The organism is Microbacterium caowuchunii (assembly GCF_008727755.1).
GTDB lineage: Bacteria > Actinomycetota > Actinomycetes > Actinomycetales > Microbacteriaceae > Microbacterium > Microbacterium caowuchunii.
The window spans coordinates 794,786-851,815 of record NZ_CP044231.1 but is presented as its reverse complement, the minus strand read 5'-3'; the positions used below and the strand labels follow the sequence as shown (position 1 = coordinate 851,815).

Below are 57,030 nucleotides of genomic sequence, written 5' to 3'. Positions count from 1 at the left end.
CTCAACGACCTCTTCGCCCTGGCCATGAGCGACGAGACCAGCTCGTGGTGGCTCGGTGAGGACGGCGTCTGGACCCGGCATTCCGCGGATGCCGACGGCGCGCCGCTGACCGACATCCAGGACAAGACGATGGCGATGGTGCAGCGGCGCCGCCGCTCCCGCGCGGTGCGATGACCGAGACGGCCGTGTACGCCGCCGGCGGAGTCGTCTGGCGCCGGGTGGAGGGCAAGCTCCACGTCCTGCTCATCCACCGCACCCGCTACCGGGACGTCACGCTGCCCAAGGGGAAGGTCGATCCCGGCGAGGCGCTCGCCGAGACGGCCGTCCGCGAGATCTTCGAGGAGACCGGCATCCGGGTGCACCTGGGGCTGCCGGTGGGTGTCTCCCGCTACCGCCTCCCGAGCAAGCGCACCAAGATCGTGCACTACTGGTCGGCGCAGGCGACGGAGGGAGCGATCCGTGACTCGGCGTTCGTGCCGAACAAGGAGATCGCCGCACTGGAGTGGGTCACGCCCAAACGGGCGCTCGGTTACCTGAGTTACCCGGTCGACGTGGAGATCCTGGAGAACTTCCTCCGCTTCGTCGACGACGGGGTGCTGGAGACGTTCCCGCTCATCGTGCTCCGCCACGCCAAGGCCCTCTCCCGAGACGACTGGGACGGCCCCGACGCCGCCCGGCCGCTCAGCCCCCGCGGCCGCAAGCAGGCCGACGCGATCGTCGGCCCCCTCCGCAGCTTCGGCGTGCGCCGGATCGTCTCCAGCGACGCGGTCCGCTGCGTCGCGACGGTGCAGCCGCTCGCGAAGGCGCTGCGCCGCGACATCCGTACCACGCCGCTGATCAGCCAGGACGCGTGGGAGGACGGTACGACGGATGCACGCAAGGTCATCGGCAAACGCGTCCGCGCCCGGAAGCCCGCGGTGATCTGCAGCCACGGACCGGTCCTTCCCGACCTGCTGAACGAACTGGCTCTCGCCACGGGCACGCTCCGCGGCTCCTATCTCGGGAGCGCATCGGCGCTCGAGGTGGCGGCGTTCTCGGTCGTCCATCTGTCCCTGACCAACCCGGGCTCCGGCATCGCGGCGATCGAGACGCATCTGCCGAAGCCCTGATCCGCGCCGCCACGACCGCCCTCGGCGGTGTCCTCGGCACGTCCTGGGCATCCGCGATCGGTACGCCGCGTGAACGGATGGTGATGCGGCGATACCGTACGCACGGTTCCGCCTGGATCCGTTCACCTGGCGTTCACCCGCACAGCGCATTCTGGTCAACGCACGCACTTAGTTTCTGGGTGGCCCCGCACCGGGCTTGTCTCCCGAACATGTGAAGGATGTCGTTGTGAAGATCACCCGTATCGCCCAGGTGGGCGCCCTCGCCGCCGTCGCCGCGCTCACTCTCGCCGGCTGTGCCGCGAACGAACGCGGTGGCCCGGCCACCGAAGCGCCCGAGGGCGCCCTGTCCGGCAACCTCGTCGGCGGCGGCGCGTCCTCGCAGGAGGTCGCCGTCCAGGCCTGGACCGCCGGCCTGCAGGCCACGAACCCCGGGATCACGGTCGACTACGATCCGTCCGGCTCCGGCACCGGTCGCGAGGCCTTCCAGGCCGGCGCCATCGCCTTCGCCGGATCCGACCGCCCCTTCACGCTGGATGAGATCGAGGCCGGACCGTTCGACGGCTGCGCCGAAGGCTCGGACCTCGTCGAGATCCCGACCTACATCTCCCCCATCGCGGTGATCTTCAACCTGGACGGCATCGAGTCGCTCAACCTCGACGCGCCCACGCTGGCCGGGATCTTCGCCGGCACGATCACCACCTGGAACGACCCGGCCATCGTGGCGCTCAACGAGGGGGTGGCGCTGCCGGCGACGAACATCAACCCCGTGCACCGCTCCGACAAGTCGGGCACCACGGGGAACTTCACCGACTACCTGAGCGCCAACGCCGGGTCCGTCTGGACCTACGGCTCCGTCGAGGAGTGGCCGGTGTCCGGCGGCGAGGCCGCACAGGGCACCTCGGGCGTCGTCTCCGCGGTCGAGGGCGGACAGGGCACGATCGGCTACGCCGACGCCTCGCGCGCCGGCAACCTGGGTACCGCGGCCATCAAGGTCGGCGACGAGTTCGTCTCGTACTCGCCCGAGGCCGCCGCGGCCAGCGTCGACGTCTCCCCCGAGGAGGAGGGCCGCGCCGCGACCGACATCGCGATCAAGCTGGACCGCACCACGACGGAAGCGGGTACCTACCCGCTCGTGCTCGTCAGCTACCTCATCGGCTGCGCGCAGTACGCCGACGCCGAGACCGGGGAGCTCGTGAAGGGCTTCTTCGAGTACGCGGCGAGCGAGCAGGGCCAGACCGCTGCGGCGGACGCGGCCGGCAGCGCACCCATCTCCCAGACGCTGCGCGAGCAGATCAACACCGCCGTCGCCACGATCGAGTGATCGCCCGGTGCCCGGTCCCGACGCGCATGTCGGGACCGGGCACCCTTATGACCATCCTCTGCCAGCGAGAGAATCGAGCCCATGACCACGACAACCGCGGAGCCGCGCACCGCGAATCTGAAGGGGAAGCAGCGTCCCGGCGACCGCTGGTTCTCCGCGACGGCGCTGGCGGCCGGCTCGATGATCCTCGTGACGCTCGCCGCCGTCGCTATCTTCCTCATCGTGCAGTCGCTCCCGGCGCTGTTCGCGACGAACGAGGATGCCTCGATCCTCCCGACGAACTTCTGGGACTACGTCTGGCCCCTCGTCTTCGGGACGGTGTGGGCCGCCGCTCTCGCCCTCGTGATGGCCGTGCCGCTCTCGCTCGGCGTCGCACTGTTCATCTCGCACTACGCGCCGCGCCGGCTCTCTCAGGCGCTCGGATACGTCGTCGACCTGCTGGCGGCCGTCCCGTCGGTCGTCTTCGGTCTCTGGGGCATCGGTGTGCTCGCCCCCGCGGTGCAGCCGATCTACACGTGGTTCGTCGACAACGTCGGGTGGTTCCCGCTGTTCAACGGCCCGGTCTCGAGCACCGGGCGCACGATCTTCACCGCGGCGATGGTGCTCGCGGTCATGGTCACGCCGATCATCACGGCGATCTGCCGTGAGATCTTCCTGCAGACCCCCGTGCTCCACGAAGAGGCGGCCCTCGCCCTCGGCGCCACGCGCTGGGAGATGGTGCGGATGGCGGTGCTCCCGTTCGGCCGCAGCGGAATCGTGTCGGCCGCGATGCTGGGGCTCGGCCGCGCGCTGGGTGAGACCATGGCCGTCGCCATGGTGCTGTCGGTCTCCGGCGGGATCTCCTTCAAACTCTTCACCCCCGACAACCCCAACACGATCGCGGCGAACATCGCGCTGAGCTTCCCCGAGGCGTACGGGACGAACATCAACGTCCTCATCGCCACGGGCCTCATCCTGTTCGTCGTGACCTTCGCCGTCAACGCCGTCGCCCGCTACATCGTGAGCCGGCGCAAGGAATTCTCGGGGGCAAACTGATGACCGCGACCCTCACTCCCCCGCGCACCACCATGGGCGGCACGACCACCCGGCTCACCAACGGCCGGCTGCCCAAGTGGGCGCCCTGGACGCTCCTCGGCGCGACGCTGCTGGTCGTCTTCGCGCTTTTCCTCATCGTCGCCGCCGCAGGCGGGGATGCGGTGAACGTTGCCGGCTGGATGGTCTGCTCGGCGATCGTCTACCTCGTCCTCATCTACGTCCTGTCCGCGATCATCGAGGGTCACAGGAAGGCGCTGGACCGCCTGGTCACCGGGATCGTCTCGGCCGCGTTCGTCCTGGCGATGGTCCCGCTCATCTCGGTCGCCTTCACGGTCGTCACCCTCGGCGCCCCGAACTGGAGCGCCGAGTTCTTCTCGAACTCGATGCGCAACATCGTCGGCGAGGGCGGCGGCGCCCTGCACGCGGTCGTCGGCACCGTCCTGATCACGCTGTCGGCCGCTGTGATCTCCATCCCGATCGGACTGTTCACGGCGATCTACCTGATCGAGTACGGGGCGGGCAAGCGCCTGGCACGCGGCATCACCTTCCTGGTGGACGTGATGACCGGCATCCCCTCCATCGTGGCCGGGCTCTTCGCCTACGCCCTGTTCGCCCTCTTCCTCGGTCCGGGTGTCCGTCTCGGCATCATCGGCGCCGTCGCGCTGGCTGTGCTGATGATCCCGGTCGTCGTGCGTTCCACCGAGGAGATGCTCCGCCTGGTTCCCAACGAGCTGCGTGAGGCGGCGTACGCGCTCGGTGTGCCCAAGTGGCTCACCATCCTCAAGGTGGTCCTCCCCACCTCGATCGCCGGCATCACGACCGGGGTGATGCTCTCCATCTCCCGGGTCATCGGCGAGACCGCACCGCTGCTGATCACGGCCGGCTTCACCGCATCCATGAACTACGACCTCTTCAACGGGCGGATGCAGACCCTGCCCGTGTTCACCTACACGCAGTACATGAACCAGGGGATCCCGCCCGAGGCGTACATCGGCCGGGCCTGGGCCGCCGCCCTCACCCTCATCGTCATCGTCATGCTGCTCAACCTCGTCGCCCGGACCGTCGCGAAGGTCTTCGCGCCGAAGACCGGCCGCTGATCACACCGAAGGAACCTCGTGTCCAAGAGCATCGAAGTCAACGACCTCAACGTCTACTACGGTGATTTCCTCGCCGTGGAGGGCGTCTCCCTGCAGATCGAGCCGCGCAGCGTCACCGCGTTCATCGGGCCGTCCGGATGCGGCAAGTCCACCTTCCTGCGCACGCTCAACCGCATGCACGAGGTCATCCCGGGCGCCCGCGTCGAGGGCGAGGTGCTGCTCGACGGCGACGACCTGTACGGACCGGGCATCGACCCCGTGCTGGTGCGCCGCCAGATCGGCATGGTCTTCCAGCGGCCGAACCCCTTCCCGACGATGTCGATCCGTGAGAACGTCCTGGCCGGGGTGAAGCTCAACAACAAACGCATCTCGAAGTCGGACGCCGACGCCCTGGTCGAGACGTCGCTGCGCGGGGCGAACCTCTGGAACGAGGTCAAGGACCGGCTCGAGAAGCCCGGCTCGGGACTCTCCGGCGGCCAGCAGCAGCGCCTGTGCATCGCCCGGGCCATCGCCGTCTCCCCCGACGTCCTCCTCATGGACGAGCCGTGTTCGGCGCTCGACCCGATCTCGACCTATGCGATCGAGGAGCTGATCGACGAGCTGAAGAGCGAGTACACGATCGTGATCGTGACGCACAACATGCAGCAGGCCAGCCGCGTCTCGGACAAGACGGCCTTCTTCAACATCGCCGGCACCGGCAAGCCGGGCAAGCTCATCGAGTACGACAACACCTCGACCATCTTCACCACCCCCTCCGTTCAGGCCACCGAGGACTACGTCTCCGGCCGCTTCGGCTGAGCTCGCCGCGGGGGTTGGCGCCTCGGGCGCCGGCCTCGGGCGCCGGGCTGGCCCGGGCTGGCCCGGGCTGGCCCACCCCGGCACAACGGCACAGATCCCGACCGACACCCCGGCCACCCGCATCCGGACACGGCGTGTCGCCACCCATCTCCGCCACTGTGCGCGGATTCGGCGGCACGGTTCCCGGGACCCCGGGACCCACCCCGGACGCCGCGCAGGGGGGATGCTTCCTCCCCAGGCGGTGACCCGCGCCATCTGTTCACGGGTTCGGCCACGGCACGGCGACGGGATGCGGTGCCGGCCAGCCTGGAGACATGTGCGCGACGACGGGACCGGTGATCCAGACGTATGCGCAGCTGCGGGCCGGCGGGTTGTCCCGCTCCCAGCTGGAGTCCCAGCTCGACATCGGAAGCCTCATCCGACTCCGCCGGGGTGTGTACGCGGTGAGCGGCACGTGCGTCGACGTGCGCGCCGCGGCGACCCACGGCGGGTCGCTCGCCTGCGTCTCCGGGCTGCGCCACCGCGGCGTGTGGGTGCTCGATGACGCCCCGGACCTGCACGTGTGGATGCTGCCGGGGGCGCATCGGCAGCATCCGTCGTCCACGGCGGGGGTGCCCGGGTGCGCCTGCATCGCGCACTGGGACGCCGCGAGCGGCGATCGATTCGACATCCCATCCGTCGCGCGCCTGCTGCGTCAGCTTCTGATGTGCCGCGGCACCGAGCACTTCTTCGTCTCGCTCGAGTCGGCACTTCGACAGGGCATGCTCAGTTCGGCCGATCTCACCTGGCTGCGCTGCAATACGAACGAGGCGGGACGGACGGCGATCGCCTTCGCCCGGACGGATGCCGACAGCGGAATCGAGTCGCTGCTGCGCTGGCGGCTGCGCGATCATGGGCTCCAGGTGAGGACCCAGGCCCGGATCCCGTCCGTCGGGATCGTCGACCTGCTCATCGGCGATCGGCTGCTCGTGGAGGCCGATGGCGGGCTGAATCACGCATCCGCGCCCCTGCGTCACAAGGATCTCGTCCGGGATGCCAACGCCGCCGCCTGGGGCTACGTCACCCTGAGGTTCGACTACGCGATGATCGTGCACGACTGGGACCTGGTCGAACGCGCGATCCTCGGCGCGGTCCACGCCGGGCACCACCGCTGATCGTCGCCCCGGGGTCGGGACGGCGCCCGCCGCACGCCCGCCGCACGACCGGCGCGGGGCCGGTGACATGCCCGGCACCGGCGCACAACGGCGGAGATCATGAGCGACACCCCGCGCACCTCCATCCGGAAGCGGGAGGGCACTGGCGGTCTCCGCAGTTGTGCGTCACAGGTGGCGCGCGCGGCCGTCCGATATCTTGCTGAGGTGCTTCCCCGGGATACCGCCAGACTCCGCTTCCGCCGGATGGGGCCGTCCGACCTGGACGCGATGGCTCGTCTCCTCGGCGACCCGGACGTCATGCATTACTACCCCGCGCCCAAGACCCGCGAAGAAGCAGCTGCGTGGATCGCATGGAACGAGCGCAACTACTCCGAGCACGGGTACGGACTCTGGATCATCGAGACGCACACGGGCGCCTTCATCGGGGATTGCGGCCTCACCTGGCAGGACGTCAACGGGTTCCACCGGCTCGAAGTGGGGTACCACGTCGTCCCGGAATGGCAGGGGCGGGGCATCGCGACAGAGGCGGCTGCGGCATGCCGCGACCTCGTCGCCGAGGAACTCGACGTGCGGGAGCTGATCGCCATCATCCACCCGGAGAATCGGGCATCTGAGCGCGTCGCCACCAAGATCGGGATGCAGCGCGTCGAGGACGATCGCACGGCGGGCCGTTCACGCCGCATCGTCTTGAGCATGACCGTGTGAAGCTGCGGACCGGCGGACGCGGGCGGTGGGCGCGGTGGCTACGATCGCTGGGCGCGGTGCGGCGCGGCGCGGCGCGGATTCACGGGCGCACAACGGCGGAGATCATGACCGACACCCCGTGCCACAGCATCCCGGACCGGCGTGGCGCGGGAGATCCCCGCCGTTGTGCACGGGACCGAACGGGCCGTTGTGCACGGGACCGAACGGGACGGGGTGCACTGAACCGAACGGGATGGCGCGACCCGATCCACGAAGCGCGGATGCGGACGGGTCAGGACCTGGGCGAGAGCAGGTAGTCGTTCAGCTCCCGCGTGAAGGCGGCGTCGTACGGCAGCGGCGCGTCGTCGACGGCGGTGATGCCGGCCGCGAGCCTGACGCTGGAGACGAGCCATGCCGCATCCGCCTCGAACAGCGCCGCCGTCGGCAGCGTCTCGTACGCGGTCTCGAAACCGCGATCCTCGAGGTGGGCGAACAGACTCAGCTGGGTCGTCCCGTGCAGGATGCCGGCACCCGGCGCGGGGGTGACGAAGCGGTCGCCCTGCCGCAGGACGAGGGACGACGTCGGTCCTTCGAGGAGGACGCCGTCGCTCGAGACGAAGACGGCGTCATCCGCCCCGCGACGGCGGGCCTCGCGAAGCGCGGCCATGTTCGGCGCATACGAGAGGGTCTTCGCTCCGAGCAGGAGCCACGGCGCCCGTGCCGGCGCGCCGCTGTCGAACCCGCGGTCCAGGACGACCACGCGCACGCCGTTCTCGCGGGCAGCCGTGTTGTCGGCGGCCGAGGCGACCGTCACCCACGCGGTCGGTGCGGGTCCGTGCTCGACCCCGCGGCTGAGGATGAGCTTGATCACGCACTCCCCCGGCGGGCACTGCGCCGCGGCCACCGACACGGCCTGCGCCCACTGCGCGAGATTCGGCGCGGGCAGGTCGCACACGCGCGCGGAGTGCGCGAGCCGCTCCAGATGCGCCTGCACCTCCTGTGGGTGCGCGTCCACGACACCGATCGACTCGAAGATCCCGTCGCCACGCTGCGTGCTCAGCTCGCCGATACTCAGCGCCGGAGCGGACGGATCGATGGGAGTGAGCGTGTCGGCGAAATCCGCACGGGACTCGTCGGATGCTGCGGGCTCGATCAGGAGCGCGAAACGCCAGGCCATCCCCAGAGCCTAGTCGGGGGAATGCGCGGGGGCGCCGTGCCGTTACACTGGAACAGCCGGGCCGCAGTAACCCCGGGCTCCAAAATCTGCCGCTGCGAGCGGCCTTGCGCCGAGAGGCGTTTCTGCGGCCTGGCGCTTCCTTTTCCCGGGCGCTTCGCGCCGTTGCCCGGGGCCGGATCCTGCCGCCGAGGCCATGCTGAGCACGCCCGCCCGGATCCGCGAGCCCCCGCCGCCGACGCTGACGACTACCCACCGCTCCCGGCAGATCCCGCCGCGGCCAGGCGGGCCCGCTCAAGCCAGGCAGATCCGTCCGCTCAAGCCAGGCAGATCCGTCCGCTCAGGCCAGGCAGATCCCGGCCCGCTCAGGTCAGGGAGTCCCGACGCCAGAGCGCGGCGCAGGCGGAGAGGTCCTCGGCGTAGGTGGCCAGCCGGAGGGCACGCGTCGTCAGGGCCGACCCCCGCTGCGGTTCGGTCGCTTCGTAGTCGTCCGCGAGATGTGTCGAGCCGGAGGCGACGACGCGGCAGAAGGCCGCGGCGCGCTCCAGGGCGACCGCGAAATCCCCCTGGAACAGGCCCCGCATGATCGTGTCGATCAACGCCACGAGTTCTTCCGGCCCGGCCGGCGCGGGAGCCCCCGCGACGATCACGTCGGCGGACGCGAGCTCCCCGCGGCCGCGCTCGTAGAGGAAGGCGGCGGTGCGCGGGTCGTCGTGGATCATCACCTGCAGCAGGTACAGCCGCCACAGGGCACCCGGCAGCGAGCGCGCCGGCGCACGCGACCACAGCTCGGCGATGTCGTCGATGCCGTGGTCGTCGGTGAACGCCACGAGGCGGTCGACGGTGCCCGCATCCGGATCCGCACGCACCCGCGTCAGCAGGGCGGATGCGGTGGTGTGGGCGACACGGGACACCTCGGCCGGGTCCTCGGCGGGGAAGATCCGGTCGAACAGTTCCGCGGGGCGGCGGACGGGTTTGTGGAAGCGTGTGGCGTCGTCGGTCATCCCTACCAGGCTACGTGGCGATCGCGACGATCGGGCTACCTGTGGGGATTCCGCCGGGCGCCCCGCCCGACGGTTCCACCGTGATCGCGATCGTGTCGCCCTCGTGCATCTCCCCGCCGAGGATCGCGGTGGCGTCACCGTCGTCCACGGCGAAGACACCGGCCGAGATCGGTTCACCATCCCGGAGGTACCAGAGCTCGTAGGTCTTGTCCTCGGGGATGGTGGGTAGGTCGTCCGACACCAGGACGGCCTCGCCGAGGCTGGGCGACCAGTGCAGGACGGCTTCCCCTCCGCCGTCCACCGTCGCCGCTGCGGACTGTGCGTCCGCGGCGCTCTCGATCCGTTCCAGAGCGACGACCGGTTCGGGCCGGTTCAGTTGCTGCGAGACCACCGCGACCGCACCTCCGATGCCGATGATCAGCACCAGGCAGGCGGCGAGCGCGAACCACGCACGCGTGCCCCATCCCCGTCGCGGCGCATCGGAAGGGGTGCTTCCGCCGGCGGAATGCGGGCGGGTGTCCTCCGGGGCCGAATGCGGGCTGGCGCCCCCGGTCTCCGGGCCCGAGTGCGCGCGCGCGTCGGCCGAATGCGGGCGGGCATCCCCGTCCGCCGAATGCGGGCGCTCGTCCCCGGCCTTCGAGTGCGGGCGGGCGCCCTCCTGCGACGGCGCGTCCCGCGGCGGCGGGGCATCCTGCGGGGTCACGGCGATCCGGGCGAGGAGGGCGTCACGGATCCCCGCGGGAGGAACGACCTCGGGGACCCGCTCGGCGAGGAGGGATGCGGCCTCCCGGTCGGCGTCGAGACGCTCCTGGAGTGCGGGCTCGGTCGCGAGGGTGTCACGCAGAGCCCGCTCGTCGTCGGGGGTCAGCGCGTGCAGGGCGTCACCCGCCGACAGTTCGTCGAAATCCCGTTCACTCATGGCGTCACCCCCATGCTGCTCCTCAGTCGGGACAGGCCGTCCCGCATCCTGGTCTTCACGGTCCCGAGCGGTGACCCCAGCAGAGCCGCGATCTCGCTCTGAGAGTAGCCGCCGTAGTACGCGAGGGTGATCGCCTCGCGCTGAGCCTCGGGCAGCTCCGCAAGGGCCTGGGCCACCCGCTTCCCCTCTATTCTCAACTCCACCTGCTCGGCCACGCCATCATGCGGGACCTCCAGGTCACGGAAGCCCACACGCACGTCCCGATCGGCCCTCGACTGCGCGGCGCGGACGCGGTCCACCGCACGTCGGTGCGCCATCGTGAGCACCCACGACCTTCCCTGTCCCCTATTCGGAACGAACCGGGCGGCGGATTGCCACACTTCGAGGAAGACCTCCTGCAGCACCTCCTCGCTCTGGGCCCGATCCACGAGCACACGGAGGATGAGTCCGAACACGCGGGGCGAGAGCATGTCGTACAGGCGGGCGAACGCGTTCTGGTCCCCACCGGCGACCCGCTGGATCAGCTCACCGACGTGGTCGACCGACCCGCTCCCGTCATCCGGGACGTCGATGCCGTCGATCACCATTGGTCCAGCATGCCCCACGCGCCCCGACCGGACCGGGACCCTTGCGCGGGAACGATTTACCCGTTCCGTGCAATCCGATCTCGATCGCTCCCCGAATGCCTCGTGAACGTCGCGGTCGCGGCGGGATGGGACGCACCGCCCCATCCGTACAGAGGACCTCTCGGGGTCGGTACATCGGAGGAAGTCATGCTCACCACCAAGAAGAAGATCACAGCCGGTATCTCTCTCGCTTTCGTGGGTGCGCTCGCGCTCGCGGGCTGTAGCGGTTCGGCCGAGACGACCGAGACGTCCTCGGCGCCCATGGCGTCCGAGTCGGAGACCATGGAGACCGAATCGGCCATGGGCGACCTCGTCGGCCCCGGTTGCGCGGCCTACGCCGAAGAGGTGCCGGATGGCGCGGGCTCGGTCGAGGGAATGGCCATGGACCCGGTCGCCACGGCTGCCGCCAACAACCCGCTCCTGACCACGCTCACGGCAGCTGTCAGCGGTCAGCTGAACCCCGAGGTCAACCTCGTCGACACGCTCAACGGCGGCGAGTTCACCGTCTTCGCCCCCGTGGACGACGCCTTCGCCCTCCTCGACCAGGCGACGCTCGACACGCTTTCCACCGACGCCGAGCTGCTGACGAAGATCCTCACCTACCACGTGGTGCCCGGTCAGGTGAGCCCGGACGAGATCGACGGAACGCACACGACCGTCGAGGGTCAGGATGTGGAAGTCACCGGCAGCGGCGACGCGATCATGGTGAACGGCTCCGCGAGCGTCATCTGCGGCGGCGTGCAGACCTCCAACGCCACGGTCTACCTGATCGACGAGGTGCTGATGCCCCCGGCTTGATCCGCTACTTCCACGGATCGGCCGTCGACGGGTTCGCCCGCGGCGGCCGATCCGTGTTTCCGGATGCGGATGCGGACGTCATCACCCGCGCCGGGCCAGTAGGCTGGGAACCGAGGGCCTCTAGCTCAGTCGGTAGAGCATCGGACTTTTAATCCGCGGGTCGTGGGTTCGAGCCCCACGGGGCCCACTCGCTTCCACTCCTCGCGATCCCTTTTAAACACTGGGATCGCGACTCGCGGACACTCACCAGAATTGCTCCGTGACAACACTTTGACAACATCTGAGCGCAGTTTTGTGACGCGGAACGCCGTCGATTGTTGTCACGAGCCGTTGTCACGTGTCCTCGCCGCGCGACAGAACCTCGAGCACGTCGGACGACGCCGCGGCCGAGCCGAGCGCCTCGGACACCAGGTCGAGGTCGTCGTCGAAGAGGTCGGCATACGTGTCCAGAGTCATCACCGCGGACGCGTGGCCGAGCATCCGCTGCACTGCCTTCACGTGGGCGCCCACCGATATCGCGAGTGATGCGGCGGTGTGTGTTCGGCCTGGTCATCGCCGCCACCCTAGTGATCAACGCTTTAGTCGCTGCTGACTGGATCGTGTACATAGCCGCGGTGGTGTTGTTCGTCCTCACCGTTGCCATGGGTCCAGTAATGGACGCACGCCTTGAGCGTGCCCTGCGGGCGGGCGCGTAGTGGCCGACGATTTCGACGAAATCATCCACGCGCCGAACCGGTTGCGCATCTGCTCGATCCTCGCCGAAGTACATGAGGCAGAGTTCGGGACTCTGCGTGATGCGCTGGCCCTCAGTGACTCCGTGCTGAGCAAGCACCTGAAAGTCCTTGAAGACGCCCGCTATATCGAACTGAGAAAGGGAACGGTCGCGACGCGCACCCGCACATGGGCCGGACTCACGAAAGAGGGCCGCGTGGCCTTCAAGGGCCACATCGCGGTACTACGGACGCTCGCCGCAAGCGCGGACGCGCTGTAAGAAAGCGCGAACTGCGATCGATGCCGCCGTCGGCGAAGAGCAGCGCCTGGACGATCAGCACCACGCTGAGGCACAGAACCGCTGTTGCCGGGCCGACCAGGACGGCGGCGAGCGCTCCGCCCATCAGTTGGCCGCTTGTCCCCACCCCGACGGGGAAGTTGATCATCTGCGCCGCGAAGACGACCGTCGCGACGATGCCGACCATCGGCGCCTTGCGGTCGTCCGTCCCCTCGCGGCGGGCCCGGGGCAACGCCAGGGCGATCCCAGCGACCGCGACCACTCCGGTCCCGATCGAGGTCGGCAGCGTGAGGAATCCGTCGGGAACATGCATCCGAGTCCACTCCGCTCTGTCTGCCGAGATGCGACGGTGTCGCAGTGCCGCCAATGTAGCCCCGCGCTCGGTGCCCTCACCAGGCTCCTGGCGAAGACGGCACGAGTCTGTCTTCACCGGACCATGGTCCCTGGCCGGATCGGAATGCGCGGGTCACAATCAACCCGAGGTCGCGTCGGCGCGCATGCGCGCTGCACGGAAAACCACGGTCCTCGCAGGACCGGCCATCGTTCATTCGGGGGCGAAGGGAGTCAGGATGCGAGACATTGCAGGACAACGGGCACTCAACGCGTCCTCGCACGGGTCCGCAGCGGGTCCGCGGCAGGGGATGGCGCAGCTGCGCCTCGGCCATGTCGTGCTGTTCACGACGGTCAGCGGCATCTGCCTGCCCACGGATCCGCGCCGGACTGCGGAGGACGAACGGCGCTACACGGTGCTGGTCCACGCCGGCGAGAACGGCACGTCGCACTCCCGTATCGTGTGCGCGGACACCGCGCTGGATGCCCTGATCGGAATGCGTGGAGATCTCCGCGCCGTCGCCGTGCCGGATCGTATGCTTCCGCCGCATTCCATCACGGCCGCTGCTGTCCCGCTCGCCGAGACCGCCTTGGTGCGGGCCTCGCGTGCGGTGGTGGGCGTCCTCTTCTCCGTGGCTGCGGTCTCCGCCGGCGGGGACTCGGCGGCGGCAACCGAAGACGTGGTCGTCGCGATGGTCCGCGGCATCCTGCGTGAGCAGCGGCCCGCGATGATCGACGCCGGGGATGGCGACGAGGTGGAGCATCGGGTGTGGGCGTTGATCGCCGACCGGCATCCGGATCCGGAGTTCGACGTGGGCACGATCGCGCGGGAACTGGCCTTCAGCCGCCGTCAGCTCTACCGGCGGGTGACGGGCGAGGCCGGGGTTGCCGCCCTCATCGCGGAGCATCGGCTGTCCACGGCGATGCGGCTGATCGGCGAGGACCCCTCCAAGCCGCTGACCGATGTCGCCTCCTCGTCGGGCTTCTCCCGCCTGGCCAACATGCGGGCGCTGTTCACCGCGCGACTGGGGATGACGCCCACCACGTATCGCCGCGGCATCCTGGCCTCACGCAGCTAGGGAGCGGCGACGCGGTCACTGCGCGGCGGCGTCGGCGTCCGTCGCGGGCGCGATGCCCGACCCGGCACATCCGGCGCACAGTCCGACCAGCCCGCTCTGCCGCGTCCAGCCGGAAGCCGGCGCCCTCCAGGACGCGCGGACCCACCCCGGTCGAGCGTGTCCGGCGGCAGGACGACGACCTCGCCGCAGCGGAGGCAGTGTCCGTGCAGATGCTCGCGGCCGGCCCCGGTGGCAGCAGTCGTCCGACCGGGTCGGTGCGCTCGCGATCGGCTCGCCCGATCGGTGAAAGACGCCCGCGACATCGCCGACGGCGCTCGCAGCCGCCCGTGAAGGCGACACCTTCGTGGTCACCAAGCTCGGGATGGCGGTCGCCCGCGCCAAGGGCCACTAGAACGGCAAGCAACCCAAAGCTTTCGACCACGCAACGCAAGCTCCTGTTCGGCGTGCAAGATCGCGGCGAGTACACCCAGACCGAGATCGCTGAGCTTTTCAATGTGTCCCGTGCCCCGGTCTACCGCGAACTGCAGCGCCGCCGGGTGACATTCCTTGCCACCTGCGAAGCACACATCTTCTGAACCCGCGTCAGCGAAGACCATACGGTGAGGGATCGACTGTGCACGCGACGGCGCCGCCCGCGTGCGATGCCCGTATACGGATCCCTCTACGACCGCCAACGCGCGCAACCACCTTTCCGATGTCATTGATCGCTCGAAGAGCGAACCGGTGTTCATTGAGCGTCGTGGTCAGCGCGCCGCCGTTGTCGTCAGTCCTGAGCAGTACGAGCGGATGCTTGAGGCACTCGAAGACGCCGAAGATGTCGCCGCGTTCGACGAGGCCATGGCAGAGGAAGGCCCCAACATCCCGTGGGCTCAGGTGAAAGCCGACCTGGGCTGGAAGTGACCTACCAGATCGAACTGCGTCCCGCCGCGGTCCGCGCGTTGAAGCAAATTGACCACCAGGACCGCGACCGCATTCACGGGGCGATCGCACTTCTGGGCGAGGACCCACGGCCACCAGCAGCCACAGCGCTCCAGGGACGCCCCGGCCTCCGAGTCCGCATCGGGGACTATCGCGTCATCTACACCGTCGACGACAACGTCCTCATCGTCGCCGTGATCACACTCGGCCACCGCCGCGACGTCTACGACCGCTGAGCGCCCGCAAGCGGATCCGTTTGCTGGCCGGGAAGCTAGGCGAACGGCGCAACCCAGGGCGAGACTCGCCGCATCATCACGCGCTACATTTCCGGCAGATCCATCGCGAGCTCACCGCAGTCTTCGCCCTCGCTCCGACAATCAGCGATCGAGCGGGTGGGGGTGGCGCAGTGCCCGCAGAGAGCGGCTGCTAAGCGCAGCACGACGCGAAGCGGAGAGCGGAGTCTGCAAAGAGCGAACGGAGGGAACGGAGCCGTCAACGGCCGCTACACTCTCGGCGTCGGAACGGGGCACACAATCCCCACAATGCGTTCCTTCTCGTAGTCTCAAGTGATTACCGAGACCCACACTGCGGTGGAGTCTAAAGCCGACCGCGCGCCCACTATGTGGGGGCTCGTTGTCGCGGCGACGTTACTCACGGCCGGAACGATCGCGCTCGTCTGGCTCGCCGCAGTGCCCTTGGGGCCAATCGTCTGCCCCGCAATCTACCCCGCGCCCCGCAACTGCTTCACCTCCGACCGCGCTGGGACCGGACTCGTTGCGACAATCGTCGTGCTCGTCATCTACATCGCGACGATGCTGCTGGCATTCGTCGGAACCCACGGCAGGCGCCCGCTGGTGATCGCGGGCGTCGTCCTGCTTGCCATCGCACCCCTCGTCTCGTATCTGTCGGTCGCCTGGATTCCAGGATTCCCCCTCCCCTGAGGCCTGTCGACGTGGCACCCCGAACCGGCCGACGCAGCCACTCCACGCGGCGGATGTGCCTCGCTTCGACGGAGCCCAGCTGGTCGCCATCGAGATCGAGATCGTCCATCGCCCCAGCGACCTGATCTCAACCCAGCCCGGTACGCGCAGACGTGCCATCAACCGCGCGTGGCCCGCGCGTGACAACAATTTGACAACATCCGTACGCGTTTCGATGTTTGCGACTGTCGCTCGCGGTTGGCTAAAACCGCGGAAAATCAACGAATCTCAGCAATCTTCGACACCGAAAAGCGCGGCTGCGTGGGTTCGAGCCCCACGGGGTCCCACTCACACTTCCTCCGCTCGATCCCTTGTGAACACTGGGATCCCGGGGCTTCGGTCATTCCCTGGATGGGGCCCGTCACAACACTTGACAACGCCGCGGCCCGATCGAGTGCATCTGAAACAGCATCAAGATCGTCCGGAGTGTCCAAGAGATCCAACCGGCCGGTTACCTCACTTCGACTGCACGTGGATTCGCCATGCCGACTCCCGGCATCCAGCAGCTGTACCCCCACGACGATGCGCCGGGCCTGGTCGAGCGCGAGGCGGTGCGTCACGCTCCCGACGCTAGCGCGCGCCCTCGACAGGCGCGAGTACGGCCGGTTTAGTAACGCGCCGACGGAACTCGGGTCCGTCTACGTCTTGCTCGCCTCCGATGAGGTCAGCTACGTCTGGGGCGCGCGGATCGCGCTGACCCGGGGGTCAACCCGGTCCTGTGAGACCGGGTCGGTGGCGGGTCGTTCAAGTCTCGCCACCGACCCCTTTGCTCACGTGGTGCGGACCGGATCCGCGTCCAGGCCCGGCTTGTGGGTCATCTCGTAGATCGCCGCCTGAACACGCGACTGCACCTGCAGCTTCGCCAGCAGCGTGGACACATAATTCTTCACGGTCTTCTCCGCCAGCCCAAGCTGCTGGCCGATCTGCCGGTTGCTCATGCCCAGGGCGACGAGGCGCAGCACCTGACGCTCCCGCATCGCCAGGTGGGGGTCGTGTTCGCCTTCACCGTCAACCCGCGTCGCGTCCGGCTCGCGCCGGGGCGTCACGGCGATGCGCGCGGCGACCTGCTCGCCCCGCGCCACCCGGCGGATCGCACCGAGCAGGACGCGGGCCTGCACATCGTCGGGAAGGTACCCGTGGGCTCCGGCAGCCACCGCACACCCGCGCACCTCCTCTCGCCCGGACCGGCCCAGAATCAAGCAGCGCGCACGGCGATTCTTCGCACGGATCCTGCGAGTCAGCTCGCTCCCGTGGCCGTCGGGGAGCACCGCATCGATGATCACGACATCGGGCAGGATCACCGGGATCCGCCGGGCACTCTCATGCACCGAGCCGGATTCGCCGACGACCACCAGGTCGGGCGCCGCACCGATGAGATCTCGCAGACCTCGTCGGAATATCTCGTGGGAATGAACCAGGAAAATCTTGATGGGTATCGATTCTTGGCTGACAACACGTTGCCGGACCGCCGCAGGTGCGGCTACCGATTGTCCGATCATGGGGGTCCCTCCCGTCCAGGTGCGCCCCCCCTACAAGCACGTCGCTCGTCTTTCCAGCAAAGGCTTTTCACACTCAGTGTCGGAATCATGTCGACACTCTGTCACCATGCTTTCCCATGCGGAAGGACAAACTCCGATTCAGGGTCCTTTGGCCCTGACCGGGGCCTACGGCCCGGAGGATTCACTGGGGAAAACCCAGAAGCGCCATGGATCCGCACGCTTCGGCGAGCACTAGCGGCCATCGGCGTCGTCCGATCGGTACAGGCCCGCTCGAGATCGAGCGACACCACCGTCGCACGACTAGCAGCCTCCTATCGATCTCGACTTTGCCTTCGTTACCTAATCAGGCTCCCCACGAGTAAGTCCTGGGCCAAGCTCCCTCGTATCGTTTCCACCACGCTCAAGTACTCTCGTTCGCCAGGACTCCCCGAACACCAAAGAGAGCGCATCGAACGCAGAGTTCGCTCCGAGATCCTGATGCAGCTCAACCGACGAAACAAGGCCGAGCGGGCAGGAGTCGAGACCGCCACGCTCGTAGATTGCTTGTCCGACTTAGGCAGCTTTACGCACTGTCAGAAACAGAGATCGAGCGAGCGTTCGACCTCGAGCGAAGGCCAGCGCACGACCTCCCACTTCCACCCCGAGCACACGTCTTGCCTTTAGGCTGATCATGCACATCAAGGATCGGCCGGGATACTCAGCCGTGCGGGAAGCTGTCGATGAGTGGACCACCGGCCAGGCAGATCTCCCACTGAACAGCGCGGAACGCGCGCTACTGGCTCTCAAGGTTGTCGCGTGCACATACATCAGCGTGGCCGTCCAAAGAGACAATCCTCGATCCGGCGAGCGACACCCGGCGCGAAGATCTTGAGGGCGCCCGCGCGCTCATTGAGACCTGGAACGTAGATTCGCAGGATTCCGATCTCTACTCCTCCCTCCAGCAAAAGCGCCTGTACGAGGAGTATCGAGCCCACGCCCGGCCAAGTGCATCGCACACACACCGACGCATCGCGGTAATGTCCGGTATCCAGCGGGTCGCTATGGGACCCGCCGGAGTTCCACCCATCAGCGGGCTCGGGACGCGCCCCTTCAGATGTTGACTGTTCCCTGTCGCCCGGAGACCTCGCTGCACTCCTCAGCCCCGTGGAGCGCGTACAACGACAGTGCGGCCGAGTTTCCGATAGAGCGGACCTTCTTCTCCGACATACCGCCGTTGGGCCAGCGGGCGTTGTCGCGCTTCGGGATTGCAGCACTGAGACGGTCGGTCCCGTGCAGCGGGCGCGCCGAGAGGTACTCCCCCGCGCGCCCGCTGCCGGTCCGGCCTAGCCGCGGATCACTTGCCTGCACCCTTGCGCGGCTTGATGAACGTGGCCGGTTCCCGTGCGGCGCGCTTGGCCGCTCGCTTCTCCTTGATCGTCTGCTGCGGAGCCTTCTTGGCCCCGTTCGACTGCGGTGATTTTCCAGACATCGGAACTCGCTTCCCCTTCTCGGCTGGCGGGTGAACCACTGACCATAGCGGCCCCGCGCAGGAAGTCAATTCGTCCGCGGCCGCCACCGCGCGGTGCCGTGGCTTCGACCGCCGATGGCGTCGAAAAGCCCGCGGACTTGCCTTTTTTTGGTTCCCGTCTAGGGTGAGGCATGTCCCCGGCGGTGCTTCACGCATCCCCGACGCGTCGCGTCCGCAGCGCGTCCCGCACCTGGAGGAGGCAGCCATGCCCACCGAAAGATCCCGCAGACACCGACCCATGCGCAGTGGCGCCTCCGCGGCGGTGCAGCCCCCGGACGGCGCGGAACGTGCGGGCACCCAGAACCGCTCGAGCACGCCGTTCACCTGGTCACCCTCGGCACTGCATGCGCGACTGAACGCACAGCATGCCCTCGATGCCCTCCCCCGCCGCATCCGCGGATTCTCCGCCGAGGCACGGGTGCGGATCCGCCGCATCATCGCCCAGGTCGAGAGCCGCCACGTCACGGTACGCGCGGCGACGACGGAGTTGCGCGAGCTGGCCGAGCGACTGCGCGCCCAGCGGCGCATCCACGAGGCACAGCGGAGACCGCACAGCTGGGAGCTCCTCTCCACCCGGCGCGCGCTCGGCCGCTGAATCGCTCAGCCCTTCACGGCCCCGGCCGGTCCCGGCCGATGAGTCCCGCGTCTCGCCGACGACGGCCGCAGAACCCCCGGAACCCAACCGTCACGGCGTCGACAAGCTTCCCCCGACTGGGCGCTGACCGCCGCCCAGCGGGAACCGCGCCCGGCGACAGGACGGAGGGCACCGTCCGGGACTGCTAGTTTGTGGACAAACTGCAGAAACGGAGCCCCAGCGTGACCCGACGCGTGCCCACATTCCTCGTCTCGCTGGTCGCAGCCGTCGCGCTTCTCGCGACCGGCTGCACGGCCGGATCCGCCTCGGAGCCCGCCGACACCGCGGCGCCTCCCGTCGACTCCGTCGCCGGGGTCACCGTTCCGGACGCCTTCACCGCACTGACGCTCATCCCGATCGGCAACCCGCCGCTCCCGTTCCGCGGGACGGACGGCAAGTACCACGTCGCGTACGACCTGCAACTCACCAACGCCACGAAGGTCCCGGCGACGCTGGAGAAGATCGACGTCGTCGATGCCTCGGACCCGAAGAAGATCATCGCCAGCTTCTCCGGAACCTCGCTCGTCGACACCGACTGCAGCTACGGCGACTGCAACCGTCTGCGCGATCTCCCCGCCGGTTACATCGACAGCACCGGGATCCCCCCGCAGGAGACGCGCGTCGTGTTCATCGACTTCGCCCTCGACTCGCTCGACGACGCCCCGAAGGCCCTTCTCCACCACCTCTACGGGACCGGCGCGGCCTCCCCGGCGTTCGGCGAACCGGGACCGATCGACTACCTCACGACCCCCGTCGCCTTCTCGACCCAGAAAGTGCCGGTGATCGCGCCCCCGGTGCGCGGGGACAACTGGGTCGCTCTGAACGGGTGCTGCGAGCCGGGGTTCCCGCACCGGAGCTCGATCATGTCGGTCAACGGCAAGCTCAACAACAGTCAGCGGTTCGCCATCGACTGGAAGCGCACCAACGAGGCGGGCGAGTTCTACTCGGGAGACAAGACGAGCAACGAGAGCTACGCCGATTACGGTACCGATATCCTCGCCGTGGCCGACGCCACCGTCGTCTCGATCCTCGACGGCATGGCGGCCAACGCACCGGGTGTCCTTCCGGCTGAGAACCCGGAACTGGCGGCCAAGCTGACCGTCGAGAACGTGGACGGCAACCACGTCGTCCTGGACCTGGGTGGGGGCGTGTACGCGATGTACGCCCACATGATCTCCGGGTCGGTCACCGTGAAGAAGGGCGACACGGTCACCGAGGGCCAGGTCATCGGGAAGCTCGGGAACACCGGCAATGCGAACGCCTCGCACCTGCACTTCCAGCTCATGGACGGACCGAGCCTGCTCGAGGCCGACTCCCTCCCCTACGAGCTCAAGGGTTTCGATTACGACGGTCAGGTGGACCCGAAGCTCATCGCGGATGCCGACGACTACCTGAGCGGGACGTTCCTGGAGGGCAAGCTCGTCAAGGCGGAACCCCGCAAGAACCAACTTCCGCTCAACCTGGCGATCGTCGACTTCGGCTGAGCGTCGAGGAGACCAGCGCGGTGAAGGTCTGGACGCCGTCCCTTCCCTGACGCCAGGATCGGACCGTACCCGCGGGGACGGCCCGGAAGGAATCGGATGGCACAGGTGACGGTGCAGCGCGATCGGCGACGACCGGACCCGGACCGGCTCTCCGCCGGCCTCATGCTCACCGCCACCGTCGCGGCGATCCTCTGGGCGAACTCCCCGTGGGGAGCCGCCTATGAGGACGTCTGGGCCACCCCGCTGATCGTGGGCGTCGGCGACATCCGGATCACCTTCACCCTGCACGCCCTCGTGAACGACGGGCTCATGACCCTGTTCTTCTTCCTCGTCGGGCTCGAGGTCAAACGCGAGCTCACGATCGGCGACCTGACCGATCGCGCCCGCGCCATCGTCCCCATCACGGCCGCCATCGCGGGGCTCGGCGTGCCCGCCCTGATCTTCGTGCTCATCACGGCCGGCTCCGGAGCCGCACACGCCTGGGGCATCGTCATCTCGACCGACACCGCCTTCCTCCTCGGCGCGCTGGCCGTCATCGGGCCCAAGTTCCCCGCGCGGCTGCGGCTGTTCCTGCTCACCCTGGCCGTCGTCGACGACATCGGAGCGCTGCTGGTCATCGGCCTCTTCTACAGCGACGGGCTGGCGGTGATCCCGCTCGTGATCGCGCTCGCCCTGATGGGCGCGCTCGCCCTCGTGCGCTTCCTGCCGTTCGGGCGCGGCTTCGCCTACACGGCGCTCGGCATCGCGCTGTGGGCGGCGACCTCGGAGGCCGGCATCCATCCGACCCTCGCCGGAGTCGCCGTGGCGCTGCTCATCCCGGTGTTCGCGCCCCGGCGCACCCAAGTGGAACAGACCGAGGAGCTCTCCCGTGCGTTCCGCGAGTCGCCGAACACCGCCTACGCGACGGCCCTGCGCCGCAGCGTCGACGCAGCGATCTCGATCAACGAGCGCACCGACGCCGCATGGCGACCGTACGTGTCCTTCATCGTCCTCCCCGTCTTCGCCCTCGCGAACGCGGGAGTGCATCTGAACGTCGCGACGCTGCGCGATGCGGTGACCTCCCCGATCACCTGGGGCGTCGTCATCGCGCTCGTGCTCGGCAAGTTCGTCGGCATCACCGGAGCCACATGGCTGCTGCGGGCCGCCGGGCGCGGACAGCTCGCCCCCGGCCTCGGCATGCACCGGATCGCGGGAGGGGCTGCACTCTCCGGGATCGGCTTCACCATCTCGCTCTTCCTCGTCCCGATCGCCCTCTCGGACCCGGAGGCACAGGACCTCGCCCGTGTGGGTGTGCTCAGCGCCTCGGTGATCGCCTTCGTACTCGGATGGGCGATCCTCAAGATCGGCGATCGCGTCTGGTCGCCGCAGGCGGTCGGTGCGCAACTGAACCGGCCCGTCGACCCGGCCCGCGACCACATCAAGGGGCCGGTCGACGCGGAGTTCACCATCGTCGAGTACGGCGACTTCGAGTGCCCCTTCTGCGGCCGCGCCACCGGTTCGATCGACGAGGTGTTCACCTACTTCGGCGATCGGGTCCGGTGGGTGTGGCGGCATCTGCCGCTCGATCAGCCGCATCCGCACGCACAGCAGGCCGCGCAGGCGGCCGAGGCCGCGGGCCGGCAGGACCGGTTCTACCCGATGGCGCGGACCCTGTTCGCCAACGCTGAGCGCCTGGAGACGGAGGACCTGTTCCGGTACGCCGCCGAGCTGGGCCTGGATCAGGAGCGCTTCGCCGCGGATTTCGGGTCCGTCGCGACGCTCCGCCGTATCCAGGACGATCGCCTGGATGCCGAGCTGATGGACCTGAACTCCACCCCCACGTTCTTCATCGGAGACCGCAGGCACAAGGGACCGTACGACTCGGCGAGCCTGATCCGCGCGCTGGAAGCGTCGCGCCGGACGGACACCGCGGGGTGACTCAGTCCGTCGACGCGGCCAGACGACCACCGGCATGCGCGATCTCGGCGAGCGCCCGCTCACTGGAATCGGCGTGCACCCCGGCCACCAGATCCGTGAACACCCGCACCCGGCGCCCCGCATCGATCGCGTCGAGGGCCGACGCGCGAACGCAGTAGTCGGTCGCCAGGCCGGCGATGTCGACGTCGAGGATGCCGTGCTCGTCGAGCAACTCGGTGGCGGTCCGTCCGTCGTCCGCATGGCCTTCGAAGAGCGAGTAGGCGGGTCTCCCCTGCCCCTTCTTGAGGTGATGCGTCACGCGGGACGCGTCGAAGACCTCGTCGTACTCCGCGCCGTAGGTGCCGGCGACGCAGTGCACCGGCCAGGTGTCGACGAAGTCGGGTTCCGGCGAGAAGTGTCCGCCGTTGTCGCCTTCCGCATCATGCCAGTCGCGGGAGGCGACGATGAGGTCGTAGTCGTCCGCGTGGGCGGCGAGGTAGCGGGATATGCGTCCCGCCACCTCGTCGCCCCCGACCACTCCCAGCGCGCCGCGCTCGGTGAAGTCGTTCTGGACGTCGACGATGAACAGCGCTTTGCTCATGACTCGAGCGTACGCCGGTACTCGCCCCTCGTCATCGTGTCCGGGTCAACCGTTCCCTCTGCCTCGACCCGGGTCTCGGCGCCGCCGGTGGGACGCGTCTCCGGCCCCTCCCGCCACAGCTTGGAGGGCCACCAGATGACCCGGCCGAGATCGTATCCGAGGGCCGGGACGAGCAGCGAACGCACCACGAAGGTGTCCAGCAGCACACCGAACGCGACGATGAAGGCCAGCTGGGCGAGGAACAGGATCGGGATGACACCGAGCGCCGCGAAGGTGGCCGCGAGCACCAGCCCCGCCGAGGTGATCACACCGCCCGTGGACACGAGACCGCGCCGGATACCGGAGCGCGTGCCGTGCTTGAGCGACTCCTCGCGGACCCGGGACATCAGGAAGATGTTGTAGTCGATGCCGAGCGCCACGAGGAACACGAACCCGTACAGCGGGACCGCCGGGTCGGCTCCCGGGAAGTCGAACACGTAGTTGAACACCAGCGCGCTCACCCCCAGTGCCGTGGCGAAGGAGATCACGGTGCTGAGGATCAGCAGTACCGGGGCCAGGATCGAGCGCAGCAGGACCATCAGGATCAGCAGCACGACCACGAGGATCACCGGGATGATGACCGTGCGGTCGCGGATGGACGTGTCGTTCGTGTCCACGTCGATCGCGGTCTGGCCACCGACGAGTGCCGTGCCTTCGCCGAGCGCGTCATCCAGGCTCGTGCGCAGCTCGCGGACGGTGTCCTCGGCGGCGATCGAATCGGCCGCATCCGTCAACGTCGCGACCAGCAGGACCTCGCCGGAGGAGACCGTGGGCTCGGGAGCGGGCGTGCCGGGGGGTCCGAACGCGGTGAGGACGAGCTCGCCGTTCTGCAGTTCGACCGGCGCCTGACCGGACGGGGAGTCCGCCGAGACGATCGAGACGCTGTCGATGCCGTCGGATTCGTCGAGGACGGTGACCGCGTCCACGGCGTCGTCCTCGGCGACCAGGACGTATGCCGGGCTGCCGGAACCGGCCGGGAAGTGCTCGGACAGGGCCACCTGGCCGTCGCGCGACTCGGAGTACCCCAGCACGAAGTCGCTGGTGGGCACGCCGTCCGCCTTCAGCTGCGTGATACCGGCGGCGCCGACGAGGAGGACGACGGTGCTGATGATCCACACCGGGCGGGCGTGGCGCGCCACGTACCGGGCGACCTTCGCCCACAGCCCGCGGACGGGCTGGGACAGGTCGTCGGAGATCTCGGCGGGGCGTTCCTTGGGGATGAAGGGCCAGAACGCCGCACGGCCGACGAGGGCCAGGAGCGCGGGCAAGAAGGTCAGGGCGGAGAGCATCGCGAAGGCGATGCCGATCGAGGCGATGGGCCCCAGGGCACGGTTGCTCGCGAGATCCGACAGGAGGAGGCAGAGCAGGCCCGCGATGACCGTGCCACCGGAGGCGAGGATGGGCTCCCACGCGCCTCGCCACGCCCGGGTCACCGCTTCCCAGCGGCCCGCGCCTTCGGCGACGACCTCGCGGAAGCGGGCGACGTACAGCAGCGCGTAGTCCGTCGCGGCGCCGATCACCAGGATGAACAGGATGCCCTGCACCTGACCGTTCAGGATGAAGATGTCCGCCTTCGCGAGCCACCAGACCGTCAGGAGCGCGACGCACAGCGCGAACACCGAGGTCATCAGCACGAGCACCGGCAGCAGCGGAGAGCGGTACACGATGATGAGGATCACGAAGACGGCGGCCAGCGCCACGATGAGCAGCAGACCGTCGATGCCGAGGAAGCCCTCGGCGAGGTCGGCCGTGAATCCGGCCGGACCGGTCACCCAGGCTTCCACCCCGGCGGGGAGGTCCTCGGCCAGCACATCGCGGACCTCCTCGACGACGTCACGGACCTCGCCGGACGAGTCGATCGGGACGAAGATCTGCACGGCCTGTCCGTCATCGGACACGACCGGCGGCGAGACCCCTTCGAGCACGCCGTCCAGCTCCGCGACGTCGTCCGCCACGGTCTGCACGTCGGCGATCTGCTCCTCGGTGAGCTCGCTGTCGCTGGCGACCACGACGACCGCGGGGATGCTCTCATCCCCCAGGAAGTCGGTCAGACGCTCGTTGACCTGCGTGGCCGCCGCGCTCTGCGGGAGGAAGGTCGACTGGTCGTTCGTCGCGACCTCGCTGACCTTGCCGAAGTACGGCCCGCCGATGGCGCCGCCGGCGACCCAGATCAGAACGAGCAGTACCGGAATCCCGATCCGCAGCCAACCGGACGGCTTCGAGCCGCGTGAGTGTTTCGTCCGCATGTAACTAGCTTATCTAGCTATCTCCATTCGCGCTAATCCCTGCGCGACCACCGCTCACCCCTCGACGAACATCAGCACGATCGAGGCGACCGCCGAGAGCACTCCGACCGCCGCGCATCCGATGGCCAGCCACAGTGCCGGGCGGATGGCCGGGGCACGGCGCGAGAAGCGGATCCGGTTCGAACCGAGCCGGTAGAACAGATCAACCGTGTCGGCCCAGCCGACGTGCTCGTCGTCACTCGGGGACAGGACGGCCTCCCCCACGCCCCCGTCCGCCGCGAACCAGCGGACGACCCTTCCGCTCGGTGTCGTCTCCACGACGGCGGATGCGGGCAGCCACGTGCCGTCGGCCAGCACGACGGTCAGGGTGACTCCGGCGAAGACCACCCCGGCGCCGAGGCCCACCCAGGTGAAGACCTCGAGGAGGATGTCGAGTGTGCTTCCCATGCGCCCCCGCCTCAGGGATACGAAAGCGGGGCCCGAGCGGGCCCCGCTTCGTGTCGGAGCCACCTAAGGGAATCGAACCCTTGACCTATTCATTACGAGTGAATCGCTCTGCCGTCTGAGCTAAGGTGGCGCGCCGCGCTTACGCGTTGCACGATGATCGATCTTACATGGTTGCGCCGGGCTCCGTGCACCACGGCCGCGCGGAGCGGGCTGTGACGATGTGTGACGACCGAATCGTCCCCCGCGCGGACTGCACCTACCGTCGAATCCGGCACCGCGACGAGGCGAGCGTGGTCTCCGAGAGCACGCGACGCGGTCAGGGCCGTCGTCCCCGCGGTGCTGTCGAGACCGTCAGGAGACCCCCATGTCCAAGAAGCACCTCACCGCCGCAGCACTCGTCCTCCCCCTCGCCCTCATGCTCGGCGCCTGCGCCGGGACCTCCGCCGACGGCGCGTCCGACGGTCCCGTCCGGATCGGCGTGGTCGGCGCCGGCGACCCGTACTGGGAGACCTACGTCGACGCCGCCGCGGCGGAGGGCATCGAGGTCGAGCTGGTCGACTTCAGTGAGTACACCCAGCCGAACCCCGCTCTGACCGCGGGCGAGCTCGACCTCAACCAGTTCCAGCACATCGTCTACCTGGCCACTTACAACGTCGCGAGCGACGAGGATCTGGTGCCGATCGGCTCCACCGCGATCTACCCGCTCGGCCTGTACTCGAGCAAGTACGACTCGGTCGAGGACATCCCCGCCGGCGAGACCGTCGCGGTCTCCAACGACGAGAGCAACCAGGCCCGCGGACTGCTCGTGCTGCAGTCGGCCGGACTCATCGAGCTCGAGGACGGCGGCTCCATCTTCTCCACCGTCGCCGACGTGCTGCCGGAGTCGAAGGTGAAGGTGCAGGCGCTCGACGCCGCGCTGACGGCGACGTCGCTGCCAGATGTCGCCGCCGCGATCATCAACAACGACTTCGTGGAGGACGCCGGCCTGAGCTTCGCCGACGCGATCGCACAGGACGACCCGTCAGACCCCAACGCCCTCCCGTACGTGAACATCTTTGCCGCGCGCGCCGAGGACACCGACGATGAGACCTACCTGAAGCTCGTCGAGATCTACCAGGACACGGTGGCCGTCCAGGACGGCGTCCAGGCCGCATCCGGTGACACCGCCGTGCTGCTGAAGACCCCGACCGCCGATCTGCTGACCTCCCTGCAGGACGTGGAAGCGGACATCCGCGCCCAGCAGTAGCAGTGCCCCGAGCGTGCGGTCCGTCCTCGAGGACGGGCCGCACGCTCACCCCGTCCCCCTGAGGAGCACCATGACGCTCATCCGTCTCCGCGGCGTCGGCAAGACCTTCCCCGCCCCCACGAAGGACGCCGCGCCGATCGTGGCCGTCGACGACGTCGATCTGGATGTGGCTGCGGGCGAGGTCTGCGGCATCATCGGCTATTCCGGCGCCGGCAAGAGCACGGTGCTGCGCCTCATCAACGCGCTCGAGACCCCGACGAGCGGGACGGTGGAGATCGACGGCAGGGACATCACGCGACTGCGGGAGAAAGACCTCCGCACCCTCCGCAGCGACATCGGGATGATCTTCCAGCAGTTCAACCTCTTCGAATCCCGCACCGTGGCCGGCAACGTCGCCTACCCGCTGGAGGTGGCGGGGAGGTCCCGAGCGGAGATCTCCACACGGGTGGCCGAGCTCCTGGAGTTCGTCGGGCTCACCGCGAAGGCACGGAACCATCCGGAGCAGCTCTCCGGCGGGCAGAAGCAGCGCGTGGGCATCGCGCGCGCTCTTGCCACCAGCCCCCGCATCCTGCTGGCCGACGAGGCCACGAGCGCCCTCGACCCGGACACCACGCAGGAGGTACTGGCGCTCCTGCGCCGGGTGAACCGGGAGCTCGGGGTCACGATCGTGGTGATAACCCACGAGATGGAGGTGGTCCGCTCCATCGCCGACCGCGTGGTCGTCATGGAGCAGGGCCGGGTCATCGAGACGGGCAGCGTGTTCGATGTGCTCTCCGCCCCCAGAGAGCGCGCGACCCGTCGGTTCGTGGGCAGCATCATCGACGAGGTCCCCTCCGGCGAGCAGCTGCGCACGCTGCGGGGACGCCACCCCGGGCGCATCGTCACGTTCACCATCCGCGACGGCGACGTCGATCAGGCGGACGTGTTCACCGCGCTGTCGTCGCACGGCGTCCGGTTCGAGCTGATCCACGGCGGCATCAACGACATCGGCGGCCGCGTCTTCGGCCATCTGACGCTCGCGCTCACCGGAGACCCGGATGCGGTCGCCCGCGCGATCACCGCGGCCGCGGCGTTCGCGCCGCTGATCGAGGAGGAGATCCGTGGATAGGCTCGTCGACCTGCTGCCGAACCTCTGGGAGGCCACGGCGGAGACGCTGTACATGGTGACCGCCAGCCTCGTGCTCGGCGGCATCGGCGGCCTGATCCTGGGGGTGGCGCTGTACGCCACACGCGCCGGCAGCCTGTTCCCCCACCGTGCCGTCTTCGGCGTGCTGAACGTCATCGTCAACACGGTCCGGCCGATCCCCTTCGTGATCCTGCTCACCGCCCTGCAGCCGTTCGCGCGCGGCGTCGGCATCCCCGGCATCGGCACGAACTTCGGCGTCTTCGTGATCTCGATCGCCTCGCTGTTCGCCATCAGCCGGATCGTGGAGCAGAACCTGCTGACGGTCCGCCCGGGGGTGATCGAGGCCGCCCGGGCGGCCGGAGCGAGCCGCAGCCGCATCCTGTTCCGCCTGATCCCCCGCGAGGCGCTCGGGCCCCTCATCCTGGGCTACACGTTCATCGTCGTCGCGCTGGTCGATATGACCGCGATGGCCGGCGCCGTCGCCGCGGGCGGCCTCGGCGACTTCGCCATCGTCTACGGCTTCAAGCAGTTCAACCCGTGGGTGACCTGGTCGGCCGTCGTCGTGATCGTGATCATCGTGCAGGGCGTGCAGTTCTTCGGGAACGCCCTCGCGCGGCGCGTCCTGCGCCGCTGAGGGTCACTCGCAGCGCAGCCCGTCCCGGGGCACGGTTCCGTCGATGAAGTAGGCCTCGACCGCCTCGTCGACGCACTCGTTGCCCTTGAGGTACCCGGTGTGGCCCTCCCCCACCCGTGTGATGAGCACGGCCGAGGCGAGCTGGTCGGCCAGGGCGACCGACCATTCGTAGGGCGTGGCCGGGTCGTTCGTGGTGCCGATGACGACGATGGGTGCGGCCCCCCGGGCGGTCAGTGCGTCGCGGGTGCCGGTCGGCTCGTACGGCCACACCTCGCACAGATCCACGCCGTCCCAGTACGGTGCGACGGTCGGCGCCTTCTCGGCGAGCACCGCCCGGGCCGCCTCCTCCTGCTCAGGGGTCGGCGCATCCGGGTAGTCCATGCAGTTGTACGCGAGGAACGCCTCCGTGGAGTTGTCCGTGTAGCGTCCGTCGCTGCGGGCGTAGTAGAAATCGGCGAGCAGGAACGCGGTCGCCGGGTTCCCCTGGAGGGTCTCCCGCAACGCCGTGGTCAGCGTCGGCCAGTTCCCCTGGTTGTAGAGCGCGGCGATGATGGCGGTGAGGAGCGTGTCGGCGCCGAGACGCCGTCCGTCGGCGCCCGCGAGCGGTGCGCGATCCACACTCGCCAGCAGCGTCCCGATGTCGGCCATACCGTCGTCGACGGTGCCCGCGAACGGGCAGTCGCTCGTGCGCAGGCACGACGCCATGTAGGCGCGCAGGGCCGACTCGAAACCGATCGCCTGCGTGGTGGAGACCTCCAGCTCGGACGTCTGCGGGTCGATCGCGCCGTCGAGGACGAAGCGGCCCACCCGCTCCGGGTAGAGCTCCGCGTAGGTGGCGCCGAGGAACGTTCCGTACGAGTACCCGAGCAGATTCAGCGTCTCGTCGCCCAGCACGGCGCGCAGGAGGTCCATGTCGCGCGCCGCCTGGACGGTTGTGACGTAGGGCAGGATGCCGTCGCTGTTCGCGTCGCAGGCCGCGGCGAACGCCTCGTTGCGGGCGTTCAGCTCGTCCGTCCACTCCTGCGTGCCGCGCGGAGCCGCAGGCACGTCGTAGAGGTACGCGTCCATGCCGGCCGCGTCCAGACAGCGCACCGCGGTGGACTCGCCGACGCCGCGGGGGTCGAAGCCGATCACGTCGTAGTGCTGCTGCAGCGCTTCGCCGGTGGCGAAGCCGATGCTGTCGCGGATGAGCTCCACCCCGCTCGCGCCGGGGCCGCCCGGGTTGACCAGGAGGGATCCCAGCGGGTCGCCGTCGGTCGCGCGCTGCCGGATGATCGCCAGGCCGATCTCGCCGAGGTCCGGATCCGTCCAGTCGAGCGGAGCCCGCACGGTGGTGCAGTCGAAGCCCGTGCCGCAGTCCTCCCACGCGAGCTCCTGGGAGTAGAACGGCACCAGGTCCTCGTCGACGCCGGACACGTCCGGCGTCGCGCTGCGGGAGGGCGCCGGCGGGTCGGGCAGGAACGAGCACCCCGACAACAGCAGGGCCGCCACGGCGATCGTCGCGACGGCGGCGCGGCGCAGCGCCCGGGCAGGGGTTCTCATGAAGCGGACCTTCCGGTGACGACGGCGACGAGCAGGCTCTCCAGCGCCAGGGTCGGAGCGGCGTTGCGCTCCACGTTCCGGCGGGTGAGGGCGATCTCGTCCAGGACGAGCAGCGTGCGGGGGGGAGCCCAGATCTCGGCGAGGGAGCGTAGTTCCTGGGCGAGCTCGAGGTTGATGAGCCCCTCCTCACGCCCGAATTGCAGCATCACCACGTCGCGGAACATCGACTGGAGATCGGTGAGCACGCGGTCGATCCCGTCGCGCAGGCTCCGGGTCGCCCGTCGCTTCTGCTCGTCCGCGAGGGCGTTCAGCTGGGACCGCACCGCGGGCGGCACGGCTGCCCCCTCGGCGATGCCCACCGTGCGCAGCAACTGCGCCCGCTCGGCTTCATCGCGTTCGAGGGTGAGGGCCTTGGCGTCCTCGGTCGCGGCCTGCACGATCCGCGCCGCCGCTTCCACGGCGTCGCCGACGCTGCGCACGGCGAGCACCGCACGGAGTGTGGCGTCCCGGCGTGTCCGCGCGTCCGCGTCCGTCGCCAGCCGCTGCGCCATGCCGATGTGCCGCTGGGCGTGACGCGCCGACTGCGCGGCGATCGCCGGATCCGTGCCGGTGCGCTGGACGATCAGTCGGGCGACGTCGTCGACATCGGGTTCGTGCAGGCGCACGGTCCGCACCCGGGAGCGGATCGTCGGCAGCAGGTCCGCGTCGCTGGGCGCGCAGAGTACCCAGACGGTGCGCTCGGGCGGTTCCTCGAGGGCCTTCAGGAGCACGTTGGAAGTGCGTTCGGCCATCCGATCGGCGTCTTCGACCACGATCACCCGGTAGCGTCCGAGCGAGGGGGAGAAATAGGCGCGTTCGACGAGTTTCCGCGCCTCCTCGATCCGGATGATGACCTGCTCGGTGCGGAGCGCCGTGAGGTCGGGATGCGTCCCGGACAGCACCTGCTGCATCGCGGAGGTGTCGCCGGGCTCCGCGATGAGAGCGGCGGCGAAGGCGTAGGCGAGGGTGGACCGACCGGAACCGGGGGGCCCCGTGATCAGCCAGGCATGGGTCATCTGGGCCGGATCCTCGGCCGCGGAACGCAGCATCCCGACCGCCTCGTCCTGGCCCCAGACCTCGCCCCAGGGGATGGTGGCGGACGCAGACTGCATGCATTCACCCTAACTGCGAGCAGCGACCCGCACGGGCCCGCCGACCGCTTCCGTGCACAGTTACAGCAGGGCGGCGATGCGGTCCCGGATCGCCGCGGCGATCTCGGCGGGAGGACGCCCGGCATCGACCACCACGAACCGTCCGGGCTCCGCTGCGGCGAGATCCAGGTACGCCGCGCGCACCCGCTCGTGGAAGTCCGCCCGCTCCGCCTCAAGCCGGTCGAACGGCTTGTCCGCCGCATCCAGCCGCCGCCGCGCGGTGTCCGGATCGAGGTCCAGCAGCACCGTCACGTCGGGAAGGACACCGCCCGTCGCCCACAGCGAGAGGTCCCGGACCTCGGTCGCGTCCAGGACCCGGCCCGCACCCTGGTAGGCCACGGAGGAGTCCAGATACCTGTCCTGGATCACCACCTCGCCCCGGGCGAGCGCCGGACGCACGAGCGTGTCGATGTGCTGCGCACGATCGGCCGCGTAGAGCAACGCCTCGGCGCGCGGGGAGATCTCCCCGCGGTGGTGCAGCACGATGTCGCGCACGAGCACGCCCACCTCGGTGCCGCCCGGTTCGCGCGTGCGCAGCACCGTCCGCCCCAGCCCGCTGAGCCACTCCTCGAGCAGCGCGGCCTGCGTGGTCTTGCCCGAGCCGTCGCCGCCCTCGAAGGTCACCCAGAGACCGGGCGCGTGCCCGCTCACTTCTTCTTCGCGGCGGGCTTGCGGGTCGTCGCCTTGCGCTTGGGGGCCGGTCCCTTCGCACGCTTGTCGGCGAGCAACTGCTTCGCGCGCTCGAAGTCGACGTCCTCCACGGTCTCGCCGCGCGGGATCGTGGCGTTGGTCTCGCCGTCGGTGACGTACGGGCCGAAGCGGCCGTCCTTCACCTTGATCGGCTTGCCGCTGACCGGATCCGCGTCGAACTCCTTGAGCGCGCTGGACGCACGCCGGGCACCGTACTTCGGCTGTGCGTAGATCTCCAGCGCCTGCTCGAGCGTCACGTCGAAGATGAGTTGCTCGTTCTCGAGCGTCCGGGAGTCGGCGCCCTTCTTCAGGTAGGGACCGTACCGGCCGTTCTGCGCGGTGATCTGCTCGTCCGTGGCGGGGTCGACCCCGACCACGCGCGGCAGGTCCAGCAGCTTCAGCGCGGTCTCGAGGTCGATCGTGTCGACCGACATGCTCTTGAACAGGGATGCCGTGCGGGGCTTCGGCGCGGCGACCTTCTTCGCCCCGCGCTTCTTCGGCGCCTCGACAACCTCCCCGGTGGACGCGTCCGCATCCTCCGGATCGGTCGGCTCGACCTCCTGCACGTAGGGTCCGAACCGGCCGTCCTTGACGACGACGAGTTTGCCGTTCTCGGGGTTCTCCCCCAGCACACGGTCGCCCGCCACCGGCGCGTCGATGAGCTCCTGCGCCTTCTCCGGGGTGAGCTCGTCGGGGGCGAGGTCCTCGGGGACGTTGACGATGCGGGGCTTCGCCTCCGGGTCGTCCGATTCGACGACCTCCAGGTACGGGCCGTACTTGCCGAAGCGCAGCGTGGCGGTGTCGGTGATGCGCGTGGAGTTCAGTTCGCGCGCGTCGATGTCACCGAGGTTGTCCACGATGTTGCGGAGCCCGGCGTGGTTCTCCGAACCGAAGTAGAAGTCCCGCAACCACTGCTCGCGCCGCTGCTCGCCGCGGGCGATGGCATCCAGGTCGTCCTCGAGCGCCGCGGTGAAGTCGTAGTCGACGAGGTCGGCGAAGTGCTCCTCCAGCAACCGCACGACGCTGAACGCCAGCCAGCTGGGGACGAGCGCCTGTCCGCGCTTGCTCACGTAACCGCGGTCCAGGATGACGTCGATGATGCTGGCGAAGGTCGAGGGACGGCCGATGCCGCGCTCCTCGAGCGCCTTCACCAGGCTCGCCTCGGTGTACCGCGGCTTCGGGTTCGTGCTGTGTCCCTTGGGCTCGACGTCCCGTGCGGCCAGCACATCGCCGACGGCGAGCGCGGGCAGCGCCTGGTCGTCGGCCTTGTCCGCGTCGCCGCGCTTCTCGTCGCGACCCTCCTCGTACGCCTCCAGGAAGCCCTTGAAGGTGTAGACGGTGCCGGATGCGGTGAACTCCACCGACTTGCCGCCGGCGGTCAGCGACAGCGTGGTCGTGGTGGTCTCGTACTTCGCGTCGGACATCTGGCTCGCGACCGTGCGCTTCCAGATGAGCTCGTACACGCGCTGCTCGTCGCGATCCAGCTGCCCGGCCACGGAGGCGGGGGTCCGGAAGTTCTCCCCGGACGGGCGGATCGCCTCGTGCGCCTCCTGCGCGTTCTTGCTCTTGCTCGCGTAGGTGCGCGGGTTGGCGGGCACGGCCCGGTCGCCGTAGAGCGCGACCGCCTGCTCGCGAGCGGCCTGGATGGCCTGGCTCGACAGCGAGGTCGAGTCGGTGCGCATATAGGTGATGTACCCCTTCTCGTAGAGACGCTGGGCGACGCTCATGGCGTGCTTCGCGCTCATCGAGAGCTTGCGACCGGCCTCCTGCTGCAGGGTGGAGGTGGTGAACGGCGCCTTGGGGCTGCGGGTACCGGGCTTGGCCTCGAGGTTGGAGACCGTGACCTCGCCGACCTGCTCGATCGCGGCGGCCAGTTCGCGGGCGTCCTTCTCGGACAGCACGATGACGGCCTTCTTCAGCTTGCCGCGGTCGTCGAAGTCGGTTCCTCGTGCGAGCGGCGCTCCATCGATGCGTGCCAGGCGCGCAGTGAAGCCGGTGCCGTCCTTGACGGCGAGGGTCTCGATGCCCCAGTAGTCGGCCGAGACGAACGCCATGCGCTCGCGCTCGCGTTCCACGACCATGCGGGTCGCGGCGGACTGCACGCGCCCGGCGCTCAGCGCCGTACCCTCGCGGCCGCTGCCGACCTTCCGCCACAGCACCGGGGACACGTCCCACCCGTACAGGCGGTCCAGCACACGGCGGGTCTCCTGCGCGTCGACGAGCGCGAGGTCCAGCTCGCGCGTGTTCTCCGCGGCGGCGCGGATGGCGTCCTTGGTGATCTCGTGGAAGACCATGCGCTTGACCGGGACCTTGGGCTTGAGTACCTCGAGCAGGTGCCAGGCGATCGCCTCGCCCTCACGGTCCTCATCGGTGGCGAGCAGGACCTCGTCGGCGTCCTTCAGCGCGCGCTTCAGTTCGGTGACCGTCTTGGTCTTCCGATCGTTGATCACGTAGTAGGGCTCGAAGCCGTTGTCGACGTCGATCGAGTACTTGCCGTACGCGGCCTTCTTCTCGGCCGGGATGTCCTTCTTGCTCGCGAGGTCGCGGATGTGGCCGACGGAGCTGAGGACCTCGTAGCCGTCACCCAGGTACCCCTGGATGGAGGTCATCTTCGTCGGCGACTCGACGATCACGAGCTTCTTGCCCTGACCGGTCTTCGTCTTCGCGCCCTGTGCCAACAGAGGTCCTTTCGTCGTTTGCACACCATACACACTCGCGCAAGGCAGGCTGCTGGGAGGCATCATCGGCCGACGACGATCGTCTGGCCGGGTGGCGGCCCCGCTCGCGCGACGGCCATGGCGGGGAACGGACCGAACGAGCCACTGATCCGGACCGTTGCGGTGATTCCCTCTACCTCGCAGGATACGACGTCGAACGCCCCCTCGGCTGCGATCCGGCCGGCGCGGTCGCACGGGACGCCCGAGATCGCCCCGGACGCGGCGTCGGCCGCAGCGAGCGCGGCAGCGTCCACCGCGGCGGAGAGACGCTGCGCGTGCACGGCCCCCGCGCCGACCGCGGCGAGCCCGACCGTCACGGTCGCGAGGACGGCGAGCATGCCCGCCGAGGTGGCCGCGCCCGGCATCAGCGTCCCCCGTCGAGCGCGCAGGATCGCGCGTGGACGCGGACCCCCGGGAGCACCGGACCGGCCGGGGCGGAGGCCACCACGCACACGAGGTCGTCCTCGCGGGCGAGGGTGCTGCGCGCACCGCCGACCGAGCCTGCCACGAGGGCGAAGGCGCGGCCCTCGTCGTCGCCGCGAGCGACCAGCCGCGCGGCGTCCGCCGTCGCGTCCTGGAGGCGCACCTGCCGGGACGCCGTCGACAACGCGCCCACGCACAGGGCGACGAGCAGGACGATCGCCGGCAGGGCGACCGCGAACTCGGCGCTGACCGAGCCGCGGTCGCCGAGCCGGCCTCTCATTCGACCGTCAGGGCGCGGCGCACGAGGTCCTCGAGGATCCCCCGCACCGCGTCGGAGCGCATGATGACGACGAGCATGCCGGCGAACGCGACCGCCGCCATCGTGGCGATCGCGTATTCGGCGGTCGCGGCGCCGCTCTCATCGGCGAACAGGGACCTCGCCCGGGCGGTGCCGAGGGGCGGGAGCGGGGTGACGTGGGGCCGTCTGCGGATGCGGCGCGCACGGGGAGTCGGGGACATGGATCTTCCTTTCGGTTCGGGGCACGGATGGTGGGCACGGACAGCACGGACGGTCACGGCGTCACAGTCCGAGGGATGTGGAGGACAGGATGCTGATCAGCATCGGGGCCACGCCCAGCACGATGAACGCGGGCAGGACGCACACGCCGAGCGGCAGCAGGAGGGACGCGGCGAGGCGTGCGGCCCGCATCCGGCCGTCCGTCCGCGCGCGGTGCCGGGCGATCGCGGCGGCCGCCCGCAGCAACTCCGCCGCCGGGACGCCGGCGTCTCGGGAGAGCCCGAGGATGCGCTCCAGGTCCGCATCCTCCGACGTGTCGGGAGCGGCCGCGGCGCGCACCGGGCGCTCGTCCGCCGTGCCGAGCGCATCGGCGGCGAGCCGGCGAGCGCGCTCGAGCGAGACGCCCCCGCTGAGCGCGATGGCGGTGAGTTCGGCACGCAGCCCCGGCACGCCGGGCGGCGGACCCGCCGACCGGACCAGACGCGCGTTCCACCGGCGCGCGAGCACCGTCAGCACCACGCCGACCACGAGGCACGTCACTCCCCCGGGGGTTCCGGTGAGCACGCCCAGCGTGTCGAAGCCGAGCGCCAACCCCAGCAGCACCGCGACCAGCGGCAGCCAGCTCATCAGGCGCGCCGTAGAGGCGGGTTCCGCCAGCGCCACCCGCACCTCGTCACGGCAGTCGTCCGCATCCCGCAAGGCGGACGCGACCGCGCGGAGCGCGTCGGCGAGGGGCGCACCGACGGATGTGGCCACCTGCCAGGCCGCACCCACCGCCTGCCACCGGACGCCCTGGGAGCCGATCGCGGCTCCCAGGTCCGCACCCGCCGCGTGGGCGTCGAGGATCTCCGCCGCGTCCCGCTCCCCCGAGTCGGCCAGGAAGCGCCAGGCCGGCGCCGGGGCGACACCCGCCTGCAGCAGCACGGCCAGACGCAGCGCGACCTCCGGCGTCCGGTCGGCGTGGGTGCGGCGTCGCGGGATCAGCCCGGCCACGGGAGCACCTCCACCCCGAGCCGGCCGTCCTCCAGCCGTGGTCGCCCCAGTCCCGCGACGTGCCGCCGGCCGTCCGCACCCCGGGAGAGATGGACGATCCAGCCGATGGCGCTGACCACCTGACGGGCGAGCGCCCCGTCGCCGAGCCCGGCCAGCGCGCCCAGCGCCTCGAGCCGAGCCGGCACGTCCGCCAGACCGTTCGCGTGCAACGTGCCCGCCCCGCCGTCGTGTCCGGTGTTGAGCGCCGACAGCAGCTCACGCACCTCCGCCCCGCGACACTCCCCGACCACCAGCCGGTCCGGTCGCATCCGCAGAGCCTCCCGCACGAGCCGTGCCAGGTCGATTCCGCCGGCACCCTCGAGATTCGGTTGCCGCGCCTCCAGGCGCACATGGTGCGGGTGGTCGATCCGGAGTTCGGCGACATCCTCGATCGTCACGATCCGCTCCTCCGGGCGGGCAGCGCCGAGCAGCGCCGCCAGCAGAGTGGTCTTGCCGGTCCCCGCCGCGCCGGTGACGAGCAGATTCGCCCGGTCCGCCACCAGTCCCGCGAGACGCTCCCCACCCCGGTGGTCGAACATCCCCGCGCGCTCGAGATCCGCCAACCCGGCGAGCGTCCGACGAGGCACGCGGAGGGAGATCGTCGTTCCATCGGCGCAGACCGGCGGGAGCACCGCGTGCACGCGGATGCCGCCGGCGAGCCGCACATCGACACAAGGGGTGGCGTCGTCGATGTGACGGCCACCCAACGCGATGAGCGTCACCGCGAGGTCCCGCACCTCCTCTTCGTCGGCACGCCACCCCGTCACCGGCCGAGCCCCGTCGCCGCGGTCGACGAACAACCCGGACGCGCCGTTGAGGAACACGTCCGTCACATCCGGGTCGTCGACGTGGCGACGCAGGATCTCCGGCAGGCCATCGAGCGGTGATTCCCGCGGCCGTCGATCGCCGGGGACCGCCGCCGCAACCGGCGCACCACCGCGCGGGGCGACGACGAACGGATGCGGCATGCCCCGACGCTAGGGCTCGCTCCGGGCGAGCCGGTCGCGTCCGCGGCGAGCGGTGGAGGAAGGGCCGTCCCCCACGGCTGGGGAGAAGCCAAGAAGAAGAAGGGGCGGCATCCCGTTGGGGGGTAGGGATGCCGCCGTGGCGGCCCCTCGAACTGGGGGGTGAGGACGGCCGCGCACCCCGTCCGAAGACGGGCGTATCGAGCCTACGCAAGGTCGGAGACGGGTGCCAAACCCTCGCGGCGCGGCGGTGCGTGGGCACCAACTAACGGGGGTGGCGACGCCCCCCGACGTCCCCGGAAAATGGAGGCGGGCCAGTCTCTGCGCCCCGTGTCACCCCCGCCGTCACGGCGAGCCGCAAAGGAGCGAGCACAGATGAGCAGCCAGATCGACCATCTCCTCAACGAGGACCGCCGATTCGCGCCGAGCGAGGACTTCGCCGCGGCCGCCGTGGGCACCGCGGACCTCTACCACCAGGCCGCGACCGATCGCGAGGGCTTCTGGGCCGACCGCGCGCGCGAGCTGCTGCACTGGCAGACGCCGTTCACCAAGGTGCTGGACTGGAGCAACCCGCCCTTCGCCACCTGGTTCGAGGACGGAGAGCTGAACGTCGCGTACAACTGCCTCGACCGCCATGTGGAGGCCGGCAACGGCGACCGGGTCGCCCTGCTCTGGGAGGGCGAGCCGGGCGACGAGCGGCGCGTGACCTACGCCGAACTCACAGACGAGGTGAAACGCCTCGCCAACGTCCTGACCGAGCTCGGCATCGGCCGCGGAGACCGGGTGGCCGTGTACCTCCCGATGATCCCCGAGGCGGTCGCGGCGATGCTCGCGGTCGCACGGGTCGGCGCGGTCCATTCCGTCGTGTTCGGCGGGTTCTCCGCCGACAGCCTGCGGGCGCGCATCGACGACGCCGGGGCCAAGCTCGTCATCACGGCGGACGGCGGATACCGCAAGGGCCGGGTCTCCGCGCTCAAGCCCGCCGTCGACCTCGCGCTCGCCGACCGCAACGGCTCGGGCGTCCAGGAGACGGTCGAGCACGTACTGGTCGTGCGACGCGGCGAGAACGACGTGGATTGGACGCCGGGACGGGATCTGTGGTGGCACGAGGTGGTGCCGGCCGCATCCGCCGAGCACGTGGCGGAGGCTTTCCCGGCGGAGAACCCGCTGTTCATCCTGTACACCTCCGGCACGACCGGTAAGCCCAAGGGCATCCTGCACACCTCGGGCGGCTACCTGACGCAGGCCGCCTTCACCAACCGGGTCGTGCACGACATCCACCCGGAGTCCGACGTGTATTGGTGCACCGCGGACGTCGGCTGGATCACCGGACACACCTACGTGACGTACGGGCCGCTGGCGAACGGTGCCACCCAGGTGATGTACGAAGGGACGCCGGACACCCCGCATCCGGGCCGCTGGTGGGAGCTGGTGGAGAAGTACGGCGTCACCATCCTGTACACCGCCCCCACCGCCATCCGCTCCTTCATGAAGATCGGCCGCCAGGTCGCGCAGCAGTTCGACCTGTCCAGCCTCCGGCTGCTCGGCTCCGTCGGCGAACCCATCAACCCGGAGGCATGGATGTGGTACCGCTCGGTGATCGGCGGCGACCGGGCCCCGATCATCGACACCTGGTGGCAGACCGAGACCGGCGCGATGATGATCTCCGCCCTTCCCGGGGTGACCGAGACGAAGCCCGGGTCGGCGCAGGTGCCGCTGCCCGGCATCACCGTGGACGTCGTCGACGACGCCGGCCAGGAGGTCGGGAACGGCAACGGGGGCCTCCTGGTCATCACGGAGCCGTGGCCGGCGATGCTCCGCGGCATCTGGGGGGACCCCGACCGCTTCGTCGAGACCTACTGGGACAAGTTCGCCGAGCAGGGCTTCTACTTCGCCGGGGACGGTGCCCGGCTCGACGACGACGGGGACGTCTGGCTGCTCGGCCGGGTGGACGACGTCATGAACGTCTCCGGGCACCGGCTCTCCACCGCCGAGATCGAGTCGGCCCTGGTCGGGAACGAAGCGGTCGCCGAGGCGGCGGTGGTGGGGGCCAGCGACGAGACCACCGGCCAGGCGGTCGTTGCCTTCGTCATCATCAAGGAGAGCTACCTCAAGGCGCATTCCCCCGAGGGACTCGCCCAGACCCTGCGCGCGTGGGTGGGCGAGCAGATCGGCCCGATCGCCCGTCCCCGCGACGTGTACATCGTCGGCGAACTGCCCAAGACGCGTTCCGGCAAGATCATGCGACGCCTCCTCCGCGACGTCGCGGAGGGGCGCGAGGTCGGCGACACCACGACGCTCGCCGACACGGCGGTGATGTCGGTCATCTCCGCTCAGGTGAAGTAGCCGCATCCGACGGTAAAGCCGAGGTCAGGACATCCCGGAGGATGCGTCCTGACCTCGGCTTCGTCGTCCGTGCGCGGCTCAGGCGACGGTGAAGACGACCTCCACCTCGACGGGGCTGTCCAGAGGCAGCACCGGCACGCCCACGGCGGAACGCGCATGGCGGCCGTCGTCGCCGAAGACCTCGGCGAGCAGCTCGCTGGCGCCGTTGATGACACCCGGCTGCCCGGTGAACTCGGGAACCGACGCGACGAACCCGGTCACCTTCAACACTCCCGTGAGCCGGTCGACGCCCCCCACAGCGGCGGCCGCGGCGGCGATGGCGTTCAGTGCGCTGCGGCGCGCGTACTCGTAGGCGTCGGCGGCAGTCACCAGTCCGTGACCTTCACCCACCTTGCCCGTGGCCGGCAGGGCGCCCGAGACGAACGGCAGCTGACCCGCCGTGTAGACCAGGTCCCCGTGCACCTTCGCGGGGACATATGCGGCCACGGGGGGTGCCACCTCGGGCAGCTCCAGACCGAGCGCGGCGAGGCGCTCCTGCGGCGAGGTCACGACCGCTCCCCCTCGAACTGCTTCGCGGCGACCGCTGCCGCGGCCAGTCCCGCGTTCGCGGACGAATCGGCGTCGACGGGTCGTTTCAGGTACGCCACGAGACCGCCCTCCGGGCCGGTGACGACCTGCACGAGCTCCCACCCCTGCTTGCCCCAGTTGTTCAGGATGGCGGCGGTGTTGTGGATGAGAAGAGGTGTGGTGAGGTATTCCCACGTCGTCATTGCGACTCCCGGTCAGGTGGATCGTGGGCGGTCCCCCGCCCGTGCGGATACCAGACGAACCGGGGCATGTCGGGTGATCCCCCAGCATCCTGGCTTACGATCACCCTATGCCCGATACCAAACGCACAGCCACCGGCGTGCTCTCCGGCTTCGCCGGACTCGTCGGTCTGAGCGCGGTGGCCGGTGTTCTCATCACCGCGACCGTGACCCCGGCGATCGCCGTGACCGGAGCCGCAGCCTCGAGCGCGATCACGATGTTCGACAACATGCCGAGCTATCTCGAGATCTCGGATCTGATGGAGCCGACCACCCTCCTGGTCAACGACCCGAACACCGGCGAGTACGTCGAGATGGCGTCGTTCTACGACCAGAACCGCTCACCGGTCGGCTTCGACCAGGTCGCGACGGTCATGTACGACGCCATCCTCTCCAGCGAGGACCCGCGCTACTACGAGCACGGCGGCGTCGACCTGATCGGCACGACCCGTGCCGTGCTGTCGAACCTGCAGGGCGGCGCGAGCACGCAGGGCGGGTCGTCGATCAGCCAGCAGTACGTGAAGAACATCCTCATCCAGAAGTGCGAGTGGGACGCCGTCGGCGAAGAGGAGAAGCAGGCCTGCTTCATCGAGGCCACCAACTCCAGCGGCACGGAGGGCATCGAGCGCAAGCTCCAGGAGATGCGCTACGCCGTCCAGCTCGAGCAGGAGTACTCGAAGAACGACATCCTGCTGGGCTACCTCAACATCGCCAACTTCGGCGGCATCACCTACGGCATCGACGCCGCGGCGCGCCACTACTTCGGCGTCCCCGCGAGCGACCTCAGCCTGAGTCAGGCCGCCGTGCTGGCCGGCATCGTCCAGAATCCCAACACGTACCGCATCGATCAGCCGAACAACGAGGTCAACGGGGCCGCGGACGGCTACGCGCTCACCAAGAAGCGGCAGACGTATGTGCTGAACCGCATGCTGGATGACGGGAAGATCACGCAGGAGCAGCACGACGCCGCCGTCGCCGAGCCGATCACCCCCAACATCACGAACCCGGCGCAGGGGTGCGCCGGCACCATCGCCCCGTACTTCTGCCAGTACGTGGTCGAGGTCATCAAGAACGACCCGGCCTTCGGCGAGACGAGCGAGGACCGGCAGCTCGCGCTGCGCCGCGGCGGCCTCAAGGTGTACACCACGCTGGACTGGCGCCTCCAGGACGCCGCAGCCGCCACGATGGCCGACATCGCACCCAGCTCCATGGAGGGCATGTCCTTCGGCGCCTCCGCGGTGAACATCGAGGCGTCCACGGGACGCGTGCTCTCCATCGCGCAGAACACCCAGTTCAGTGAGGACGCCTCCCTCGCGTCGGACCCCAACTACTCGGCCCTCGTGTACGCGGGCGACCAGAAGTTCGGGAAGTCGGGCGGGTTCAACGCCGGATCCACGTTCAAGATCTTCACTCTCGTCGACTGGCTCGAGCAGGGCCGCTCCGTCAACGAGGTGCTCAACGGCCGCAACCGTGTCTTCCCGCGCATGACCAACTCGTGCTCCGGCGACTGGGTGAACTACGGCGGTGACCGGATCGGCAACTTCGGGAACGTCGGCGGCTACACCGGCACCCCGATGCAGTTCACCTCCGCGTCCCTGAACTCCGGATACCTCGCCATGGCCGAGCAGCTGGACCTCTGCGACATCGGCAAGGTGGCCAGCAAGATGGGCGTGACGCTCGGCAATGGTCAGCCGATCCCGATGACTGTCGCCAACGAGGTCATCGGATCCGACAACGTGTCGCCGATGGCGATGGCCGGTGCATACGCCACGGTCGCCAACAACGGCATCTACTGCCAGCCGCAGGTCATCGACCGCGTGACCGATGCGAACGGCAACGAGCTTCCCAAGCCGGAGCGCACCTGCGAGCAGGTCCTCACCCCCGAGGTCGCGGCCACGGCCGCCTACGCCCTCCGCGGCGTGATGAACGGCGGAACCGGTGCCGGGGCGAACCCGTACGACGGCGTCCCCGTGATCGGCAAGACCGGAACGCACGAGGGATGGCAGTCCTGGATGATCGAGTCCAGCACGGCCGTCGCGACCGCCGTCTGGGTCGGCAATTCGACCGGCGAGGTCAGCTTGTTCAACCGGTCCGCGAACGGGTACCAGCTCTCGAACATGCGCTACGCCATCGCCCGGAACATCCAGGGCGCGGCGAACGACCTGTACGGCGGCAACGCCTTCCCTGCACCGGCAGGCAACCTCACCAAGACCGTGCTGCGCGATGTCCCGAACGTCGTCGGCATGAACGTCGAGGAGGCGCAGGCCCGACTCGAGGACGCCGGATTCACCGTCACTGTGGGCGAGCCGGTCGATTCCGATGCCGCCACCGACGTCGTGGCCGCGCAGAACCCGTCCGGGCAGGCCGCCGGCGGATCGACCATCACGATCAACCCCAGCAACGGCCAGGGCGGCACGATCCCGTCCGTGAGTGGCACCGTGCAGAACGCGCAGCAGCAACTCGCCGCCGCAGGGTTCACCAACGTGGGGCTGGGCGCCTGCACGGAGGACAAGGACCTGAAGCCGAACGAGACGAAGGTGCTGGGCACGAGTCCCGCCGCCGGAACCGCCGCCAACAAGGGCGCGCAGATCACGGTGGACTACGCCAGAGACACCTGCGCACCGTGACGCCGGGCGCCTCCCGCGCCGCCCTCGCCGCCGTGACGGCGGTGGGGGCGGCGGGCCTCGGAGCCGCTGTCTGGGGCGTGGGGATCGAACGGTACCTGTTCACCGTCCGTGAGCACGACGTGCGCGTCCTGCCGCCCGGCTCCCGCCCCCTGCGCGTCCTGCACGTCTCCGACGCCCACATGGCGCCCTGGCAGCACCGCAAGCAGGAGTGGATGGCGACGCTCGCCGCCCTGGAGCCGGATCTCGTCGTGAACACCGGCGACAACCTGGGCCATGCCGACGGCCTGGCGGGTCTCCGGCACGCCTTCGACGGTCTGCGCGGCATCCCGGGTGTCTACGTACACGGATCGAACGATCGTTACGCTCCGACACCGCGCAACCCGTTGCGGTACTTCATGGGACCTTCGGAGAAGGATCCCACGGTCCCGCAGATGGATACCGGTTCCCTCGACCGCTACCTGAGCGATGAGCTCGGCTGGACCGGGATCGACAACACCGCAGCCACGTTGGACGTGGCGGGCCTGCGCATCGACGCCTTCGGGGTGGACGACGCACACCGTGACTGGGACGACCTGGATGCGCTGCCGCCGTTGCGCGTGCAACAGCGCGACGCCGGATCCGCCGACCTGGTCCTGGGCGTCACGCACGCCCCGTACCGCCGGGTGCTGGACAGGTTCACGGATCTTGGCGCGGATCTGCTCCTGGCGGGGCACACCCACGGCGGTCAGGTCCGCATTCCCCTCTCGTCGAAGGCACTCGTCGCGAACTGCGACATCCCCCTGGATCAGGCCCGTGGGCTCAGCACGTGGTCGCACGGCGGACGCGACGTCCCGCTGAACGTCAGCGCGGGGATCGGACACTCCATCTACGCCCCGGTGCGATTCGGATGCCGCCCGGAGGTCACGCTCCTCACGCTCCTGCCGCGGGACTGACGCGCCACAACACCTCCTCCACAGGCACGCCCAGCCCGCGTTCGGCACACATTCGCACGGCCCGGCCGGTGATCGGGCCGCGCGCGGCCGACGCTGGAGGCATGAAACGCGTGCTCCCCGCCCTCCTGATCATCGCGGCCCTCGTGGTGGCCGGGCTCGTCGCCACCCGGCCGGCCCAGGCGGCCTCCCCCGGCAGCGGCTTCGGTGAGTGGGGTCCGTCCACCCGATTCGGCTGGCACGGGTCGATGAACGTCGACGGGATCCACACCTACTGCATCTTCCCCGGACTCCCCCTGCCCACGGGCGAGAGCCAGGACCACGGCATCAGCACGGACGCGGCGGGACTGGATCCCCAGCGTCTCACGGCGATCAACATGCTCATCAGCACGTACGGGCAGACCACCGACCCGGTGCAGGCAGCCGGAGTCGGCTGGGCCGTCAAAGCCATCGCCGACCGCGAGACGGCGCTGCACACGTTCGGCTACCCCGGGGACAGCTTGGCCGGTGCCGTCGACTGGGTCTTCCGGCACATCGCTCCGGCGCACAGCATCGCGGTTCAGCACCTCGCGGAGGCGTACTACGCAGAGGGCATGGCCATGCCCGTCGGCGCGCAGACCGCGTCGGGAGCGCTGCAGTTCACCACGGACGCCTCGGATCCCCTGCTCGGCACGGTGACGGTGATCGCCGATCAACCGGACGCCAGGGGCACCCTCACCCTGGAGCACGCGGTGTTCACCGACACCGGCGAAGCCACCCTCGAAGACGCGCGCGTCGGGCAGGCCTACGCCCTCACCGCCACCCCTACGACCGGACGCGAGCCCGTCACCGTCCGTGGTTCGGGCACGTTCCAGGGAGGATTCCGGCCCGCGGTGCACCATTTCACCACCGCCGGAGGTCAGGACACCGCCGGCCCCGCAGGCAGGACGGAGTTCCCCGTCGCGGGCGAGGATGCGACCCCGAGGGAGACGACCTTCGCCCCTGTCGTCACGACGCAGGTGGCGCACCGGTACATCCCGTCGGGCCGCTACGTGGATGACGTCACGTTCCTCAGCGCACGGGGGGCCTGGCCGCGTGCCGCCGAGCAGGGGTATCTTCCCGTGCGCGCCACGGCGACGCTCTACCGCACCGACCGGGAACCGCTCCTCACCCCGGAGGTCCCCGCCGACGCCGAGGTCGTGGCCACCCTGGAGGCCACGACGGACGGGGCGGTCGGACCCACGGCCCCGTACCGCGTCGAATCGGACGAACCGCTCCCCGGTTCCGGGTTCTACACCGCGGTCTGGAAGATCGACGCCGACGGGCAGCACGCGGAGACCGTCGCAGCGCTGGAGGAGGGATACCGCTGGCAGGAGCAGTTCGGCGAGCAGACCCAGATCACGATGCTGACCGCGGTCTCCTCGCAGGCGGAGCCGGTCGTGGCGGTCGGGGCACCGCTGACCGATGACCTCATCGTCTCAGGGGTACTGCCGGCGGACGGCCTGCACCTCACGGCGTCCGTCCACCGCGTGCCGGACGGAGTCCCGGAGGCTGACGCCTGCACCCCGGAGAACCTGCTGTGGGCCGGCCCGGCTCAACCCGTCCACATCACCGCACCCGGGCGGACGCGGATCGAGGGGCCGGCAGCGCCCGACTTCGGGACCTACGTGTGGCGCGAGCGCGCCGTGGACGCCCAAGGACGGCTCGTGCACGAGGGCGCATGCGGGGTCGAAGCCGAGACGACCCGCGCTCCCCTGCCGACTGTGCAGACGCGCGCCCTCGCGACCGTGGGCTGGGGCGGTGAGGCCACCGACACGGCCATCGTCACCGGCCCCATCCCGGCCACCGGGAGCACCACGCTGACCTTCCAGCTCCACCGTGGCACCGAGGGCGTCGCGCCGGCGGACGCCTGCACGCCCGACTCACTCGTGGCCGACACCTCGGCGACACCCATCACGGTCACCGCCGCCGGTGAATTCCTCTCGCCCGGAGTGCGGCTGCACCATCCAGGCGCCCATTACTGGATCGAACGACTCTGGTACACGCCCGAAGGCGGTGAGCCGCGCCTGCTCGCCGAGGGGGCGTGCGGGCTGGAGAACGAGACGACCATGGTCGAACGTCCGGGTCTCACCACCCGCGCCGTCGAACGGGCAGCGCTCGACGCGCCGTTCCACGATTCCGCGGTCATCACCGGGCTCGGCGAAGGCGTCGACGCAGAGGTCGTCTTCTCCCTCTTCCACACCGAGGCGGACGAGCGTCCGATCTGCACTCCCGCGAACCTGGAGAAGACGACCGCCGCTGTGCCGGTGACCGGCGACGGCGAATACCGTTCGCCAGAGGTACGGTCCTCGACGCCGGGTGCCAAGCACTGGATAGCGGAACTGCGGGCACGTGTCTCCCCCGACGCCGAGCCCGTCGTCCTGCACACCGGCACCTGCGGGGAGGACGGCGAGACCACGTACGTCGACGTCCTCGCCGAGACAGGGGCGGCCACCCCGCCCGTGCCGATGCGGGTGGTGGGAGGCCTGGGCGCCGTCCTGGTCGCCGCGGGGCTGTTGGTCGCGGCCGGCGCGCGGCGGCGTCCTGCGTCGGCCACGAGCGCCGCCACTCCCGAGACGCACTGAACGGGGGCTCGATTCGGAGCTGGAGGCCATGCTGGGGTAGACTCGGAGGGTTGCCACGGGGTGTGGCGCAGCTTGGTAGCGCGCTTCGTTCGGGACGAAGAGGCCGCAGGTTCAAATCCTGTCACCCCGACGCGAGGAGGCTCCGCCGAAAGGCGGAGCCTTTCGTCACTCCAAGGACCACTGGGTCCTCCGCCGGACGCCCGGGAGCCCGCCTTGCCTCAGACTCCGAAGCTCATCGCCTTCGACCTCGACGACACGCTCGCCCCGTCCAAGAGCCCGGTGGACCCGCGGATGGCGCGTCTCCTGCTCGATCTCGCATCGCGCGTCGAGGTGGCGATCATCTCCGGCGGTCAGCTCGCGCAGTTCCGCTCCCAGGTGGTCGAACGATTGCCCGACGCCTCCCCCGACACCCTGTCGCACCTGCAACTGCTGCCCACCTGCGGAACGCAGTACTACCGCATCGGGGCGGACGGCATCGAGACCGTGTACGCGCATGCCCTCACCGACGACGAGAAGTCCCGGGCGCTCGCCGCCGTCGAGGAGGAGGCCCGACGGCTGGGCCTCTGGGAGGAGACGACCTGGGGAGAGATCCTCGAGGACCGCGGATCCCAGATCACCTTCTCCGCACTGGGGCAGCAGGCGCCGCTGGACGCGAAGACCGCCTGGGACCCGACGGGCGCCAAGAAGAACACCCTCCGGGAGGCCGTGGCCGCCCGCCTCCCCGACCTCGAGGTGCGCTCCGGTGGATCCACCTCGGTGGACATCACCCATCGCGGGATCGACAAGGCTTACGGCATGCGGCAGCTCGCCGAGCAGACCAGCATCCCGCTCGAGGACATGCTCTTCGTCGGCGACCGGCTCGACCCGGACGGCAACGACTACCCGGTACTCGCGATGGGCGTCGCCTGTCACGCGGTCACCGGGTGGGAGGACACCGCCGCGTTCCTCGAGGATCTGCTCCCGACCCTCCCCCCGCGCTGACCGCCGGGCTCAGCCCAGTCGACCGCCCGATTCACTCAGGTAGCACTCCGCGCACATCGACTCGTAGGTGACCCGCTCCGGGGTGAGCTCGTCGATCGCGACCTGGTCGCCGTCGAACACGAAACGCCCGCCCACCAGCCGGGCGTTGAAGACGGCCTTGCGCCCGCAGCGGCAGATGGTCTTGAGCTCCTCGAGGCTGTGCGCCAGTTCCATGAGCCGCCGGGAGCCGGGGAACGCTTCCGTACGGAAGTCGGTGCGGATCCCGTAGGCCAGCACGGGGACCCGGTCCATCACGACGATCCGGAGCAGATCATCGACCTGTTCCCGGGTGAGGAACTGCGCCTCGTCGATGAGGAGGCAGGCCACGTCCGCACCCTCTCCGGCATCCGGCAGGAGCGTCTCCGCGGCCGCGGCGCGCGCCCGTTCCCGGTGCATCGCGAAGAGCGTCCGCAACGACGCATCCGGACCGATGAGGAAGTCCACCTCGCGGCTCATCCCGAGCCTGCTCGAGACGTGATCCGCTTCCTTGGTGTCGATGGTCGGCTTCGCCAGAAGCACGTGCTGGCCGCGCTCCTCGTAGTTGTACGCGGCCTGCAGCAGAGCTGTCGATTTGCCGGAGTTCATCGCCCCGTAACGGAAATACAGCTTGGCCACCTACAGATTCTACGGGCCTGTCGATTCCGCCCGGGCCCGTACGACGTCATAGTGAAGGGGCGCGACGCGGCCCACGAATCGAGGAGGACACATCATGGCCAAGTACATGCTCATCATGCGCAACAGCGGTTCCACCCAGGACTATGCCGACATGGACTTCGAGGCGGTCCTCAACGCGATGGGCGCCTACAACGAATCGATGATGAAGGCGGGTGTCCTGCTCGGCGGGGACGGTCTGACCGATGCGGCCGAGGGCGCCGTCGTGGAATTCACCGCCGATGCCCCCGTGGTGTCCGACGGCCCCTACGGGGAGACGCACGAGCTGTTCAACGGCTTCTGGACCGTCGAGACCAGCACACGCGAGGAGGCGATCGAGTGGGCGTCCCGCGCACCGCTCGGACCCGGCAACAAGATCGAAGTGCGCCGGATGACCGACGAGTCCGACTTCGCGGACTACGCCGACAACGAGTACGTGCAGAAGGAGAAGACCTGGCGGGAACAGCTCTCCACGCGGGAGTGATCCGTCGTGAGCGGAGACATCGGCCGCGCCGTCGACGCCGTCTGGCGGATCGAGAGCGCGCGCATCGTCGCGACGCTCATCAGGAAGACCGGCGACGTCGGTCTCGCCGAGGACCTGGCCCAGGAGGCGCTCGTGGAAGCGCTCGAGCGCTGGCCGGATTCGGGCGTGCCGCGCAATCCCGGAGCGTGGCTGACCGCGGTCGCGCAGCGCCGGGCGATAGACGTCTGGCGGCGCCGGGCGGCGCTCGACGAACGCTACCGGGCCATGGCGCACGACCTCGACGAGACGACGCCGCCGGAGTGGGAGCCCATCGAGGACGACGTGCTGAGGCTCGTGTTCATCGCCTGCCATCCGTCCCTCTCCCGGGAATCGCAGATCGCGTTGACGCTGCGGGTGGTGAGCGGCCTCACGAGCCGGGAGATCGCGCGGCTGCTGATCGTGCCGATACCGACCGTGCAGGCCCGGATCACCCGGGCGAAGAAGACGCTGGCGGCCGTCCGCGCGCCGTTCGAGACGCCGGAGCCCGCCGAGTGGCGTGCGCGGCTGTCCGCGGTCCTGGGCGTCGTCTACCTCCTGTTCACGGAGGGCTACGCGGCCACCGGCGGCGACCACTGGATCCGCGCGGACCTCGCGCACGAGGCGCTTCGCCTCGGCCGGATGCTGGCGACCCTCGTCCCGCACGAGCCGGAGGCGCACGCACTCGCCGCGCTGATGGAGCTCCAGTCCTCGCGGTTCGCCGCACGCGTGGCGCCGGACGGGACGCCCGTCCTCCTCGACGACCAGGACCGCAGCCGCTGGGACCGGGCGCAGATCTCCCGCGGCACACGGGCCCTGGCGCGTGCGGACGCACTCGGCGGCGGACGCGGCGCCTACGCACTGCAGGCCGCGATCGCGCACTGCCATGCGGTCGCCCCGAGCGTCGCGGACACGGATTGGGAACGCATCGTCATCCTCTACGAGGCCCTCGGGCGCATCGCCCCGAGCCCTGTGGTGGAGCTCAACCGCGCCGTCGCGGTCGCCATGGCGACCGGTCCCGCGACGGCGCTGCGCATCGTCGACGGGCTCGCGGATCAGCTGCGCGGGTCGCACCTGCTGCCGAGTGTCCGCGGCGAACTGCTGACGAGACTGGGGCGTACCGAGGAGGCGCGTTCCGAGCTGCTGGCCGCCGCCGGGCTCACCGCGAACGAACGGGAGAGCGCCGTGCTGCGCGCGAAGGCGGACGCCCTCCGCCCGTGAACCCGGTCCCGCGGCTCGAGACCGCGCGCGAGCGCCGCGCGGCGCTACGCGGGGAGGTGCAGGACCTCTGCCGTACGCTTCAGCGAGGACGCCGCCGCATCCGGGTCGGGGTTGAGCGTCGACCCGTAGCTCGGGATGAGTTCGGTCAGCGCCGGTTCCCAGTCCGCCATGCGGTCGGGGAAGGCGGACTTCAGCAGGCCCAGCATGATCGAGACAGCAGTGGACGCGCCCGGGGACGCGCCGAGCAGGCCGGCGATCGTCCCGTCGGCACTGGCGACGACCTCCGTGCCGAACTGGAGCTTCCCGCCCTTCATCACCTGCGCGCGCTGCCCGGCCTGGAGGAGTTCCCAGTCCTCGGCCTTCGCGGTCGGCATGAACTCCTGGAGGCTCTGCACCTTCTTGGGGTGGGTCTTGAGCAGTTCGCTGACCAGGTACTTCACGAGGTCGAAGTTCGTCACCGCGACCTTCAGCATGCTGCCGATGTTCGACGGGCGCACCTGGGAGACGATGTCCCACATCCGGCCGGTCTTGAGGAACTTCGGACTGAACGTCGCGAACGGTCCGAACAGGAGCGAGCTCTCCCCGTCCACCACGCGCGCGTCCAGGTGCGGGACCGACATCGGCGGCGCGCCGACGGAGGCCCGCGAGTAGACCTTCGCCTTGTGCTGCGCCACGATCGCCGGGTTGCTGGTCTTCAGCCACTGACCACCGATGGGGAAGACGCCGTAGCCCTTGATCTCCGGGATGCCGGACTTCTGCAGCAGCTTGATCGCCCATCCCCCGGCGCCGACGAACACGAACCGGGCGTTGACCCGGCCCGGGGTCCCGCCGACCGTGTTCCGGTAGGAGACCTGCCAGGTGCCGTCCTTCAGCTTCTTGAGGTTCTTCACCTCGCGGTTGGTGAGGACCTCCGCGCCGTTGTCCTTCAGCTTCGCGACCAGCTGACGCGTCAGCGCACCGAAGTCGACATCCGTGCCGCTGGGCACACGGGTCGCCGCGAACGGCTCACCGACGCGGCGCTTCTGCATGAGCAGAGGGGCCCACTTGTTGATGACGCGGGAGTCCTCGCTGTACTCGATGCCCTCGAACAGCGGTTCCTTCTTCAGCGCCTCGTACCGGGTCTTCAGGTACGCGACATCCTTCTCCCCGCGGACGAACGTCATGTGCGGAGCCGAGTTGATGAAGGTCTCCGGCGCGTCCAGCACGCCCCGCTCGACGAGGCTCGACCAGAACTGCCGGCTCTGCTGGAACTGCTCGTTGATCGCGATGGCCTTGGTGGGATCCACCGAGCCGTCCGCGGCGGCGGGCATGTAGTTCAATTCGCACAGCGCCGCGTGCCCGGTCCCCGCGTTGTTCCACGCGTTGGAGCTCTCCTCCGCCACCTCACCGAGGCGCTCGTAGAGGGAGATCTTCCAGTCGGGCTGGAGCTGCTGCAGAAAGGTCCCGAGGGTGGCGCTCATGATGCCGCCACCGATGAGGAGGACGTCGACGGTTTCGGTCACCCGTCAAGTCTAGTTCTCGTCCCGGGCACCCCTGACCGTCGCACCCCCTACCATCGGGTCAAAGTGCGCGGTTCTTGACGCTGCGGAAAGCGATCGGTCCGCTCAGGCGTCGGCGCCGAGGCCGGCTGCGACGAGCTCCGCGATCTGCACGGCGTTCAATGCCGCACCCTTGCGCAGGTTGTCGTTGCTGATGAACAGCACCAGCCCCCGACCCTCCGGCGCGGACTGGTCCGCACGGATCCGTCCGACGAAGCTCGGATCCTTGCCCGCCGCCTGCAGCGGCGTGGGGACCTCTTCGAGGACGACGCCGGGCGCCGCGGAGAGCACCTCGCGCGCACGCTCCGGGCTGATCGGGCGGGCGAACTCGGCGTGGATGCTCAGCGAGTGGCCGGTGAAGACCGGCACGCGCACGCAGGTGCCGGCCACGCGCAGCTCAGGCAGCTCGAGGATCTTGCGGCTCTCGTTGCGGAGCTTCTTCTCCTCGTCGGTCTCGTTGTCCCCGTCGTCGACGAGGTTGCCGGCGAAGGGGATCACGTCGAACGCGATCGGCGCGATGTACTTCTCCGGCTCAGGGAAGTCGAGCGCGGAGCCGTCGTTCACGAGGCGCAGGACATCTCCCTGGGCGAGCACTCCCTCGACCTGGCCGAGGAGCTCCTGCGCGCCGGCGAGGCCGGAGCCGGAGACGGCCTGGTACGTGCTGACGATCAGGCGCTCCAGCCCGGCGGCGGCATCCAGCGGCTTGAGCACGGGCATGGCCGCCATCGTGGTGCAGTTCGGGTTGGCGATGATGCCCTTGGGCCGGTCCGCGATCGCGTGCGGGTTCACCTCGCTCACCACCAGCGGCACGTCGGGGTCGTTGCGCCAGGCGCTGGAGTTGTCGATGACGACGGCGCCCGCCTCCGCGAAGCGGGGCGCGTGCGCGCGGGAACCGGTGGCCCCTGCGGAGAACAGCGCGATGTCGATCCCGTCCGGGTCGGCCGTCGCCACATCCTCCACGATCACCGTGTGACCGGCGAAGTCGATGGCGGTGCCCGCGGACCGGGCGGTCGAGAACAGCCGCAGCTCGCGGATCGGGAAGTCCCGCTCGATGAGGATGTCGCGCATGACCGTCCCGACCTGGCCGGTGGCGCCGACGACGGCGAGGGAGATACCTGAATCCGAGATGCGGGTCATGCGAGTTCCTTGGGGTTCGTGCGCGCGGCATCCGGATCCGGACGGGGCGCGGGGTTGCCCGATTCTACCGTGGCGCGGGAGACGCCATCCGCGCCGCCGTCACGGTGCGCTCCGGACCCGCCCGGAGGGATGCGGAAACGCCGCACGCCCCCAGCGGTCGGGGGCGTGCGGACGAGCGGGAAGGGGCGGTCAGCGCCCGGTGCCGGCGTGCACGACGGCGTCGGTGTCGCCGTCCAGGCCGTAGGCGGTGTGCACGATGCGGGCCGCCTCCGCGATGTCGTCCGCACGCAGGACGACGGAGATCCGGATCTCCGAGGTCGAGATCATCTCGATGTTGATGCCGCCCGTGCTGAGCGCTTCGAACAGCGTCGCCGAGACGCCCGAATGCGTGCGCATGCCGGCGCCGACGACCGAGAGCTTCCCGATCTGATCGTCGTGGACGAGGCTCACGAAGCCCACCTCGGGCTGCTCGGCGGCGAGCGCGCGCAGCGCCGTGGCGGAGTCTGACATGGGCAGGGTGAACGAGATGTCGGTGCGCCCGGTGTTGGCGGCAGAGACGTTCTGCACGATCATGTCGACGTTCGCCCCGGACTTCGCCACGATCTTGAAGATCTCGGCGGCCTTGCCCGGAACGTCCGGAACGCCGGTGACGGTGATCTTGGCCTGGCTGAGGTCGGTGGCGACACCGGCGACGATCGGCTCTTCCATGGGGTCTCCCTCGGGGGTGTACGCGGCCATCTTGTCCTTCTCGACGACGAAGGTGCCTTCGCTCAACGAGAACGTGGACCGCGCATGGATGGTGACGCCGTGCCGCCGGGCGTACTCGACGGCACGGATGTACAGGACCTTCGCGCCGTTCGCGGCGAGCTCGAGCATCTCCTCAGAGGAGACGACGGTGAGCTTGCGCGCCTTGGGGACGACGCGGGGGTCGGCGGTGAAGATGCCGTCGACATCGCTGTAGATCTCGCAGACATCGGCCTCGAGCGCTCCGGCGAGAGCCACAGCGGTCGTGTCGGAGCCGCCGCGCCCGAGGGTCGTGATGTCCCGGGTGTCCCGGTTGAACCCCTGGAAACCGGCGACGATGACGATCGCGCCCTCGTCGAGCGCCTCGCGCAGCCGCACCGGCGTGACGTCGACGATGCGGGCGGCACCGTGCGTGGCATCGGTGATCATCCCGGCCTGACTGCCGGTGAACGACCGGGCTTCGAAGCCCATCGAGTGGATCGCCATGGCGAGGAGTGCCATCGAGATCCGCTCGCCCGAGGACAGGAGCATGTCCAGCTCCCGCGGCGCCGGGATGGGGGCGACCTGGCCGGCGAGCTCGAGGAGTTCGTCGGTCGTGTCCCCCATCGCGCTCACCGCGACCACGACGTCGTGCCCCGCGCGGCGGGTGTCCACGACGCGCTTGGCCACGCGTTTGATGCTCTCGGCGTCCGCGACGGACGAGCCGCCGAACTTCTGCACGATCAACGCCACGATGTCACTCCCGGAAGATGTGCGCCGGCGGTAGCCGCCCGGCGGCGTGCGGCGGGCGGATGCCGCGCCAACTGTCCATCTTACGGTCGCCCGCGTAACGGCCCCGGCATGCGTCTTCCCACTCTCCCGACGGTGGTCGGCACGGACGGGCGGTTGCCGGATCGGGACCCGGAGGCTCGTGCGCGCTGGTCGAAGTGCTCCGCGGAGAGCGCGGGGTGTCAGCCCGGCGCCACCGGTGGCATGCCGCCGCGCGGACGACGGAGCCGCAACGAGCCGCCGGTCGCCGCGAGCCAGCATCCGAGGATGACGAGCGGGAAGCCGATGAGCAGCCCGAGGGTGATCTCCTCCCCCAGGACGGCGGCGCCGAGGAGGATGGCCACGATCGGGTTGACGTAGGTGAACAGCGGCGCACGAGCGGGCCCCACCTGTGCGATCAGCGCGAAGAAGACGATGAAGGCGACCGCCGTGCACAGCACCGCCAGCACCACGAGCGACACCGTGCTGGAGAGCGTCGGCACCTCGTGCTGCGTCAGCAGGGCGATCGGCAGGTAGAACAGCCCCACGGCGCCGAGCGCGATCGTGACGGTGCCGAGCGAGGGCACACCCTGGAGCTTGTGCGCGACGATGAAGGGCGCAACGGCGTACAGGACCGCCACGAGCAGCACCTCACCGACGGCGAGCAGCCCCTGGGAGCCAACGGCGAGGCCCGGTCCCGCCACGATGACCGCGACGCCGATGAACCCGACGAACAGCCCGATCGCCCGTGACGGTCGGAACACGGAGCGGTCGCCGCCGCCGAAGGCGATGAGCGCGGCGAAGAGCGGGACGGTGGCCACGAGCAGCCCGGTGAGCCCCGACGGCAGCGTCTGCTCGGCGTGTCCGAGCAGGAGGAAGGGGCCGGCCATCTCCACCGCTCCGAACGCCAGCACCCACCCGACCTTGCCCCAGGCCGGGCGCAGCGCCCCCTGGCGCAGCGCGAACGGCAGCAGAATGAGCGCGGCCAGCAGGGTGCGGCCGCTGACCACAGCGGCCGGCGAGAACGACTCGACGGCCTGCTTGATGAGCAGGTAGGGCACGCCCCACAGCAGCGCCATCGCGCCGAACAGTATCCAGCCGCGCGCGCCGATGCGCTGAGCCACCGCCTTCACGTGGCGGTGCTCACACCACGCGGCGGCCCTCGAACGCGCGACCGAGGGTGACCTCGTCGGCGTATTCGAGGTCGCCGCCCACGGGCAGGCCGGACGCGAGACGCGTCACCCGGATCTCGAGCGTGGTGAGCAGCCTGCTCAGGTAGGTCGCCGTCGCCTCGCCCTCCAGGTTCGGGTTGGTCGCGAGGATGACCTCCTGCACGCTCCCGTCGGCCAGTCGCTGCATCAGCTGCGTGATGCGCAGGTCGTCCGGCCCGACGCCCGCGATCGGGCTGATGGCACCGCCGAGGACGTGGTAGCGGCCGCGGAACTCCCGGGTGCGCTCGATCGCGGCCACGTCCTTGGCATCCTCGACCACGCAGATGAGCGCCTCGTTGCGGCGCGGATCGCGACAGATCGAGCAGCGGTCCTGCTCGGACACGTTGCCGCAGATCTCGCAGAAACGAACCTTCTCACGCACCTCGCCGAGCAGCTTCGACAGGTGCGACACGTCGAAGTTCGGCGTCTGGAGGATGTGGAACGCGATCCGCTGCGCGGACTTGGGGCCGATGCCGGGGAG

54 protein-coding genes, 3 tRNA genes and 1 pseudogene (2 of these 58 only partly in view) are annotated in these 57,030 nt (G+C 69.6%); 29 read left to right on the top strand and 29 right to left on the bottom strand.

Annotated elements, in window-relative coordinates; genetic code table 11:
- The 8 genes from F6J84_RS04000 to F6J84_RS03965 all read left to right on the top strand — a co-directional run.
- Positions 1–174, top strand: partial view of an RNA degradosome polyphosphate kinase gene (locus F6J84_RS04000; RefSeq protein WP_150971568.1) — the 3' end only. It extends 1,995 nt beyond the left edge of the window; only the last 174 of its 2,169 coding nucleotides appear in the window; its start codon lies beyond the left edge, outside the window; its stop codon occupies positions 172–174.
- The gene (locus F6J84_RS03995) at positions 171–1,109 is read left to right on the top strand and encodes an NUDIX hydrolase (protein ID WP_150971566.1); all 939 of its coding nucleotides are present in this window, start codon (positions 171–173) and stop codon (positions 1,107–1,109) included. The genes F6J84_RS04000 and F6J84_RS03995 overlap by 4 nt, the downstream gene beginning before the upstream one ends.
- Before the next feature lie 226 nt (positions 1,110–1,335).
- Positions 1,336–2,430: a phosphate ABC transporter substrate-binding protein PstS gene (gene pstS, locus F6J84_RS03990; RefSeq protein ID WP_150971564.1), complete on the top strand. Its 1,095-nt coding sequence runs from the start codon at positions 1,336–1,338 to the stop codon at positions 2,428–2,430.
- A gap of 81 nt (positions 2,431–2,511) precedes the next feature.
- The gene (pstC, locus tag F6J84_RS03985) at positions 2,512–3,465 is read left to right on the top strand and encodes a phosphate ABC transporter permease subunit PstC (RefSeq protein ID WP_150971562.1); all 954 of its coding nucleotides are present in this window, start codon (positions 2,512–2,514) and stop codon (positions 3,463–3,465) included.
- On the top strand, positions 3,465–4,562 hold the full coding sequence (gene pstA, locus F6J84_RS03980) for a phosphate ABC transporter permease PstA (RefSeq protein ID WP_191905746.1): 1,098 nt from the start codon (positions 3,465–3,467) through the stop codon (positions 4,560–4,562). The genes pstC and pstA overlap by 1 nt, the downstream gene beginning before the upstream one ends.
- Before the next feature lie 18 nt (positions 4,563–4,580).
- Positions 4,581–5,360, top strand: a complete 780-nt coding sequence (gene pstB / locus F6J84_RS03975; RefSeq protein ID WP_150894583.1) for a phosphate ABC transporter ATP-binding protein PstB — start codon at positions 4,581–4,583, stop codon at positions 5,358–5,360.
- A gap of 314 nt (positions 5,361–5,674) precedes the next feature.
- Positions 5,675–6,514 (top strand): type IV toxin-antitoxin system AbiEi family antitoxin domain-containing protein, encoded by an 840-nt coding sequence (locus F6J84_RS03970; RefSeq protein WP_150971560.1) that lies wholly within the window; start codon positions 5,675–5,677, stop codon positions 6,512–6,514.
- 171 nt (positions 6,515–6,685) lie between these two features.
- Positions 6,686–7,219: a GNAT family N-acetyltransferase gene (locus tag F6J84_RS03965; RefSeq protein WP_420846191.1), complete on the top strand. Its 534-nt coding sequence runs from the start codon at positions 6,686–6,688 to the stop codon at positions 7,217–7,219.
- 271 nt (positions 7,220–7,490) lie between these two features.
- Here the strand turns inward: F6J84_RS03965 and F6J84_RS03960 are convergent, their stop codons facing one another.
- From F6J84_RS03960 to sigK, 4 genes are all read right to left on the bottom strand, one after another.
- A complete protein-coding gene (locus F6J84_RS03960; protein ID WP_150971556.1) occupies positions 7,491–8,375 on the bottom strand; it encodes an aminodeoxychorismate lyase in 885 nt (294 codons plus the stop codon).
- A 362-nt stretch (positions 8,376–8,737) separates the two neighbouring features.
- Positions 8,738–9,376 (bottom strand): DNA-directed RNA polymerase subunit beta, encoded by a 639-nt coding sequence (locus F6J84_RS03955; protein ID WP_150971554.1) that lies wholly within the window; start codon positions 9,374–9,376, stop codon positions 8,738–8,740.
- A 10-nt stretch (positions 9,377–9,386) separates the two neighbouring features.
- The gene (locus tag F6J84_RS03950) at positions 9,387–10,295 is read right to left on the bottom strand and encodes an anti-sigma factor (RefSeq protein WP_150971552.1); all 909 of its coding nucleotides are present in this window, start codon (positions 10,293–10,295) and stop codon (positions 9,387–9,389) included.
- Complete coding sequence (sigK, locus tag F6J84_RS03945; RefSeq protein WP_150894596.1) at positions 10,292–10,882, bottom strand: ECF RNA polymerase sigma factor SigK; 591 nt, start codon at positions 10,880–10,882, stop codon at positions 10,292–10,294. Before sigK ends, F6J84_RS03950 begins: the two co-directional genes overlap by 4 nt.
- A gap of 186 nt (positions 10,883–11,068) precedes the next feature.
- Between sigK and F6J84_RS03940 the strand changes: the two genes are divergently transcribed.
- Together F6J84_RS03940 and F6J84_RS03935 are read left to right on the top strand one after the other, a co-directional pair.
- Complete coding sequence (locus F6J84_RS03940; protein ID WP_150894598.1) at positions 11,069–11,719, top strand: fasciclin domain-containing protein; 651 nt, start codon at positions 11,069–11,071, stop codon at positions 11,717–11,719.
- A gap of 114 nt (positions 11,720–11,833) precedes the next feature.
- Positions 11,834–11,906: transfer RNA gene (locus tag F6J84_RS03935), tRNA-Lys, on the top strand.
- 146 nt (positions 11,907–12,052) lie between these two features.
- Here F6J84_RS03935 and F6J84_RS03930 read toward each other — a convergent pair.
- Positions 12,053–12,256: pseudogene (locus tag F6J84_RS03930) on the bottom strand (site-specific integrase); the annotation flags it as partial.
- 157 nt (positions 12,257–12,413) lie between these two features.
- On the opposite strand from F6J84_RS03930, the gene F6J84_RS03925 reads away from it, so the two are divergent.
- The gene (locus F6J84_RS03925; protein ID WP_150971550.1) at positions 12,414–12,710 is read left to right on the top strand and encodes a transcriptional regulator; all 297 of its coding nucleotides are present in this window, start codon (positions 12,414–12,416) and stop codon (positions 12,708–12,710) included.
- Here the strand turns inward: F6J84_RS03925 and F6J84_RS03920 are convergent.
- On the bottom strand, positions 12,655–13,041 hold the full coding sequence (locus F6J84_RS03920; protein WP_150971548.1) for an energy-coupling factor ABC transporter permease: 387 nt from the start codon (positions 13,039–13,041) through the stop codon (positions 12,655–12,657). The genes F6J84_RS03925 and F6J84_RS03920 overlap by 56 nt on opposite strands.
- Positions 13,042–13,297: 256 nt before the next feature.
- Between F6J84_RS03920 and F6J84_RS03915 the strand changes: the two genes are divergently transcribed.
- The 4 genes from F6J84_RS03915 to F6J84_RS03900 all read left to right on the top strand — a co-directional run bounded on the left by F6J84_RS03915 (position 13,298) and on the right by F6J84_RS03900 (position 15,996).
- On the top strand, positions 13,298–14,137 hold the full coding sequence (locus F6J84_RS03915; protein WP_191905745.1) for an AraC family transcriptional regulator: 840 nt from the start codon (positions 13,298–13,300) through the stop codon (positions 14,135–14,137).
- 636 nt (positions 14,138–14,773) lie between these two features.
- Positions 14,774–15,037, top strand: a complete 264-nt coding sequence (locus F6J84_RS03910) for a type II toxin-antitoxin system Phd/YefM family antitoxin (protein ID WP_150971544.1) — start codon at positions 14,774–14,776, stop codon at positions 15,035–15,037.
- Entirely contained in the window at positions 15,034–15,291 is a 258-nt protein-coding gene (locus tag F6J84_RS03905) for a type II toxin-antitoxin system RelE family toxin (RefSeq protein ID WP_150971542.1), read from the top strand. The genes F6J84_RS03910 and F6J84_RS03905 overlap by 4 nt, the downstream gene beginning before the upstream one ends.
- 330 nt (positions 15,292–15,621) lie before the next feature.
- A complete protein-coding gene (locus F6J84_RS03900) occupies positions 15,622–15,996 on the top strand; it encodes a hypothetical protein (RefSeq protein WP_150971540.1) in 375 nt (124 codons plus the stop codon).
- 809 nt (positions 15,997–16,805) lie between these two features.
- Here F6J84_RS03900 and F6J84_RS03890 read toward each other — a convergent pair.
- Both F6J84_RS03890 and F6J84_RS15750 read right to left on the bottom strand, forming a co-directional pair.
- The gene (locus tag F6J84_RS03890; RefSeq protein WP_150971538.1) at positions 16,806–17,534 is read right to left on the bottom strand and encodes a LuxR C-terminal-related transcriptional regulator; all 729 of its coding nucleotides are present in this window, start codon (positions 17,532–17,534) and stop codon (positions 16,806–16,808) included.
- A 1,333-nt stretch (positions 17,535–18,867) separates the two neighbouring features.
- Entirely contained in the window at positions 18,868–19,002 is a 135-nt protein-coding gene (locus F6J84_RS15750; protein ID WP_275094023.1) for a hypothetical protein, read from the bottom strand.
- Between the two features lie 277 nt (positions 19,003–19,279).
- On the opposite strand from F6J84_RS15750, the gene F6J84_RS15435 reads away from it, so the two are divergent.
- From F6J84_RS15435 to nhaA, 3 genes are all read left to right on the top strand, one after another.
- On the top strand, positions 19,280–19,636 hold the full coding sequence (locus F6J84_RS15435; RefSeq protein WP_191905744.1) for a hypothetical protein: 357 nt from the start codon (positions 19,280–19,282) through the stop codon (positions 19,634–19,636).
- A 221-nt stretch (positions 19,637–19,857) separates the two neighbouring features.
- Positions 19,858–21,159, top strand: a complete 1,302-nt coding sequence (locus F6J84_RS03880) for a M23 family metallopeptidase (protein WP_238702587.1) — start codon at positions 19,858–19,860, stop codon at positions 21,157–21,159.
- Positions 21,160–21,255: 96 nt separating this feature from the next.
- Positions 21,256–23,076 carry a Na+/H+ antiporter NhaA gene (gene nhaA, locus F6J84_RS03875; RefSeq protein ID WP_150971533.1) on the top strand — a complete coding sequence of 607 codons (1,821 nt, stop codon included), beginning with the start codon at positions 21,256–21,258 and terminating at the stop codon, positions 23,074–23,076.
- Position 23,077: 1 nt separating this feature from the next.
- On the opposite strand, the gene F6J84_RS03870 is transcribed toward nhaA, so the two are convergent.
- From F6J84_RS03870 to F6J84_RS03855, 4 genes are all read right to left on the bottom strand, one after another.
- Positions 23,078–23,656, bottom strand: a complete 579-nt coding sequence (locus tag F6J84_RS03870; protein ID WP_150971531.1) for an isochorismatase family protein — start codon at positions 23,654–23,656, stop codon at positions 23,078–23,080.
- Complete coding sequence (locus tag F6J84_RS03865) at positions 23,653–25,941, bottom strand: MMPL family transporter (RefSeq protein WP_150971529.1); 2,289 nt, start codon at positions 25,939–25,941, stop codon at positions 23,653–23,655. Before F6J84_RS03865 ends, F6J84_RS03870 begins: the two co-directional genes overlap by 4 nt.
- 54 nt (positions 25,942–25,995) lie before the next feature.
- Positions 25,996–26,388, bottom strand: coding sequence for a hypothetical protein (locus F6J84_RS03860; RefSeq protein ID WP_150971527.1), 393 nt, complete (start codon positions 26,386–26,388; stop codon positions 25,996–25,998).
- Positions 26,389–26,445: 57 nt separating this feature from the next.
- Positions 26,446–26,518, bottom strand: a tRNA-Thr gene (locus F6J84_RS03855).
- A gap of 234 nt (positions 26,519–26,752) precedes the next feature.
- On the opposite strand from F6J84_RS03855, the gene F6J84_RS03850 reads away from it, so the two are divergent.
- From F6J84_RS03850 to F6J84_RS03840, 3 genes are all read left to right on the top strand, one after another.
- Positions 26,753–27,634 carry a MetQ/NlpA family ABC transporter substrate-binding protein gene (locus F6J84_RS03850; RefSeq protein ID WP_150971525.1) on the top strand — a complete coding sequence of 294 codons (882 nt, stop codon included), beginning with the start codon at positions 26,753–26,755 and terminating at the stop codon, positions 27,632–27,634.
- 70 nt (positions 27,635–27,704) lie between these two features.
- Positions 27,705–28,742 carry a methionine ABC transporter ATP-binding protein gene (locus F6J84_RS03845; protein ID WP_150971523.1) on the top strand — a complete coding sequence of 346 codons (1,038 nt, stop codon included), beginning with the start codon at positions 27,705–27,707 and terminating at the stop codon, positions 28,740–28,742.
- A complete protein-coding gene (locus F6J84_RS03840) occupies positions 28,735–29,394 on the top strand; it encodes an ABC transporter permease subunit (protein WP_191905743.1) in 660 nt (219 codons plus the stop codon). The genes F6J84_RS03845 and F6J84_RS03840 overlap by 8 nt, the downstream gene beginning before the upstream one ends.
- Positions 29,395–29,397: 3 nt before the next feature.
- On the opposite strand, the gene F6J84_RS03835 is transcribed toward F6J84_RS03840, so the two are convergent.
- From F6J84_RS03835 to F6J84_RS03795, 9 genes are all read right to left on the bottom strand, one after another.
- Complete coding sequence (locus F6J84_RS03835; protein ID WP_150971521.1) at positions 29,398–30,936, bottom strand: alpha/beta hydrolase; 1,539 nt, start codon at positions 30,934–30,936, stop codon at positions 29,398–29,400.
- A complete protein-coding gene (locus tag F6J84_RS03830; RefSeq protein WP_150971519.1) occupies positions 30,933–32,087 on the bottom strand; it encodes a DNA polymerase III subunit delta' in 1,155 nt (384 codons plus the stop codon). The genes F6J84_RS03835 and F6J84_RS03830 overlap by 4 nt, the downstream gene beginning before the upstream one ends.
- Positions 32,088–32,147: 60 nt before the next feature.
- The gene (tmk, locus tag F6J84_RS03825) at positions 32,148–32,777 is read right to left on the bottom strand and encodes a dTMP kinase (protein ID WP_150971517.1); all 630 of its coding nucleotides are present in this window, start codon (positions 32,775–32,777) and stop codon (positions 32,148–32,150) included.
- A complete protein-coding gene (gene topA / locus F6J84_RS03820; RefSeq protein WP_275094022.1) occupies positions 32,774–35,494 on the bottom strand; it encodes a type I DNA topoisomerase in 2,721 nt (906 codons plus the stop codon). Before topA ends, tmk begins: the two co-directional genes overlap by 4 nt.
- 62 nt (positions 35,495–35,556) lie before the next feature.
- Complete coding sequence (locus F6J84_RS03815) at positions 35,557–35,898, bottom strand: helicase (protein ID WP_150971515.1); 342 nt, start codon at positions 35,896–35,898, stop codon at positions 35,557–35,559.
- On the bottom strand, positions 35,898–36,236 hold the full coding sequence (locus F6J84_RS03810) for a TadE family type IV pilus minor pilin (RefSeq protein ID WP_150971513.1): 339 nt from the start codon (positions 36,234–36,236) through the stop codon (positions 35,898–35,900). The genes F6J84_RS03815 and F6J84_RS03810 overlap by 1 nt, the downstream gene beginning before the upstream one ends.
- On the bottom strand, positions 36,233–36,475 hold the full coding sequence (locus F6J84_RS15430; RefSeq protein WP_191905742.1) for a DUF4244 domain-containing protein: 243 nt from the start codon (positions 36,473–36,475) through the stop codon (positions 36,233–36,235). The genes F6J84_RS03810 and F6J84_RS15430 overlap by 4 nt, the downstream gene beginning before the upstream one ends.
- Positions 36,476–36,536: 61 nt before the next feature.
- A complete protein-coding gene (locus F6J84_RS03800; protein WP_238702586.1) occupies positions 36,537–37,466 on the bottom strand; it encodes a type II secretion system F family protein in 930 nt (309 codons plus the stop codon).
- Positions 37,454–38,473, bottom strand: a complete 1,020-nt coding sequence (locus F6J84_RS03795; RefSeq protein ID WP_150971511.1) for a TadA family conjugal transfer-associated ATPase — start codon at positions 38,471–38,473, stop codon at positions 37,454–37,456. The genes F6J84_RS03800 and F6J84_RS03795 overlap by 13 nt, the downstream gene beginning before the upstream one ends.
- Before the next feature lie 372 nt (positions 38,474–38,845).
- Here F6J84_RS03795 and acs point away from each other — a divergent pair, with 372 nt between their 5' ends.
- Positions 38,846–40,816, top strand: coding sequence for an acetate--CoA ligase (gene acs, locus F6J84_RS03790; RefSeq protein WP_150971509.1), 1,971 nt, complete (start codon positions 38,846–38,848; stop codon positions 40,814–40,816).
- 78 nt (positions 40,817–40,894) lie between these two features.
- Here acs and F6J84_RS03785 read toward each other — a convergent pair whose 3' ends face one another.
- The gene (locus F6J84_RS03785; protein ID WP_150894648.1) at positions 40,895–41,365 is read right to left on the bottom strand and encodes a RidA family protein; all 471 of its coding nucleotides are present in this window, start codon (positions 41,363–41,365) and stop codon (positions 40,895–40,897) included.
- Positions 41,362–41,586: a Sp36 family protein gene (locus tag F6J84_RS03780; RefSeq protein WP_150894650.1), complete on the bottom strand. Its 225-nt coding sequence runs from the start codon at positions 41,584–41,586 to the stop codon at positions 41,362–41,364. The genes F6J84_RS03785 and F6J84_RS03780 overlap by 4 nt, the downstream gene beginning before the upstream one ends.
- Before the next feature lie 107 nt (positions 41,587–41,693).
- Here F6J84_RS03780 and F6J84_RS03775 point away from each other — a divergent pair, with 107 nt between their 5' ends.
- The 5 genes from F6J84_RS03775 to F6J84_RS03755 all read left to right on the top strand — a co-directional run bounded on the left by F6J84_RS03775 (position 41,694) and on the right by F6J84_RS03755 (position 48,762).
- On the top strand, positions 41,694–44,249 hold the full coding sequence (locus F6J84_RS03775; RefSeq protein ID WP_150971507.1) for a transglycosylase domain-containing protein: 2,556 nt from the start codon (positions 41,694–41,696) through the stop codon (positions 44,247–44,249).
- Positions 44,246–45,181, top strand: coding sequence for a metallophosphoesterase (locus tag F6J84_RS03770; RefSeq protein WP_150971505.1), 936 nt, complete (start codon positions 44,246–44,248; stop codon positions 45,179–45,181). Before F6J84_RS03775 ends, F6J84_RS03770 begins: the two co-directional genes overlap by 4 nt.
- A 101-nt stretch (positions 45,182–45,282) precedes the next feature.
- Positions 45,283–47,781, top strand: coding sequence for a hypothetical protein (locus F6J84_RS03765; protein ID WP_150971503.1), 2,499 nt, complete (start codon positions 45,283–45,285; stop codon positions 47,779–47,781).
- 56 nt (positions 47,782–47,837) lie between these two features.
- A tRNA-Pro gene (locus tag F6J84_RS03760) sits at positions 47,838–47,911 on the top strand.
- An 83-nt stretch (positions 47,912–47,994) separates the two neighbouring features.
- The gene (locus F6J84_RS03755) at positions 47,995–48,762 is read left to right on the top strand and encodes an HAD-IIB family hydrolase (RefSeq protein WP_191905741.1); all 768 of its coding nucleotides are present in this window, start codon (positions 47,995–47,997) and stop codon (positions 48,760–48,762) included.
- 9 nt (positions 48,763–48,771) lie between these two features.
- Here F6J84_RS03755 and F6J84_RS03750 read toward each other — a convergent pair whose 3' ends face one another.
- Complete coding sequence (locus F6J84_RS03750) at positions 48,772–49,416, bottom strand: thymidine kinase (protein ID WP_150971501.1); 645 nt, start codon at positions 49,414–49,416, stop codon at positions 48,772–48,774.
- 94 nt (positions 49,417–49,510) lie between these two features.
- On the opposite strand from F6J84_RS03750, the gene F6J84_RS03745 reads away from it, so the two are divergent.
- Positions 49,511–49,936: a YciI family protein gene (locus F6J84_RS03745; RefSeq protein ID WP_150971499.1), complete on the top strand. Its 426-nt coding sequence runs from the start codon at positions 49,511–49,513 to the stop codon at positions 49,934–49,936.
- A gap of 6 nt (positions 49,937–49,942) precedes the next feature.
- Complete coding sequence (locus tag F6J84_RS03740) at positions 49,943–51,172, top strand: RNA polymerase sigma factor (protein ID WP_150971497.1); 1,230 nt, start codon at positions 49,943–49,945, stop codon at positions 51,170–51,172.
- A gap of 44 nt (positions 51,173–51,216) precedes the next feature.
- Here the strand turns inward: F6J84_RS03740 and mqo are convergent, their stop codons facing one another.
- The 5 genes from mqo to recR all read right to left on the bottom strand — a co-directional run.
- On the bottom strand, positions 51,217–52,674 hold the full coding sequence (gene mqo, locus F6J84_RS03735; RefSeq protein WP_150971494.1) for a malate dehydrogenase (quinone): 1,458 nt from the start codon (positions 52,672–52,674) through the stop codon (positions 51,217–51,219).
- Positions 52,675–52,776: 102 nt separating this feature from the next.
- Positions 52,777–53,847, bottom strand: a complete 1,071-nt coding sequence (locus F6J84_RS03730) for an aspartate-semialdehyde dehydrogenase (protein WP_150971492.1) — start codon at positions 53,845–53,847, stop codon at positions 52,777–52,779.
- A gap of 189 nt (positions 53,848–54,036) precedes the next feature.
- Positions 54,037–55,323 carry an aspartate kinase gene (locus F6J84_RS03725; protein ID WP_150971490.1) on the bottom strand — a complete coding sequence of 429 codons (1,287 nt, stop codon included), beginning with the start codon at positions 55,321–55,323 and terminating at the stop codon, positions 54,037–54,039.
- A gap of 218 nt (positions 55,324–55,541) precedes the next feature.
- Positions 55,542–56,471: a DMT family transporter gene (locus tag F6J84_RS03720; RefSeq protein WP_238702585.1), complete on the bottom strand. Its 930-nt coding sequence runs from the start codon at positions 56,469–56,471 to the stop codon at positions 55,542–55,544.
- A gap of 10 nt (positions 56,472–56,481) precedes the next feature.
- Positions 56,482–57,030: the 3' portion of a recombination mediator RecR gene (gene recR, locus F6J84_RS03715; protein WP_150894673.1), read on the bottom strand. Its footprint extends 45 nt past the window's final position; only the last 549 of its 594 coding nucleotides appear in the window; its start codon lies off the right edge, out of view; it ends in the stop codon at positions 56,482–56,484.

Bases quoted from the DNA above. Each gene is read 5' to 3' on its own strand.
- F6J84_RS03995 (WP_150971566.1), top strand. From the start codon at position 171: ATGACCGAGACGGCCGTGTACGCCGCCGGCGGAGTCGTCTGGCGCCGG.
- pstC (WP_150971562.1), top strand. From the start codon at position 2,512: ATGACCACGACAACCGCGGAGCCGCGCACCGCGAATCTGAAGGGGAAG.
- pstA (WP_191905746.1), top strand. From the start codon at position 3,465: ATGACCGCGACCCTCACTCCCCCGCGCACCACCATGGGCGGCACGACC.
- F6J84_RS03970 (WP_150971560.1), top strand. From the start codon at position 5,675: ATGTGCGCGACGACGGGACCGGTGATCCAGACGTATGCGCAGCTGCGG.
- F6J84_RS03960 (WP_150971556.1), bottom strand. From the start codon at position 8,375: ATGGCCTGGCGTTTCGCGCTCCTGATCGAGCCCGCAGCATCCGACGAG.
- F6J84_RS03955 (WP_150971554.1), bottom strand. From the start codon at position 9,376: ATGACCGACGACGCCACACGCTTCCACAAACCCGTCCGCCGCCCCGCG.
- F6J84_RS03950 (WP_150971552.1), bottom strand. From the start codon at position 10,295: ATGAGTGAACGGGATTTCGACGAACTGTCGGCGGGTGACGCCCTGCAC.
- sigK (WP_150894596.1), bottom strand. From the start codon at position 10,882: ATGGTGATCGACGGCATCGACGTCCCGGATGACGGGAGCGGGTCGGTC.
- F6J84_RS03940 (WP_150894598.1), top strand. From the start codon at position 11,069: ATGCTCACCACCAAGAAGAAGATCACAGCCGGTATCTCTCTCGCTTTC.
- F6J84_RS03920 (WP_150971548.1), bottom strand. From the start codon at position 13,041: ATGCATGTTCCCGACGGATTCCTCACGCTGCCGACCTCGATCGGGACC.
- F6J84_RS03915 (WP_191905745.1), top strand. From the start codon at position 13,298: ATGCGAGACATTGCAGGACAACGGGCACTCAACGCGTCCTCGCACGGG.
- F6J84_RS03890 (WP_150971538.1), bottom strand. From the start codon at position 17,534: ATGATCGGACAATCGGTAGCCGCACCTGCGGCGGTCCGGCAACGTGTT.
- F6J84_RS15750 (WP_275094023.1), bottom strand. From the start codon at position 19,002: ATGTCTGGAAAATCACCGCAGTCGAACGGGGCCAAGAAGGCTCCGCAG.
- F6J84_RS15435 (WP_191905744.1), top strand. From the start codon at position 19,280: ATGCGCAGTGGCGCCTCCGCGGCGGTGCAGCCCCCGGACGGCGCGGAA.
- nhaA (WP_150971533.1), top strand. From the start codon at position 21,256: ATGGCACAGGTGACGGTGCAGCGCGATCGGCGACGACCGGACCCGGAC.
- F6J84_RS03870 (WP_150971531.1), bottom strand. From the start codon at position 23,656: ATGAGCAAAGCGCTGTTCATCGTCGACGTCCAGAACGACTTCACCGAG.
- F6J84_RS03865 (WP_150971529.1), bottom strand. From the start codon at position 25,941: ATGCGGACGAAACACTCACGCGGCTCGAAGCCGTCCGGTTGGCTGCGG.
- F6J84_RS03860 (WP_150971527.1), bottom strand. From the start codon at position 26,388: ATGGGAAGCACACTCGACATCCTCCTCGAGGTCTTCACCTGGGTGGGC.
- F6J84_RS03850 (WP_150971525.1), top strand. From the start codon at position 26,753: ATGTCCAAGAAGCACCTCACCGCCGCAGCACTCGTCCTCCCCCTCGCC.
- F6J84_RS03845 (WP_150971523.1), top strand. From the start codon at position 27,705: ATGACGCTCATCCGTCTCCGCGGCGTCGGCAAGACCTTCCCCGCCCCC.
- F6J84_RS03835 (WP_150971521.1), bottom strand. From the start codon at position 30,936: ATGAGAACCCCTGCCCGGGCGCTGCGCCGCGCCGCCGTCGCGACGATC.
- F6J84_RS03830 (WP_150971519.1), bottom strand. From the start codon at position 32,087: ATGCAGTCTGCGTCCGCCACCATCCCCTGGGGCGAGGTCTGGGGCCAG.
- F6J84_RS03815 (WP_150971515.1), bottom strand. From the start codon at position 35,898: ATGCCGGGCGCGGCCACCTCGGCGGGCATGCTCGCCGTCCTCGCGACC.
- F6J84_RS03810 (WP_150971513.1), bottom strand. From the start codon at position 36,236: ATGAGAGGCCGGCTCGGCGACCGCGGCTCGGTCAGCGCCGAGTTCGCG.
- F6J84_RS15430 (WP_191905742.1), bottom strand. From the start codon at position 36,475: ATGTCCCCGACTCCCCGTGCGCGCCGCATCCGCAGACGGCCCCACGTC.
- F6J84_RS03795 (WP_150971511.1), bottom strand. From the start codon at position 38,473: ATGCCGCATCCGTTCGTCGTCGCCCCGCGCGGTGGTGCGCCGGTTGCG.
- acs (WP_150971509.1), top strand. From the start codon at position 38,846: ATGAGCAGCCAGATCGACCATCTCCTCAACGAGGACCGCCGATTCGCG.
- F6J84_RS03780 (WP_150894650.1), bottom strand. From the start codon at position 41,586: ATGACGACGTGGGAATACCTCACCACACCTCTTCTCATCCACAACACC.
- F6J84_RS03775 (WP_150971507.1), top strand. From the start codon at position 41,694: ATGCCCGATACCAAACGCACAGCCACCGGCGTGCTCTCCGGCTTCGCC.
- F6J84_RS03765 (WP_150971503.1), top strand. From the start codon at position 45,283: ATGAAACGCGTGCTCCCCGCCCTCCTGATCATCGCGGCCCTCGTGGTG.
- F6J84_RS03745 (WP_150971499.1), top strand. From the start codon at position 49,511: ATGGCCAAGTACATGCTCATCATGCGCAACAGCGGTTCCACCCAGGAC.
- F6J84_RS03730 (WP_150971492.1), bottom strand. From the start codon at position 53,847: ATGACCCGCATCTCGGATTCAGGTATCTCCCTCGCCGTCGTCGGCGCC.